General features: G+C 72.6%; 62 protein-coding genes (2 of these 62 cut by a window edge). 32 read left to right on the plus strand and 30 right to left on the minus strand.

Translation table 11 applies throughout. The annotated features are described in order from the left end of the window. Nucleotides 1-76, minus strand: the beginning of a protein-coding gene (locus tag NR112_RS05665; RefSeq protein WP_256793017.1) for a CHAD domain-containing protein. The gene continues 827 nt to the left of window position 1, outside the view; 76 of the gene's 903 nt are visible here — the first part of the coding sequence; it begins with the start codon at nt 74-76; its stop codon lies off the left edge, out of view. A 100-nt stretch (nt 77-176) separates the two neighbouring features. Here NR112_RS05665 and NR112_RS05670 point away from each other — a divergent pair, with 100 nt between their 5' ends. The 5 genes from NR112_RS05670 (at nt 177) to NR112_RS05690 (ending at nt 5478) form a co-directional block, all read left to right on the plus strand. Then, on the plus strand, nt 177-1106 hold the full coding sequence (locus NR112_RS05670; protein ID WP_256793018.1) for a S1C family serine protease: 930 nt from the start codon (nt 177-179) through the stop codon (nt 1104-1106). 124 nt (nt 1107-1230) lie between these two features. Next, on the plus strand, nt 1231-2352 hold the full coding sequence (locus NR112_RS05675) for a MoxR family ATPase (protein WP_256793019.1): 1122 nt from the start codon (nt 1231-1233) through the stop codon (nt 2350-2352). After that, complete coding sequence (locus tag NR112_RS05680) at nt 2331-3341, plus strand: DUF58 domain-containing protein (protein WP_256793020.1); 1011 nt, start codon at nt 2331-2333, stop codon at nt 3339-3341. The genes NR112_RS05675 and NR112_RS05680 overlap by 22 nt, the downstream gene beginning before the upstream one ends. A gap of 24 nt (nt 3342-3365) precedes the next feature. Further along, nucleotides 3366-4358 carry a VWA domain-containing protein gene (locus tag NR112_RS05685; protein ID WP_256793021.1) on the plus strand — a complete coding sequence of 331 codons (993 nt, stop codon included), beginning with the start codon at nt 3366-3368 and terminating at the stop codon, nt 4356-4358. A gap of 1 nt (nt 4359) precedes the next feature. Further along, on the plus strand, nt 4360-5478 hold the full coding sequence (locus tag NR112_RS05690) for a VWA domain-containing protein (RefSeq protein ID WP_256793022.1): 1119 nt from the start codon (nt 4360-4362) through the stop codon (nt 5476-5478). 92 nt (nt 5479-5570) lie between these two features. Here NR112_RS05690 and NR112_RS05695 read toward each other — a convergent pair whose 3' ends face one another. The 4 genes from NR112_RS05695 to NR112_RS05710 all read right to left on the minus strand — a co-directional run bounded on the left by NR112_RS05695 (nt 5571) and on the right by NR112_RS05710 (nt 9432). After that, nucleotides 5571-7406 carry a GMC family oxidoreductase gene (locus tag NR112_RS05695; RefSeq protein ID WP_256793023.1) on the minus strand — a complete coding sequence of 612 codons (1836 nt, stop codon included), beginning with the start codon at nt 7404-7406 and terminating at the stop codon, nt 5571-5573. 268 nt (nt 7407-7674) lie between these two features. Next, nucleotides 7675-8280 carry a YdeI family protein gene (locus NR112_RS05700; RefSeq protein WP_256793024.1) on the minus strand — a complete coding sequence of 202 codons (606 nt, stop codon included), beginning with the start codon at nt 8278-8280 and terminating at the stop codon, nt 7675-7677. A gap of 12 nt (nt 8281-8292) precedes the next feature. Beyond that, entirely contained in the window at nt 8293-8976 is a 684-nt protein-coding gene (locus tag NR112_RS05705) for an MBL fold metallo-hydrolase (RefSeq protein ID WP_256793025.1), read from the minus strand. An 81-nt stretch (nt 8977-9057) separates the two neighbouring features. Next, nucleotides 9058-9432, minus strand: a complete 375-nt coding sequence (locus tag NR112_RS05710) for a YciI family protein (protein WP_256793026.1) — start codon at nt 9430-9432, stop codon at nt 9058-9060. A 221-nt stretch (nt 9433-9653) separates the two neighbouring features. Between NR112_RS05710 and NR112_RS05715 the strand changes: the two genes are divergently transcribed. The 5 genes from NR112_RS05715 (at nt 9654) to NR112_RS05735 (ending at nt 13344) form a co-directional block, all read left to right on the plus strand. Continuing rightward, nucleotides 9654-10286 carry a dihydrofolate reductase family protein gene (locus NR112_RS05715; RefSeq protein WP_256793027.1) on the plus strand — a complete coding sequence of 211 codons (633 nt, stop codon included), beginning with the start codon at nt 9654-9656 and terminating at the stop codon, nt 10284-10286. A gap of 85 nt (nt 10287-10371) precedes the next feature. Continuing rightward, entirely contained in the window at nt 10372-10881 is a 510-nt protein-coding gene (locus NR112_RS05720) for a putative immunity protein (RefSeq protein WP_256793028.1), read from the plus strand. An 86-nt stretch (nt 10882-10967) separates the two neighbouring features. Next, nucleotides 10968-11429 (plus strand): DUF4440 domain-containing protein, encoded by a 462-nt coding sequence (locus NR112_RS05725; RefSeq protein WP_256793029.1) that lies wholly within the window; start codon nt 10968-10970, stop codon nt 11427-11429. Between the two features lie 46 nt (nt 11430-11475). Continuing rightward, nucleotides 11476-12495: an alpha/beta fold hydrolase gene (locus NR112_RS05730; protein ID WP_256793030.1), complete on the plus strand. Its 1020-nt coding sequence runs from the start codon at nt 11476-11478 to the stop codon at nt 12493-12495. Between the two features lie 69 nt (nt 12496-12564). Then, nucleotides 12565-13344, plus strand: coding sequence for an isoprenylcysteine carboxylmethyltransferase family protein (locus NR112_RS05735; protein ID WP_256793031.1), 780 nt, complete (start codon nt 12565-12567; stop codon nt 13342-13344). 23 nt (nt 13345-13367) lie between these two features. Here NR112_RS05735 and NR112_RS05740 read toward each other — a convergent pair whose 3' ends face one another. After that, the gene (locus tag NR112_RS05740; RefSeq protein WP_256793032.1) at nt 13368-13571 is read right to left on the minus strand and encodes a hypothetical protein; all 204 of its coding nucleotides are present in this window, start codon (nt 13569-13571) and stop codon (nt 13368-13370) included. Between the two features lie 195 nt (nt 13572-13766). Here NR112_RS05740 and NR112_RS05745 point away from each other — a divergent pair, with 195 nt between their 5' ends. Beyond that, entirely contained in the window at nt 13767-14867 is a 1101-nt protein-coding gene (locus NR112_RS05745) for a DNA glycosylase AlkZ-like family protein (RefSeq protein ID WP_256793033.1), read from the plus strand. Nucleotides 14868-14967: 100 nt separating this feature from the next. Further along, nucleotides 14968-15561: a dihydrofolate reductase family protein gene (locus tag NR112_RS05750; protein ID WP_256793034.1), complete on the plus strand. Its 594-nt coding sequence runs from the start codon at nt 14968-14970 to the stop codon at nt 15559-15561. Here the strand turns inward: NR112_RS05750 and NR112_RS05755 are convergent. Continuing rightward, a complete protein-coding gene (locus NR112_RS05755) occupies nt 15522-15860 on the minus strand; it encodes a hypothetical protein (protein WP_256793035.1) in 339 nt (112 codons plus the stop codon). The two genes, NR112_RS05750 and NR112_RS05755, sit on opposite strands and share 40 nt — an antisense overlap. 149 nt (nt 15861-16009) lie before the next feature. On the opposite strand from NR112_RS05755, the gene NR112_RS05760 reads away from it, so the two are divergent. From NR112_RS05760 to NR112_RS05780, 5 genes are all read left to right on the plus strand, one after another. Further along, nucleotides 16010-17107, plus strand: a complete 1098-nt coding sequence (locus tag NR112_RS05760; RefSeq protein ID WP_256793036.1) for a saccharopine dehydrogenase NADP-binding domain-containing protein — start codon at nt 16010-16012, stop codon at nt 17105-17107. Then, on the plus strand, nt 17104-18444 hold the full coding sequence (locus tag NR112_RS05765; RefSeq protein WP_256793037.1) for an FAD-dependent oxidoreductase: 1341 nt from the start codon (nt 17104-17106) through the stop codon (nt 18442-18444). The genes NR112_RS05760 and NR112_RS05765 overlap by 4 nt, the downstream gene beginning before the upstream one ends. Before the next feature lie 113 nt (nt 18445-18557). Continuing rightward, nucleotides 18558-18812 (plus strand): DUF4287 domain-containing protein, encoded by a 255-nt coding sequence (locus tag NR112_RS05770; RefSeq protein ID WP_256793038.1) that lies wholly within the window; start codon nt 18558-18560, stop codon nt 18810-18812. Continuing rightward, the gene (locus NR112_RS05775; protein WP_256793040.1) at nt 18809-19522 is read left to right on the plus strand and encodes a class I SAM-dependent methyltransferase; all 714 of its coding nucleotides are present in this window, start codon (nt 18809-18811) and stop codon (nt 19520-19522) included. The genes NR112_RS05770 and NR112_RS05775 overlap by 4 nt, the downstream gene beginning before the upstream one ends. A gap of 104 nt (nt 19523-19626) precedes the next feature. Continuing rightward, nucleotides 19627-19908 (plus strand): DUF427 domain-containing protein, encoded by a 282-nt coding sequence (locus NR112_RS05780; RefSeq protein WP_256793041.1) that lies wholly within the window; start codon nt 19627-19629, stop codon nt 19906-19908. Between the two features lie 15 nt (nt 19909-19923). On the opposite strand, the gene NR112_RS05785 is transcribed toward NR112_RS05780, so the two are convergent. Beyond that, nucleotides 19924-20310 carry an iron chaperone gene (locus tag NR112_RS05785; RefSeq protein ID WP_256793042.1) on the minus strand — a complete coding sequence of 129 codons (387 nt, stop codon included), beginning with the start codon at nt 20308-20310 and terminating at the stop codon, nt 19924-19926. A gap of 272 nt (nt 20311-20582) precedes the next feature. On the opposite strand from NR112_RS05785, the gene NR112_RS05790 reads away from it, so the two are divergent. Then, entirely contained in the window at nt 20583-21323 is a 741-nt protein-coding gene (locus NR112_RS05790) for a thermonuclease family protein (RefSeq protein ID WP_256793043.1), read from the plus strand. 302 nt (nt 21324-21625) lie between these two features. Here the strand turns inward: NR112_RS05790 and NR112_RS05795 are convergent, their stop codons facing one another. The 5 genes from NR112_RS05795 to NR112_RS05815 form a co-directional block, all read right to left on the minus strand. Continuing rightward, complete coding sequence (locus tag NR112_RS05795) at nt 21626-22390, minus strand: GNAT family N-acetyltransferase (protein WP_256793044.1); 765 nt, start codon at nt 22388-22390, stop codon at nt 21626-21628. A gap of 49 nt (nt 22391-22439) precedes the next feature. Continuing rightward, nucleotides 22440-23030 carry a dihydrofolate reductase family protein gene (locus tag NR112_RS05800; RefSeq protein WP_256793045.1) on the minus strand — a complete coding sequence of 197 codons (591 nt, stop codon included), beginning with the start codon at nt 23028-23030 and terminating at the stop codon, nt 22440-22442. 49 nt (nt 23031-23079) lie between these two features. Then, a complete protein-coding gene (locus NR112_RS05805; protein WP_256793046.1) occupies nt 23080-25071 on the minus strand; it encodes a VWA domain-containing protein in 1992 nt (663 codons plus the stop codon). 82 nt (nt 25072-25153) lie between these two features. Next, a complete protein-coding gene (locus NR112_RS05810) occupies nt 25154-26026 on the minus strand; it encodes a CopD family protein (RefSeq protein WP_256793047.1) in 873 nt (290 codons plus the stop codon). Next, nucleotides 26026-26856, minus strand: a complete 831-nt coding sequence (locus NR112_RS05815) for a hypothetical protein (protein ID WP_256793048.1) — start codon at nt 26854-26856, stop codon at nt 26026-26028. The genes NR112_RS05810 and NR112_RS05815 overlap by 1 nt, the downstream gene beginning before the upstream one ends. 142 nt (nt 26857-26998) lie before the next feature. On the opposite strand from NR112_RS05815, the gene NR112_RS05820 reads away from it, so the two are divergent. Next, on the plus strand, nt 26999-27763 hold the full coding sequence (locus NR112_RS05820; RefSeq protein WP_256793049.1) for a DUF4397 domain-containing protein: 765 nt from the start codon (nt 26999-27001) through the stop codon (nt 27761-27763). Nucleotides 27764-27861: 98 nt separating this feature from the next. Beyond that, nucleotides 27862-28419 (plus strand): class F sortase, encoded by a 558-nt coding sequence (locus NR112_RS05825; protein WP_256793050.1) that lies wholly within the window; start codon nt 27862-27864, stop codon nt 28417-28419. Between the two features lie 69 nt (nt 28420-28488). Here NR112_RS05825 and NR112_RS05830 read toward each other — a convergent pair whose 3' ends face one another. Then, nucleotides 28489-29886, minus strand: coding sequence for a sigma 54-interacting transcriptional regulator (locus tag NR112_RS05830; protein ID WP_256793052.1), 1398 nt, complete (start codon nt 29884-29886; stop codon nt 28489-28491). A gap of 68 nt (nt 29887-29954) precedes the next feature. Beyond that, nucleotides 29955-31409, minus strand: a complete 1455-nt coding sequence (gndA, locus tag NR112_RS05835) for an NADP-dependent phosphogluconate dehydrogenase (protein WP_256793053.1) — start codon at nt 31407-31409, stop codon at nt 29955-29957. A 90-nt stretch (nt 31410-31499) separates the two neighbouring features. Here gndA and NR112_RS05840 point away from each other — a divergent pair, with 90 nt between their 5' ends. After that, nucleotides 31500-32384 carry a DUF429 domain-containing protein gene (locus tag NR112_RS05840; RefSeq protein ID WP_256793054.1) on the plus strand — a complete coding sequence of 295 codons (885 nt, stop codon included), beginning with the start codon at nt 31500-31502 and terminating at the stop codon, nt 32382-32384. 146 nt (nt 32385-32530) lie between these two features. Here the strand turns inward: NR112_RS05840 and NR112_RS05845 are convergent, their stop codons facing one another. The 5 genes from NR112_RS05845 to NR112_RS05865 form a co-directional block, all read right to left on the minus strand. After that, nucleotides 32531-33796, minus strand: coding sequence for an SGNH/GDSL hydrolase family protein (locus tag NR112_RS05845; protein WP_256793055.1), 1266 nt, complete (start codon nt 33794-33796; stop codon nt 32531-32533). Nucleotides 33797-33819: 23 nt separating this feature from the next. After that, nucleotides 33820-34644, minus strand: coding sequence for an SDR family oxidoreductase (locus NR112_RS05850; protein WP_256793056.1), 825 nt, complete (start codon nt 34642-34644; stop codon nt 33820-33822). Between the two features lie 123 nt (nt 34645-34767). Then, complete coding sequence (locus NR112_RS05855; RefSeq protein ID WP_256793057.1) at nt 34768-35676, minus strand: alpha/beta fold hydrolase; 909 nt, start codon at nt 35674-35676, stop codon at nt 34768-34770. Then, entirely contained in the window at nt 35673-36911 is a 1239-nt protein-coding gene (locus tag NR112_RS05860; protein ID WP_256793058.1) for an RNA polymerase sigma factor, read from the minus strand. The genes NR112_RS05855 and NR112_RS05860 overlap by 4 nt, the downstream gene beginning before the upstream one ends. A 13-nt stretch (nt 36912-36924) precedes the next feature. After that, nucleotides 36925-37320 (minus strand): YciI family protein, encoded by a 396-nt coding sequence (locus tag NR112_RS05865; protein ID WP_256793059.1) that lies wholly within the window; start codon nt 37318-37320, stop codon nt 36925-36927. 138 nt (nt 37321-37458) lie between these two features. Here NR112_RS05865 and NR112_RS05870 point away from each other — a divergent pair, with 138 nt between their 5' ends. Further along, nucleotides 37459-38592, plus strand: coding sequence for a glycoside hydrolase family 76 protein (locus NR112_RS05870; protein ID WP_256793060.1), 1134 nt, complete (start codon nt 37459-37461; stop codon nt 38590-38592). 81 nt (nt 38593-38673) lie between these two features. Then, nucleotides 38674-39762: a S9 family peptidase gene (locus tag NR112_RS05875; RefSeq protein WP_256793061.1), complete on the plus strand. Its 1089-nt coding sequence runs from the start codon at nt 38674-38676 to the stop codon at nt 39760-39762. Nucleotides 39763-39782: 20 nt separating this feature from the next. On the opposite strand, the gene NR112_RS05880 is transcribed toward NR112_RS05875, so the two are convergent. The 3 genes from NR112_RS05880 to NR112_RS05890 form a co-directional block, all read right to left on the minus strand. Then, nucleotides 39783-40700: an amidohydrolase family protein gene (locus NR112_RS05880; protein WP_256793062.1), complete on the minus strand. Its 918-nt coding sequence runs from the start codon at nt 40698-40700 to the stop codon at nt 39783-39785. 232 nt (nt 40701-40932) lie between these two features. Further along, nucleotides 40933-42267 (minus strand): aminopeptidase C, encoded by a 1335-nt coding sequence (locus NR112_RS05885; RefSeq protein ID WP_256793063.1) that lies wholly within the window; start codon nt 42265-42267, stop codon nt 40933-40935. A 183-nt stretch (nt 42268-42450) separates the two neighbouring features. Then, nucleotides 42451-43371 (minus strand): NAD(P)/FAD-dependent oxidoreductase, encoded by a 921-nt coding sequence (locus NR112_RS05890; RefSeq protein ID WP_256793064.1) that lies wholly within the window; start codon nt 43369-43371, stop codon nt 42451-42453. Between the two features lie 81 nt (nt 43372-43452). Here NR112_RS05890 and NR112_RS05895 point away from each other — a divergent pair, with 81 nt between their 5' ends. Further along, nucleotides 43453-43890, plus strand: coding sequence for a MerR family transcriptional regulator (locus NR112_RS05895; RefSeq protein WP_256793065.1), 438 nt, complete (start codon nt 43453-43455; stop codon nt 43888-43890). 88 nt (nt 43891-43978) lie between these two features. Continuing rightward, the gene (locus NR112_RS05900) at nt 43979-44992 is read left to right on the plus strand and encodes an NAD-dependent epimerase/dehydratase family protein (protein WP_256793066.1); all 1014 of its coding nucleotides are present in this window, start codon (nt 43979-43981) and stop codon (nt 44990-44992) included. Nucleotides 44993-45114: 122 nt separating this feature from the next. On the opposite strand, the gene NR112_RS05905 is transcribed toward NR112_RS05900, so the two are convergent. Beyond that, the gene (locus NR112_RS05905) at nt 45115-45681 is read right to left on the minus strand and encodes a CGNR zinc finger domain-containing protein (protein ID WP_256793067.1); all 567 of its coding nucleotides are present in this window, start codon (nt 45679-45681) and stop codon (nt 45115-45117) included. 68 nt (nt 45682-45749) lie between these two features. On the opposite strand from NR112_RS05905, the gene NR112_RS05910 reads away from it, so the two are divergent. Further along, nucleotides 45750-46997 carry an MFS transporter gene (locus NR112_RS05910; protein WP_256793068.1) on the plus strand — a complete coding sequence of 416 codons (1248 nt, stop codon included), beginning with the start codon at nt 45750-45752 and terminating at the stop codon, nt 46995-46997. Here the strand turns inward: NR112_RS05910 and NR112_RS05915 are convergent. Continuing rightward, a complete protein-coding gene (locus tag NR112_RS05915; protein WP_256793333.1) occupies nt 46919-47341 on the minus strand; it encodes a RimK/LysX family protein in 423 nt (140 codons plus the stop codon). The two genes, NR112_RS05910 and NR112_RS05915, sit on opposite strands and share 79 nt — an antisense overlap. 78 nt (nt 47342-47419) lie before the next feature. Here NR112_RS05915 and NR112_RS05920 point away from each other — a divergent pair, with 78 nt between their 5' ends. After that, nucleotides 47420-48613, plus strand: a complete 1194-nt coding sequence (locus NR112_RS05920; RefSeq protein WP_256793069.1) for a RimK family alpha-L-glutamate ligase — start codon at nt 47420-47422, stop codon at nt 48611-48613. 40 nt (nt 48614-48653) lie between these two features. Here NR112_RS05920 and NR112_RS05925 read toward each other — a convergent pair whose 3' ends face one another. The 5 genes from NR112_RS05925 to NR112_RS05945 form a co-directional block, all read right to left on the minus strand. Then, nucleotides 48654-49082, minus strand: a complete 429-nt coding sequence (locus NR112_RS05925; protein ID WP_256793070.1) for a cupin domain-containing protein — start codon at nt 49080-49082, stop codon at nt 48654-48656. 9 nt (nt 49083-49091) lie between these two features. Continuing rightward, complete coding sequence (locus NR112_RS05930) at nt 49092-49394, minus strand: Sec-independent protein translocase subunit TatA (protein ID WP_256793071.1); 303 nt, start codon at nt 49392-49394, stop codon at nt 49092-49094. Nucleotides 49395-49529: 135 nt separating this feature from the next. Then, a complete protein-coding gene (locus tag NR112_RS05935) occupies nt 49530-50366 on the minus strand; it encodes a DinB family protein (RefSeq protein ID WP_256793072.1) in 837 nt (278 codons plus the stop codon). Nucleotides 50367-50448: 82 nt separating this feature from the next. Continuing rightward, complete coding sequence (locus NR112_RS05940) at nt 50449-50580, minus strand: TMEM165/GDT1 family protein (RefSeq protein WP_256793073.1); 132 nt, start codon at nt 50578-50580, stop codon at nt 50449-50451. 22 nt (nt 50581-50602) lie between these two features. Next, nucleotides 50603-51232 (minus strand): DUF4396 domain-containing protein, encoded by a 630-nt coding sequence (locus NR112_RS05945; RefSeq protein WP_256793074.1) that lies wholly within the window; start codon nt 51230-51232, stop codon nt 50603-50605. Nucleotides 51233-51421: 189 nt separating this feature from the next. On the opposite strand from NR112_RS05945, the gene NR112_RS05950 reads away from it, so the two are divergent. From NR112_RS05950 to NR112_RS05970, 5 genes are all read left to right on the plus strand, one after another. Further along, nucleotides 51422-52318 carry a hypothetical protein gene (locus NR112_RS05950; protein WP_256793075.1) on the plus strand — a complete coding sequence of 299 codons (897 nt, stop codon included), beginning with the start codon at nt 51422-51424 and terminating at the stop codon, nt 52316-52318. Nucleotides 52319-52398: 80 nt separating this feature from the next. Continuing rightward, entirely contained in the window at nt 52399-53181 is a 783-nt protein-coding gene (locus tag NR112_RS05955; protein ID WP_256793076.1) for an ABC transporter ATP-binding protein, read from the plus strand. Further along, complete coding sequence (locus NR112_RS05960) at nt 53178-53939, plus strand: ABC transporter permease (RefSeq protein WP_256793077.1); 762 nt, start codon at nt 53178-53180, stop codon at nt 53937-53939. Before NR112_RS05955 ends, NR112_RS05960 begins: the two co-directional genes overlap by 4 nt. A 41-nt stretch (nt 53940-53980) precedes the next feature. Further along, nucleotides 53981-54262, plus strand: a complete 282-nt coding sequence (locus NR112_RS05965) for a DUF1048 domain-containing protein (RefSeq protein ID WP_256793078.1) — start codon at nt 53981-53983, stop codon at nt 54260-54262. Nucleotides 54263-54335: 73 nt separating this feature from the next. Next, nucleotides 54336-54546 carry the beginning of a MerR family transcriptional regulator gene (locus NR112_RS05970; RefSeq protein ID WP_256793079.1) on the plus strand. The gene runs 563 nt beyond the window's last position, so the window shows 211 of its 774 coding nt (coding positions 1-211); the start codon lies at nt 54336-54338; its stop codon lies beyond the right edge, outside the window.

Below are 54546 nucleotides of genomic sequence, written 5' to 3' on the forward strand. Positions count from 1 at the left end.
CCTCGGCGGTCGCGAAGGCCTCCCGCTGCTCGCGGAGGTGCTCGCTCAGCAGCGACGCGGCGGACGGCATACGCATTGTCTACCCCTCAGCACCGTGGACGTCCCCGCTTCGCGAGATCCTGTGAAGACTCGACAGCCCCTGCCGCTCGGGTCTCGGGAAACGTACAGTCGAGAAGGTGGCACGGGTCACCGCTCCTCCCGCGATCGACACCGCCGTCGCCCCAGGCGCCAGGCTCCTCCTCGGTGTGCCCAGTCGTGCGCCCGACCCGGAGCCCGAGCCTCCCCCACCGCGCCGGTGGCGGCGCGTCCGCGACCGGCTGGCGCGGGTGCCGCGCCGCGCGTGGTGGGGGCTCGTCGCGCTGGCGGTCATCGTCGCGCTCGTCAGTGCGTATGCCGTGACGCGACCTCCGGGCCCGCCCGTCCTCACGCAGCGCGACGTCGACACGAGCGTCCGGCGCGGCATCGAGAGACAGGCGGAGGCGGAGGCCGCCGCGCCGGCCGACGGGTCGGTCGCGCACGCGGCGATCGCGCCGTCGCTCGTCCTCATCGAGACCCGCGACACCGTGGCCGGGGGGGAGCAGGCGGGCAGCGGCGCGGGAGTCGTCGTCAACGAGGACGGCACCGTGCTGACCGCGCTGCACGTCGTCGACGGGTCGACGAACATCACCGTCACGTTCGCCGACGGCACGACCTCGCCGGCGAAGGTCGCGACCGAGAAGCCGGAGAGCGACATCGCGACGCTCACGCCCTCGAAGCTCCCTGAGACCGTCGTGCCCGCCGTGCTCGGCGGCGGCGTGGCGGTCGGGGCGCCGGTCTTCGCCGTCGGCCACCCGCTCGGCCTCACCGACTCGCTCTCGGCGGGCGTCGTGTCGGCGCTCGACCGGACGGTGCGCGTCGAGGGCGACCGCAAGCTCGAGCACCTGATCCAGATCGACGCGGCGGTCAACCCGGGCAACTCTGGCGGGCCGCTGCTCAACAAGGCCGGGCAGGTCGTCGGCATCGTCACGGGGCTCGCGAACCCGACCGACCAGAGCCTCTTCGTCGGCATCGGCTTCGCGGTGCCGATCGCGACGGCGGGAGGGGCCGCGGGCAGCCCGCCCCGCTGAGACCGAGCCTCCGCCGGGAGGTGAGCACACGGCATACGCCGTCGACGGGCGTGATCCAGAAGAAGTACAAGGGCAGGCGTGAACGAGCAGGCGTGGACGAGCAGGCGTGAACCAGGAGGACGGCATGGACGGACAGGCAACCGCTGGTCAGCAGGTCCAGCACGGTCGGCACGCGCTCGAGCAGGCGCTCTACGAGGTGAAGCGGACCATCGTCGGACAGGACGTGCTCGTCGAGCGGATGCTCGTCGCGCTGCTCGCTCGGGGGCACCTGCTCGTCGAGGGCGTGCCGGGGCTGGCCAAGACGATGGCGATCAAGACGCTCGCGCAGGCCATCGGCGGCGACTTCCAGCGCATCCAGTTCACGCCTGACCTCGTGCCGGCCGACCTCGTCGGAACCCGGATCTACAACCAGAGGGACGGCGAGTTCCAGGTCTCGCTCGGGCCGGTCTTCGCCAACCTCGTGCTCGCCGACGAGATCAACCGGGCCCCGGCCAAGGTGCAGAGTGCGCTGCTCGAGGTCATGCAGGAGCGGCAGGTGACGATCGGGCGCGAGACCTTCCCGGCGCCCGACCCGTTCCTCGTCATGGCGACGCAGAACCCCATCGAGTCCGAGGGCACGTATGCGTTGCCCGAGGCCCAGGTCGACCGCTTCATGCTCAAGGTGCTCATCGGATATCCCTCTGCTGCCGAGGAGTTCGTCGTCGTCGAGCGCCAGATCTCGGCGGCGGTGGCGACGGTCACGGTGCTCGACCCGGAGATGCTGCGCGGCTTCCAGCGCGAGGCGGACGCCGTCTACGTCGACCCTGCGGTCATCGAGTACGCCGTCCGGCTGGCCACCGCGACCCGCGAGCCGGCGAGCGTCGGCCGGGACGACCTGGCCCGGCTGCTGACGTACGGCGCGAGCCCGCGCGCGTCGATCAACCTCGTGCTGGCGGCGCGGGCGCTGGCGTTCCTCCGCGGCCGGGACTACGCGCTGCCCGGCGACGTGCGCGACCTCGCGCGGGACGTGCTGCGACACCGGATCGTGCTGTCCTACGAGGCGCTGGCCGAGGACCTCTCGCCCGACGACCTGCTGACGCCACTCCTCGCGGCGGTCCCGGTTCCGACGGCTCCGTTGCGCGAGCGGGCGGCCGGGTCGGCCCCTGTGGCAGGCGCTTTCGGGGCTGGTCCCGATGGCGCGCCGGACGGTGCGGGTGGATCGGGTGGCTCCGGTGGGGACGCGACATGGGCGCGACCCCCACGCTGAGCGCCGAGAGCCTGCTGCGACGCCTCGAGTGGAGGGTGGTGCGGCGGCTCGACGGGCGACTCCAGGGCGACTACCGCACGCTCTTCCGCGGTGCCGGTCTCGACTTCACCGACCTGCGGGAGTACGTGCCGGGCGACGACCTGCGGCACATCGAGTGGAACGTCACGGCGCGGCTCGACGAGCCCTACGTGCGCGAGTTCGTCGAGGACCGCGAGCTGACGGCGTGGCTGCTGCTCGACCACTCGGCGTCGATGGGCTTCGGGCCGGTCGACCGGCAGAAGGACCTCGTGCTGGCCGAGGTGGCGACGACGCTCGCGCACGTGCTGACCCGAGGCGGGAGCCGGGTCGGCGCCATCGTCATGGACACCGGGGTCGACCTCGTCATCCCGCCCGCGCCGGGCCGCAACCAGGTCCTGCGGATCGCGAAGACGCTGCTCGACCGGCGCGAGGCCCGAGCCCCCCTCCTGGACCGTCGCACCGCCACGAGCCGGGACCGTGGGGCGTCGACCCTCCGTCGTGGCGTACGCCGGGTGCTGGGTCGCTCGGGGCAGGCCGGCGTCCCAGCCCCCTCCGGGACCGTCACGGATCTCGGAGTCCTGCTCGCGGCGGCATACGGCATCGCCCGGCGGCGGTCACTCGTGCTCGTGGTGTCCGACTTCATCTCGGCGGACGGGTGGGAGGCGCCGCTGTCCCGGCTGGCGCGGCGACACGAGGTCGTCGCCATCCAGGTCGTCGACCCGCGCGAGAGCGAGCTGCCCGACGTGGGCGGCGTCTACGTCGAGGACGCGGAGACGGGTGAGCAGATCTTCGTCGACACGAGCGACGTCGCGTTCCGGGCCCGGCTCGCCGCGGCTGCGGAGTCGCGGCAGTCCGACCTCGAGGCGCGGACGCGCAAGGCCGGCGTCGACCTCTACCCGGTGCGGACCGACGACGACCTCGTGCGGTCGCTGCTGCGGATCTCCGAGCTGAGGCGGAGGCGACGGCGATGAGGTGGCTGCGATGAGGTGGCTGCGATGAGCGAGCTGTCGCTGGCGTGGCCGTGGGCGCTGGCGGGGCTGCTCGTGGTGCCCGTGCTCCTCGTCGGCTACCAGCGGGTGCTGCGCGCGCAGGAAGCGCGGCGGGCGGCGCTGGCAGCGGACGGGCTCGTCATCCCCGCGCCGACGCGGTCGCGGTGGCACCACTTGGGCCCGGCGCTGCTCATCGCGGCGCTGGCGGTCATGGTGCTGTCCCTGACGCGGCCGGTGGCATCGGTCGCGGAGCCGCACCGGGAGGGCACGGTCGTGCTCGCGTTCGACGTCTCGAACAGCATGGCGGCGACCGACGTGAAGCCGTCGCGGCTCGAGGCGGCGAAGGCTGCGGCGCGGTCCTTCGTCGAGAAGCAGCCGGCGTCCGTGCGGATCGCCGTGGTCGCCTTCGGCGGGACGGGGCTCGTGACGCAGCGGCCGACCCTGGACCGGGCGGCCGTGCTGGCGGCGGTGGCGCGGCTCAAGCCGGCCGGCGACACGTCGCTGAGCGACGGGATCCTCGGCGGACTGAGCGCGATCGTCGGCAAGCCGGTCAAGGCGCCTGGGGACGCCGAGAAGGGGACGGACGAGGAGACGCCGATCGGCTACCACGGGGGGACGGCGATCGTGCTGCTCACCGACGGCGAGGACACGACGGACGACGGGCCTTCCGGCGCGGCGGAGCTCGCGTCGGCGGCAGGGGTGCGGATCGAGCCGATCGGGCTGGGGACGCCGGCGGGGACGACGATCACGGTCGACGGCTTCAGCATCGCGACGGCGCTCGACGAATCGCCCCTGCGGGCGATCGCGGAGACGACCGGCGGGACGTACCGCCGGGCGTCGGACGCTGCGTCCCTGGCTGCCGTGTACGACGCGGTCGAGCTGCAGTGGACGACGCGGACGGTCCCCCACGAGGTGACGTCGTGGGTGGCTGCGTTCGCTGCGTTGCTGCTGCTCGGCGGGGCGACGGTGTCGGTGCTCCGGCGGGGGCGGGTGGTCTGACGTGTCGTTCGGAGTGCCGCTCCTGCTCGTGACGCTGGTCTTCGTGCCCGTGCTGCTCGGGGTCTACGTGTGGCAGCTGCGGCGTCGGCGGAGGCAGGCGGTGCGCTACTCGAACGTCGCGCTGCTGCGAGCAGCGGGCGCGGGGTCGGCGTCGTGGAAGCGGCACGTGCCCATAGCGCTGGTGCTCGGGGCTCTCGGGCTGCTCGGGCTGGCGAGCGCGCGGCCGACGGTGCGGGCTGAGGTGCCGACGTCGAGCGCGACGATCATCCTGGCCCTCGACGTGTCGGGGTCGATGTGCGCGACGGACGTGTCCCCGAACCGGCTGAGTGCGGCGCAGGCGGCGGTGCGGTCGTTCGTCGAGGGGCAGGACGACGAGACGAAGGTCGGGCTCGTCGTCTTCTCGGGGTTCGCGCAGCTCGCGGTGGCGCCGACCGCTGACCGGGACGAGCTGTTGTCGGCCATCGACGCGGTGACGACGGGGCGCGGGACGACGATCGGTGCGGCGATCCTGCGGTCCATCGACGCGATCGCCGAGCTGGACCCGAACGTGGCCCCGGCCGATGCGGTGGACGAGCCATCGACGGACGGGCCGGGTCTGGCTGGCCCGACTCCTGCGCCGACGCCCCCGGGTGGGGGAGGTGGGGCCGGGAGCGGTGGGCCCGTGGACGTGGCCCCGGAGATCATCGTGCTGCTGACGGACGGAGCGAACACGCGAGGCGTGACGCCGGGGGAGGCGGCGGCTCAGGCCGCAGCGCGGGGAGTGCGCGTCTATCCGATCGGCTTCGGCACGACGAACCCGACGCAGATGGCGTGCACGATCGACCAGTACGGCGGCTTCCAGCCCCGGGCGCGCGACTTCGGTGGTCCGGGCGGCGGGACGTTGGGCGGTCGCAACTTCCTCGTGGTCGACGAAGGGGCGCTCAAGGGGGTGGCCCAGACGACGGGTGGCGAGTACTTCGCCGCGACCGATGCCGACGGCCTGACCAAGGTCCTCGCCGACCTCCCCAAGCACGTGACGGTCACCGAGCAGGACGTCGACCTCAGCGCCGCGGCCGGCGTCCTGGCCGCAGCGCTCCTCCTCGCAGGCCTGGTCCTCTCACTTCGCCGCTCGACACCCTGAGGCGCTACGAAACCTGAGGCGCTTCGAAGACTCAGGCACCGTGAGACGTGGACGCGAAGCCCGTGGCCCGTTCGGTCGGGCTGGGTGGCCCGTCAGCCGACCAGCTCCTGGAGGTGGACGCCATGGTCCGTGGCGATCAGCTCGGCGGCCTTCTCGCCGATCATGATGGCGGCAGCGTTGGTGTTGCCGCTGACGACGTTCGGCATCACGCTCGCATCGGCCACGCGCAGGGCCTCGATGCCGTGCACCCGCAGCCGCGGGTCCACGACCTCACCGATCCGGCACGTCGAGGTCGCGTGGTAGACGGTCAGCGCGTAGTGGCGGGCAAGGTCCTCCAGCAACGCGTCGCTCGGCTCGGAGCCCGACGTGTGACCGTGGGCCCGCGCCAGGTGGGGCGGGATGACCGGCTCACCGAGGCCCCCTCCGGGCCAGGCCTTCGCGATCTCGAGGGCACGGCGCATGACGGCGACCATGACCGTCACGTCGTGCGGGTCGCCGAAGTAGTTGAACCCGATCCGCGGTGGGACCGCGGGGTCCGCACTGGCCAGTGTCACCGAACCCTCCGAGTGGGGTTGTACGGGATTGGGCAGCAGGACGACCTGGCCGCGCGTCGGGTCGAGGAAGGACTCCGGGTCCTCGAAGAACGCCGACGGCGGGAGTCGGAAGACGCCCTCCCAGATCGCCGGCGTGTAGCCGGTCGCGAGGAAGCCGATCTGTGCGTCGTGGGTGTGCTCGTCGCCGAGACCGGTCGAGTAGAACGCGACGGCGTCGTAGAGGGAGGACGATGCGATGCCGCGGCCGGTGGTGAACCACTCGCCGATGCGGCGCTCGGCCTCGGCCTTGGCAGCAGCCAGGGGCTCGGGGAGGTCGACATCGTCGGCGGGATCGGCCGGGAGCGGTCCGGCCGGGGCCCGCAGCGCGTCCGGCCCCAGGGACAGGGCGACCTCGGTCATCGACTCGCCGATGCCGTCGGCGGCAAACATCAAGGGCGTGTGGAGGTGGTCCTTGAGGTGACGCCCGACGTCCGGGAGGTCGACGACGCAGTCCATCCCGACGGCGGCGAGCTCGTCGCGGGGCCCGACACCCGAGAGCAGCAGGATGTGCGGCGACCCGATGGCGCCCGCGCACAGCACCACTTCCGTGCCCGCGGACACCTCCTCGTCGGCGCCGTCCTCGGTGCGGTAGGCGACCCCGGTGGCGCGGGGCGCCTCCCCGTCCGCCCCGATCAGGATCCGCTCGACGAGCGCGCCGGTGACGACGGTGAGGTTCGGCCGCTCCATCGCAGGTTCGAGGTAGGCGTGGAAGGTCGAGCTGCGCCGGCCGTCCTTCGTCGTCGTCGTCTGGAAGAGCGAGGCCACCCCCTGGGGTTCGAGGCGGTCGCGACCGTTGTAGTCACCCTGTTTCAGGCCCGCGGCGCCCGCAGCCTCGACGAACTGGGTCGAGGCGCGGAGGATCGGTTGGCGCACCGACACACCCACCGGCCCGTCGTGGCCGTGCACGTCGAGGTCGGAGTGCAGTTCGGGGCTGTCCACGAAGCCCTCCGCCTTGCGGAAGTAGGGCAGCACCTCGTCGTAGGACCAGCCCTCCGCGCCACCGGCGGCCCACGCGTCGAAGTCGCCGGGGTGCCCTCGCACGTATGCCATGTAGTTGAGGCCGGATGTGCCGCCGAGCATCCTCCCCCGCGGCACCATCATCTGGCCGCCGACGAGGCCCTTTCCGACTCCCCCGGGGTCGCCGTTGTACATCCAGTCGGTCGCGGGGTCGTTCTGCAGGCTCGCGACAGCTGCCGGCACGAGCTCCGCGGGCGGCGGCGGGCCGCCGGCCTCGAGCAGGCACACCGTGACATCCGAGTCCTCGCTCAGCCGGGCAGCCACGACGGCGCCCGCCGATCCCGCCCCCACGATCACGTAGTCGTACGTCGATCCCATCGTTACCACCTCGTCGTGGTGCCTCGCCGTGTGGCGGGGACGGTCTCGCCACGCAACCACACTCCCGGAGGCGAGACAAGGGAGCCCGCGCCCCGGCCCAGCGGACGGCGGCCACGGGCCAGCGAGTCACTCAGTCAGTGAGTCAGTGAGTCAGTGAGTCAGTGAGTCAGTGAGTCAGTGAGTCAGTGAGTCAGTGAGTCAGTGAGTCGGTGAGTCGGTGAGTCGGTGAGTCGGTGAGTCGTGAGTCAGTGAGTCGTGAGTCAGTGAGTCAGTGGAGGGTCTCGTGGTGGTGGCACATCTCGACGAACGTCGCGATGCGCGCGGCCCGGGTCCCTGGCCTCTTGGCGTCGCCGATGCGGTAGAGGATCGCGTAGCGGTTGGCGCCCGTGAGTGTCTCGAAGAACGCCTTGGCTTCCGGATCGGCAGCGAGCGCGACGGCCAGGTCGTCGGGGACGGTCGCGCTCTTCTGGCCGGCATAGGCTGCCGCCCAGCGGCCGTCGGTCTTCGCCGCGTCGACCTGGGCCTGCCCGGCCGGGCGCATGCGACCGGCCGTGATCAACGCCTCGGCCTTGTCCCGGTTGATCTGCGACCACGTGCTCCGCGCCCTTCGCGGGGTGAACCTCTGCAACCAGTGGGACTCGTCGTAGCCCCTCTTCTGCCCGTTGATCCAGCCGTGACAGAGGGCGACGTCGAGCGCCTCGGGGTAGGTGACCGTCTCGGCTGCCCCTGCCTTGCCGATCTTGAGCCAGAAGCCGCGGCGGTCGGCGTCGTGCTCGTCGAACCAGGCCTCGCAGTCAGGGACGGTGGCGAACGAGATCACCGGCTCTCCGGCCACCGCCTCAGCCGTCTGCACCTCGCTCTCCTCATCAGACATGCAGCCCTCCTGTCATCGCCCACCGACGGGGTGGTCGGCTGCCGCGGGGCGCCACGGCTCGTGCTGGTGCGAGAGCCAGACCTCGTCGGGGGCGAGCGTCCGGATCAGCCGCTGGCCCTCGGTGCGCGGATGGTCCAGCTCGTCGAAGAAGACCGCCGTGTCACCGGCGATGACGACGGAGCGGTCGCCCGTCTGGACGACCACGACCTGCGAGCCGCGCGTGTGGCCGGGCGTGGACACGAGCCGGACACCGGGCAGCAGCTCGAGCGTGGCGTCGACGGTCTCGTAGTGCACTCCGGGTGCCTCGACCCACTCGCGGATCGTGTAGTCGTCCTGGGTCCGCGCGTCATCCAGCTCCGCACTCTGGACGTACACGGGCTTGCCGGCGAAGAGGTGGTTGCCACCGCAGTGGTCGAAGTGCAGATGGGTGTTGACCACGATGTCGATTCCGGCCAGGTCGAAGCCGGCCTGCTCGCTCAGTGGAGTCAGCCGAGGATCCATGTCGTCGACGGCAGGGTGCAGCTGCGTCATGCCGGTGTCGACCAGCACGCGCGCGTCGGGATGGTCGACGACGTGCACGTAGACCGGCATCCGTTCGCCGCCGGCGAGCAGCTCGGCGACGAGCACCGGCGTGACCGTCACCGTCGAGAGCCCGCCTACCGACGCCTCGCTCTTCTCGTCCAGTGGATCACCCATGGCGCAAGTCTGGGGCAGAGCGGCGGACGACGGTGGCCAAGTGCCGAAGTCGGCCACCGTCGCTCGCCGATGCGTGCAGCGTCAGTCGCCGGGCGCGTCCGGGCCGTCGGAGATCTGGCGCAGGGTCGAGATCACGGTGACCTCGGGCCAGTGCTCGGCGTGCAGCTCGGCGAACTTCCGCTGGTCGGCCACGGCCTCCTCGACGGTGTCGTACTGCATGATCGACCACCCGCCGATGACCTCCTTGGACTCGGCGTACGGTCCGTCGTGCTGGGTGATCTCGCCCTGGCTGACGACGAAGTTCACGGCGTCCTCCGTCCCGTACAACCCGCCGCCGTCGAGGAACACGCCCGCGGCGGCCCGCTCGCCGATGTGGACGTCCATCGCGTCGAACAGCGCCTGCGGCGGCGTCCCGATCCCCTCTTCCATCCTCACGAACCCCATGAAACGCGGCATGTCGATCACTCCTCCTGGTTGCTGTGGTGTCCTTCGTACTCGTACGTCGACCGGCCGGGCAGGTCCTCGACACGCACCTCGAGAATTCTTGGGATGCCCAGAATGATCCGCTCCGCCACGCCCCGACGGTGTCGTCACCCAGCACTAGAGTCGGCACGGTCGCCGAGCACCTGCCTCGCGGCGACGACCGGCGAGCGCCTGGACCATCACGGAGGACACCGATGTCACGCACCCGGATCCACAACTTCTCGATCTCCCTCGACGGCTTCGCCACCGGCGAGCCGCAGTCCCTCGAGACCCCCTTCGGCCACGCGGGCCAGAGGCTCCACCAGTGGATGATGCGCACCGAGTACTGGGACCCCGAGGGCACCGACGGGGTCGACCACGCGTACGCCCAGCGCCACGGCCCCGGCATCGGAGCGGAGATCATGGGCGCCAACAAGTTCGGCCCGCCCGGCTGGCCGGACGACCCGGACTGGAAGGGATGGTGGGGCCCCAACCCGCCCTTCCACACGCCGGTCTTCGTCCTCACCCACCACGCCCGCCCCTCCCTCGAGATGGAGGGCGGCACCGTCTTCCACTTCATCGAGGCCACCCCGGCCGAGGCGCTCGAGACGGCCCGCGCGGCCGCCGACGGCCAGGACATCCGGATCGGTGGTGGTGCCACCGTCGTTCGCGACTTCCTGACCGCAGGGCTCGTCGACCACATGCACCTCGTCCAGGTCCCGATCGTCCTCGGCCGCGGCGTCCGACTCTGGGACGGCCTCGAGGGCGTCGAGGAGGGCTTCGACATCGAGACCGTCGCCTCCCCGACCGGTGTCACGCACTTCACCTTCACCCGCAAGGCGTCGTGAGGTCACGTCCCACGCGGACCCGGGCACCCGGCATACGCCATCGGTGGGGGTGACGCGTCCAAACGGGCACTGGCAGGCTGGCTGCATGATCCTGCCGAAGGTGCGCGACCCGCGCCTCGTGACGATCCGCCGTGGCGGACTGCTCACCGACGCGGATCATCGGCTGCTGTCGCTGTGGGCCGCCACGTGCGCTGAGCACGTGCTGCATCTCTTCGAGGCGGAGGCGTCGTCGGACACTCGCCCTCGGGACGCGATCGATGCGGCTCGGGCGTGGGCCCGCGGCGAGATGAGGATGATGGATGCGCGAGCCCGCGGTGGGCTTGCGATGGGGGCCGCCCGGCCGCTGCAGGGAGCGGCCCGGTTTGCGGCCTACGCTGCCGGCCAGGCAGCCTGCGTGGGCCACGTGGCCGAGCACGACCTGGGCGCCTCCGCGTACGCGATCAAGGCCGCTCGCGCTGCACACCCCCACGCGGTCGACGCCGGAAGGCTCGAGCGTGACTGGCAGCGGGACCAGCTCGACGCCCGGGTCCGCGCACTCGTCCTCGACGACCAGGTCCGCCGGAACGCCATCTGCTGGGGCGTCTTCGCGGACTGACGATGCCAGGCCCCCGGCACCGGCGAGGCGGCAACGGGCCCACGCCACACGGCATCGGTCGCGGTGACGCGGCTAGCGTGTGGGCCGTGACGACAGACCTGACGGCAGACGAGACCACCGGCCACGCCGCGATCCAGGGGATGGTCGACGCGTTCTTCGGGGCGTTCGTCTCGGGGCCCGGCTGCGCCGAGCGGATGAGCCTGCTGCGCGGGCTGCTGCTCCCGCAGGCCGTCATCGTGCGGACGTGCGGGAGGGAGCCTGCGGTCATGGGGATCGAGGACTTCATCGCGCCTCGCGAGGCGCTGCTGACCGAGGGCGCGCTCACCGACTTCCGCGAGTGGCCCGTCACGGGGCGCATCGAGGTCTTCGGCGACATCGCGCACTGGTTCGGCAGCTACGCGAAGGCCGGCACGCAGGAGGGCGAGCCGTTCACCGGTCGAGGGATGAAGACGATCCAGTTCGTCCGCGTCGCCGACGGCTGGCGGATCAGCGCGGCCGCCTGGGACGACGAGCGCGAGGGCCTGACCCTGCCGACCGCTGCCGGGTGAGCCCACCCGGATCCAGCCGGCGCCCCGGTGCGGTTCACTGGAGAGCGTGGCTGCGCAGCGCCTCGGGACGGCGTCCCTGACCGACGGGACGCGGGTCGCGTATGCCGCCACCGGCAGCGGTCCGTTCCTCGTCGCCGCCCCCGGATGGCTGAGCCACCTCGAGATGGGGTGGGCCATCCCGGCCGAGCGTATGTTCCACGAGGCGCTGTCGTCGGGGCGCACGCTCGTGCGCTACGACCGCCCGGGCTGCGGGCTCTCCGACGCCTACGACGGCCCCCGCACCATGGACCTCGAGGTCGCGACGATCGCTGCCGTGACCGAGGCGGTCGGCGCCGAGCGCTTCGACCTGCTCGGCTGGTCGCTCGGGGCGGCGGCGGCGGTGCAGTGGGCCGCCGAGCAGCCGGACACCGTCTCGCGCCTCGTGCTCTACGGCGGCTGGCCCGCCGGGAGCTCCATCGGCGACGACGACAGCCGCCAGCACGTGCTCGGCCTGCTGGCCACGCACTGGGGACTCGGGTCCGACCTGCTCACCGAGGTGTTCGCCCCCGATGCGGACGCGGGCACGCGGCGCATCCTCGCTCGCTACCAACGCGCTGCCTCCTCGGCCGAGACGGCCGTCGCGCTGCTGCGGCTCGCCTACGAGCTCGACGTCAGCCCGCTCCTCGCGCAGGTGTGTGCGCCGACACTCGTGCTGCACCGGCAGGGCGACCGGGCGGCCCCCGTGGCCGGGGGACACGCTCTCGCACAGGCGATCCCGGGCGCCGAGCTCGTCGAGCTCGAGGGCCGCTCGCACCTGCCCGCCATCGGCGATGCCCAGTCGGTCGTCGTCGAGGTGCGGCGCTTCCTCGGCCTGCCGACGCTGCGCCGGGCGGTCCCGACCGGGCTGACGACGCGCCAGACCGAGGTCGCAGCCCTGGTCGCCGAGGGCCTGACGAACCGCCAGATCGCCGACCGACTCGGCATCACCGAGCGGTCCGCCGAGTCGCACCTCGAGCGAATCCGGCTGCGCCTCGGATTCAGCTCCCGCGCGCAGGTGGCCGCCTGGTACGTCGCGCGCACCCCGTAGAAGGAGACCCCCGAGAAGTGGGGTAGTTCCACGGCTGTGCTGCGGACTGGCCGTGGAGAGCATGAAGAGATGACCCGACGCATCGTGCACCTCGCCGTCTCTGCCGCCGCCTGGTGCGGCTTCGTCGCCATCACCGTGTGGACGATGGCCTTTCTCGCCGGTGTGCTGCTCCCCCGCACCGTCGACGGCCCGGCCCGCACGAGCACCGGCTGGGCCGTCACCATCGACCTCGCCCTCCTGCTGCTCTTCGCGCTCCAGCACTCGGTGATGGCGCGCCGCCCGGCGAAGGCCTGGCTCCGGCGCCGGGTCCCGGCCGAGCTCGAGCGCACCACCTACGTGCTCGCCACCGACGTGTGCCTCGCCCTCCTGCTGGCGCTGTGGCAACCGTGGGACCAGGTCGTCTGGCACGTCGAGGGGCTGGCGGCATACGCCCTCTGGTCGCTGTGCGCGGCGGGCTGGGCCCTCGCGATCGCGGCGACCTTCGCCGTCGACCACCTCGAGCTGATCGGGCTCCGGCATGCAGGCTGGGGTGCCCGGACGACCCTGTCCGACGACGCACCCACGGCGCTGCAGGTCAGCGGGCTCCACGCGATCGTGCGGCATCCGTTGATGACCGGGATGGTGCTGGCGTTCTGGGCGACCCCGCGGATGAGCGCGCCCCACCTGCTCTTCGCCGTCGCCGCGACCGGCTACATCGCCGTCGGGATCACCTTCGAGGAGCGCGACCTCCGCCGCACGTTCGGGGCGGACTACGACGCGTATGCCGCCCGGGTCCCCGCGCTCGTGCCGGGGCTCCGGCTGGGGCGGGCGGTGCACGTGGTGGCACCCTCAGGGCGCGACCGGGCCTGACCACCGCGCGGTCGACGCAGCAGTCACTCGCCGCGGATGCGATCCGGCTTGAGGAGCACGAGGGCCAGCGCGACGAGCAGACCGGCGACGATGCCGACGACGAGCCCGCGGCCGACGTCCTGGGTCAGCGCGCCGCCCATGAGCCCGGCGAGCGCCCCGATCGACGCGCACCCGGTGAACGTCGCGACCACCTTGGCCCAGAAGGGCGCCTGCACCTCACCTGCCATGCCGCCACAGTAGTCGCGTCCGTGCCCGGGTCCCGGCGATGGCGTATGCGTGGGCGACCGTCGCGGCGCACGCTGGGCACGATGCCTACGACGGCACACTGCGGTCGGGTGCCGAGGACGGGTGGCGCGGATGCGTGGCGAGGATGCGTGGCCGCATCCGTCGCCCTGTCCCCGCGCTCGGCTAGCGTCTCGGCCATGGTGGCCCACCAGCTCACGGTCGAGCATGCACGTCGCATCGCCGTGCACGCGCAGCTGCTCGACGTGCCGCGCCCGACCGACCTCGTGCAGACGGTCGAGCGCCTGACCTTCCTGCAGATCGACCCCACGGCGGCCGTCGCGCCGAGCGCCGACCTCGTCCTGTGGAGCCGGCTCGGCCGCACCTACGACCCCGCCGACCTGACCAAGGCCGTCGAGCACGACCGCACCCTCGTCGAGACCGTCGCCTACGTGCGCAGCCCGACCGACATCCCTGCCGTCATCGCCGAGGTGCGCGAGGCCGAGCCCTACCCCTTCATGGCCACCTGGCTCGAGGCCAACGACTCCTTCCGCCGCGACATCCTCGCCACGCTCGAGGCCGACGGGCCCCTCCTCTCCCGCGACATCCCCGACACGAGCGTCGTCCCATGGCCCTCGACCGGCTGGACCAACAACCGCAACATCACGAAGATGCTCGAGGCCCTCGCGCCGCGCGGCGAGGTCGCCATCGCCGGCCGCAAGGGTCGCCAGCGCTACTTCGACCTCCCCGAGCGCGTCTACCCGCCCGACCTGCCGAGGCTCACCCTCGAGCAGGCCATCGACCACCGCAACGAGCGACGCCTCGCCGCCCTCGGCATCGCGCGCGCCACCGGCACCGTCATGCCCGGCGAGGGCAACTACGTCGGCGACGCGGGTGAGCCCGCCGAGATCGCAGGCGTGCCGGGCACGTGGCGCGTCCACCCGGCATACCTCGACGTCGCCGACACCTTCAGGGGACGCACCGCGCTGCTCAGCCCCTTCGACCGGCTCGTCCACGACCGTGTCCGCGCCGAGCAGCTCTGGGGCTTCGAGTACATCCTCGAGATGTACAAACCCAAGGACCAACGGCGCTGGGGCTACTTCGCGCTGCCGATCCTCCACCACGACCGCCTCGTCGGGAAGCTCGACGCCCAGGCCGACCGCAAGGCAGGCACCCTCGTCGTCAACGCCGTCCACCAGGACGTCCGCTTCACCAAGGCCATCCGGACCGCCGTCGACCGCGAGATCGCCGACCTCGCCGCCTGGCTCGGCCTCACGCCCACCGGCCCTGCCGCCCCGTAGCCCAGCCACACCGACCACGACACAGACACCGACCACGACACTGACACCGACACGACACTGACACCGACACAGACACCGACACCACCACCAGGAGACCGCCGTGCGCAGGATCGTCGCCTACGTCATCACGTCGCTCGACGGCTCCGTCGACGACCCCACCCGCTGCTTCCCACCCGACGTCGACCCCGACAGGCCGCAGCCGCCGACCTTCGACGACGTCCTCATCGAGCGCGAGACCGCGCTCATCGAGCAGCAGGACGCCGTGCTCCTCGGCCGCCACCTGTACGACGAGTGGTCCGGCTACTGGCCGACCTCCGACGAGCAGCCCTTCGCCGACTTCATCAACGGCGCCACGAAGTACGTCGTGACCTCCACCCCGCTCACCAGGCAGTGGGGAGACGCCGAAGCCGTCCAGGGACCGCTCGCCGACATCGTCCGTGACCTGAAAGCCTTGCCCGGCAACGACATCGGCGTCCACGGCAGCATTCAGCTCGTGCAGTCACTGCTCGCCGCGGGTCTCGTCGACGAGCTGCACCTCGCCGTCGCGCCGGTCCTCGACCCCGAGGGGCGGCGCCTCTTCGACGGCCTGCCCGAGCTTCAGCGCCTCTCCCTCGTCAGCGCGACCCCGACGCCCGGCGGAGCCCTCTGGCTCGTCTATCGCCCCGCGGCCCGGGACTCAGGCCCGGTCTCGTAGGCGCGCCGCCGACCCAGGGTCCCGCTGACGCGGTAGCCGCGCACCGCGCGCTGCGACTGCGCCGAGAGGATCGACCCGTCGCTCTGGTGCGACAGCACCGACAGGCGCGACATGTTCGACAGCAGCGAGGCCATGCTCATCGACGACCCGATCGACAGGAACGACGCGAACGACCCGACGCTGCCGATCGACAGCACCGACCCCACGCTCCCGATCGAGAGCACCGACCCCGTCGACCCGATCGACAGGAACGAGTCCCGCGACGCGATCGACCACTTCCCCGTGCGCGATGTCGCCATGACCGCAGCCTAGGCACGCGTACCCAATTCACGGGTCGTATGCCGTCCCACCCACTCGCAGAGGTATCACCTCCCCCGCCCGCTCCTCCTCTCCTGCAACGGCGGCGCCCCGCGCCACACGGCATACGCAGACCCCTCAGGAGCACCTCGTGAGCAGCACGTTCGCCTTCACCGTCCACCCGCGGGCCCGCCTCGGCGAGGACCTCGCCCGCGTCTGGTCGCCGCTCGGCCGCGTCCCGGACCCCGTCTACGACACCGCCCTGCGCCGGCTCCCGCTGCGCCCGATCTCGATGGCCGGCATCCACATCGGCGGCGCGCACATCGGCCACGTCGTGCTCGTGCCCTTCGGGGCCCGCCACCTGCTCTCCTCCCCCAGCGAAGGCCGGGCCCGCGTTCACCGTGCGGTCGACAAGGCCCGCGCCCTCGGCTGCGACGTCGTGGGGCTCGGCGCCCTGACCGCCACGGTGACCGCGGGCGGGGTCTCGCTCCGCGGGCGCACCGACATCGGCGTGACGAACGGCAACGCCTTCACGGCAGCGATCGTCGACGACCAGGCCCGGCGCCTGCTGCGCGACGCCGTCGACCACGCGGCCGACCCGCACGTCGCGATCGTCGGAGCCACCGGCAGCGTCGGTGCCGCCGTGACCCGGCTGCTCGCCCGCGACCGTGCCGCCGCCCGGCTCACCCTCGTCGCCCGGTCGACGGGCCGGCTCGAGGCGCTCGCCGCCGACGTCGGCCGCCAGGTCCCGACGACGACGGCCACGACGATGGACGCCGTCGCGACGGCTGACCTCGTCATCCTGCTCACCGCCTCCGCCGACGCGCTCCTCGAGGCGCGGCACCTCGCGCCCGGCGCGGTCGTGCTCGACGCGACCCAGCCGCGCAACACCTCGCCGACCCTCGTCGACGAGCGGCCCGACGTGCTCGTCGTCGACGGCGGCGTCGTCGACATCCCGAGCCTGCGCCTCGTCGGCGGCAACATCGGCCTGCCCGACGGGCGCTCCTACGCGTGCTTCGCCGAGACCGCCCTCCTCGCCCTGACTGGTCACCGCGGCCACTTCTCCATCGGCGTACCGACGCTCGAGCTCGTCGACCGCACCCGCGGCATGGCCGCCGACCTCGCGCACCTCGGCTTCCGGGCCGCAGAACCGACGAGCTTCGGCCGGCCCGTCACCCCCGACCGCATGGCGACCATCGTCCGCACCGCGAACACCGCGAGCACCTTGGCGCTGGGGATGGCGTCGTGACGACGCTCGTCCGCGCCGGACACCGCGCGCAGCACCGCGTCGTCCTCCTCGGCGGCGGCTACGTCACCCTCCACGCGTATGCCGGCCTCATGCGTCACGCCGGCGGTGCCGTCCGCGCGGGCGACGTCCAGGTCGTCGTCATCAGCACGGACGACGCGCACAGCTTCCACGGCTTCACCGGAGAGGTGCTCGCCGGCCTGCTGCCCTACGACCGCACCCGCACTCCGCTCGTCGACGCGATGCCGCACGCGCACGTCGTCCTCGGTCGAGCAACCGCCATCGACGCCGAGCGACGAGTCGTGCGCTACGTGCTCGCCGCCGACGAGTCGGACCGGGGCGTCGACCCGCACCACCACTCGGACTCCGACTCGGACTCCGACTCACACCACGAGCGCGTCCTCGACTACGACTCCCTCGTCGTCGGCACCGGCGGCCGCGAACCCGCGACCGCGGTGCCCGGCCTCGCGGAGCACGGTTTCACCCTGCGAGCGCCCGGCGACATCGCCGTTCTCACCGACCGGGTCCGAGATGCGGCGGCGCACCGTGGCCACCGTCGTCACACGGTCGTCGTCGCCGGAGGCGGGATGGCCGGGGTCGAGATGGCGGCGGCGGTCGCCGACCTCGGCGGAGCGCGCCTCCGCGTCGAGCTCGTCCACTCCGGCGACGGGATCCTGCCTGAGCTGCGCGACGAGCAGCCCCGGCTGGCCCGCCGCGCCGAGCTCGAGCTGCGGCGTCTCGGCGTCCGGGTCCGGCTGGGAGTGCGCCTCGCGTCGGTGACCGAGGACCTCGCCTACCTCTCCGACGGGACGAGCCTCCCGGCGAGCACCGTCATCGCCACCATCGGACAGCGGCCCGTGCACGTCCCGGGACTCGACGCCCACCGCGACCCGCGCGGCCGGCTCGTGACGCGCCCCGACCTCTCCGTCGTCGACGGCGTCTGGGCTGCCGGCGACGCGGCGTGCGTCGTCCACCCGACGTCCGGCGAACCCGTCCCGGCCAACGCGTTGTGGGCGATCAAGGGCGGCGAGCACCTCGGGCGCAACCTCGCGCGGACGCTGCGTGGTCGCCCGACCCGACCCTTCGCGTACCGCGGCCTCGGCCAGGCGGCCTCCTTCGGGGTCGGCCGCTCGATCTCCGAGCTCTACGGCATCCCCTTCACCGGCTGGGTGGCGTGGGTGCTGCGGCTGACCTTCTTCCTGCGCTTCATGCCGTCGCGGCGCAAGGCGGCACAGGTCGTGACCGACTTCGCCCGCCATGCCGCACACGGCCGCACCGCACCAGCCTCGGCACCCACCGAGCCCGCGGTCGCCGACCTCGCCGCCCCCCGCACCGCGTAGGCCCGAGGCGCACCCCGCCGGTCGTCCCTGGTGCGCGGACGGGCGTCGCCGGAGTGTCGAGATGCGAGGGCGCCGTTCGACGTGGTGGCATGACGACCACCTCAGGAGGAGCCTTGACCACGCAGCCCACGACCGGCAGTCCCGCCAGCCCCGCACCCAAGGGTCCGGCGTCCTACTTCCCGTCGATCGAGAAGACCTACGGTCGGCCGATCGAGCAATGGATCGGCCTCGTCCGGGAGCAGCACGCGGCCGGCACGGTCAGGCACGGCGAGCTCGTCGCCTGGCTCAAGACCGAGCACGGCCTGGGGCACGGCCACGCCAACGCCGTCGTCGCCCACACCCTCGGGCTCATCAAGGCTGGGGCGTGAACGAAGGCCACCCCACCGAGCCCAGCCGCGTCACCGAGCCGCGCGACGTCGCCGAGCCGAGTCGACCCACCGAGCCGTGCCACGTCACGGAGACGCGAGCCGCCTACGACACGGTCGCCATCGACTACGCGAGCCTCCTCGAGGGCGAGCTCGCGCGCAGCCCGCTCGACCGGGCGCTGCTCGGGCACTTCGCGGAGCTCGTCGGCCTCGAGGGCGGCGGCCCCGTCGTCGACGTCGGCTGCGGACCGGGTCGCGTCACCGGCCACCTCGGGACCCTCGGGCTCGACGTCAGCGGCATCGACCTCTCGCCGGGCATGGTCGCCGAAGCACAGCGGCGGCACCCCGAGCTCGACTTCCGCACCGGGAGCCTCGCCGCGCTCGACCTGCCCGACGCCTCGGTCACGGGCCTCGTCGCGTGGTACTCGATCATCCACACGCCCCCTGAGCTGCTCCCCGAGGTCTTCGTCGAGCTCCACCGGGTCATCCGGGCGAACGGCCTGCTGCTGCTCGCCTTCCAGGCCGGCGGCTTCTCGGTGCGGCACGAACAGGCCTACGGCCACGCGGTCACCTTCGAGGCCCACCGCCACGATCCGGACGGCGTCGCCGCACAGCTGGCCGACGCCGGCTTCCGCGTCACCGTTCGCACCGAGCGGGTCCCGCAGGACTACGAGAAGACGCCCCAGGCCTTCCTCCTCGGCCGCCGCGGCTGAGCCTCGCCGCCGCCGAGGCTGTCCAACGTTCGGAAGGAATCCGCCGCTCCGTGGGTTGTCGCTGAGGACGGCCCAACCGGGGCCCGACCGATGAGGAGCTCAGCGTGCGTGCGATCTGGAACGGCAAGGTCATCGCCGAGAGCGACGACACCATCGTCGTCGAGGGCAACCACTACTTCCCCCGCGAGTCCGTCGACGACAGCGTGCTCGTCGACAGCACCACGCAGACGACGTGCCCGTGGAAGGGCGAGGCGTCGTACTTCTCCCTCGCCGTCGACGGAGACACCAACCGCGACGCTGCCTGGTACTACCCGACGCCCAAGAGCGCCGCAGCCGAGATCAAGGACCGCGTCGCCTTCTGGCGCGGCGTCACCGTCACCGACTGAGCGCCCCCGCGACACTCACGCCCGGTGGCGCGCCGCGAGCGCCCGGGCGACCCGCTCGATGAGGTCGTAGGGCACCGGGTCCTGGTAGAAGAACTGCACCGTGTCCTTCTTGGCGCGGTGCGACGCCACCTCCGCCTCGAGGTCGGGCTCCAGCTCCCCGACCGGGTAGAGACCGACGTGCTTCTTCCACCCCGCGAAGTGGATGCCGTATCGGTCGGAGAACATGATGGCCGGCATGCCGTAGCGGATCTTCTCCTCGCCGCCGGGCACCGCCCGACGCAGCGCCGCGGCCACCTGCTCGAGCACCTGCCGGGGCCCGTCGGGGAACCCCTGGACGTATGCGTCCACGGTCATCGGCGCGCTCGTGGCCGTCGCGTCGGGCGTGGTCTCCGGCTCGCTCATCGGTCCCCCTCGTAGCGTTTCGTGGCCCGTGCCACGTCCCTTGTCAGTGTGACCCAATGCGACCCTCGCGACCATGGTCGGTTCGCCGGACAGGGCGATGGCGATCACCTACGGTGAGCCGATCACCAGGGGATCAGGGAGCACGATGCGCAGCCGCAGGACCAAGGGACTCGTCACGCTCGCCGCGCTCGCCGCGCTGGCCGCGATCGGGGGCACCGCCGCGCGCGGCTCGGACGAGATGACACTCGCCGGCGCGGGGGACTGTGCCCGTCGTGACCGGGACGCGTACCCCGGAGCCCGTCGTGACGACCGACTCCGACGCGACCCGCCGGGCCGCAGAGGCGAAGGCCGAGGCCGAGAAGGCGGCGCGGGCGAAGGCTGCCGGCGATGCGAATGCCGCGGCTGCCCTGTGGACCGTCACGAAGGTCGTCGACGGGGACACGATCTGGGTCTCGCGCGCCGGCGACTCCCGCAAGATCCGCTTCATCGGCATCGACACTCCCGAGACCGGCCAGTGCGGTTTCACCGAGGCCCGCAACGCCCTGCGCGGCATCCTCGGGGGCCAGCGCGTCACCCTCACCGCGGGGGCCAGGGACGACGTCGACCGCTACGGCCGACTGCTGCGCTACGTCGACGTGAACGGCGTCGACGCGGGCCTGCGCCTCGTCAAGCAGGGGTATGCCGTCGCCCGCTACGACTCCCGCGACGGCTACGGCTCGCACACCCGCGAGGGGGCCTATGTCCGCGCCGACGCGGCGAGCCCCAAGGCCGCCTGCGCCGACCCCGGCGCCGGCACGTCCAGCGGCAGCACGGGCGGCAGCGGGCTCACCGGGTCCTGGCCCTTGGCCGGCGACCGGTACCCCTGCCCGCAGTCGCGCCCGGTCAAGGGCAACGAGAGCTCGATGATCGCCCACGAGCCCGGCGACCGGTACTACGCGGTGACGAAGCCGGAGCAGTGCTTCGCGACGATGGACGACGCGGAGGCCGCGGGCTTCCGCCCCGCCAAGGTCTGATCGTGCGTCGGCCGCTGTCCAAAGAACCATGGTCACCCAGACCCGACTGCGCCAGTGCTCCACCCAGCGGAGCACCGACGTAGCAGGACCGCCCAAGCCCACCCCGCGCCCCGCGTCACTGCTCCACCCAGCGGAGCACCGACGTAGCAGGACCGCCCAAGCCCACCCCGCGCCCCGCGTCACTGCTCCACCCAGCGGAGCACTGACGTAGCAGGACCGCCCAAGCCCACCCCGCGCCCCGCGTCACTGCCCCACCCAGCGAAGCAGTGACGTAGGGCGCGCCAGATGATGCTGCTGGTGTCTCAGTCATCGAGGTCGAGGATGCAGGCGGTGCCGACGTCGACGAAGCCGACCCGGCGGTAGATGTCGGCGGCCGCATCCGATCCCGCCGACAGGAAGACGACCTCGACGCCCTGCTCTCGGCAGGCGGCGACGAGGGTGCTCGTGATCGCCGTGCCGTGACCGCGACCGCGGTGCCCCGGGGGCACGGCGATGCCCATGAGCTCGGCGACGTCACCCCGAGGAGCGGCCGATCCGGCCCCACAGAGGCGGTTGCCCTCGAACGAGGCGACGACGAGGAGGTCGCCCCGCGCCATGAGCTCGGGTCGCTTGCCCGGGTCCTTCGGCTCCACCTCGTCTCGCCCGGCGAAGCCCGCCGACACCGCTCCCATGGCCAGCGACAGGTGCGGCTCGGCCGGTTTCAGAGGCCGGGCCCGTGGGTCCGCCGCCACCGGGACGTCCGATGGCATGACGAGCAGCGGGTACCCGTGCGGCTCGTGGCCGGATGCACGCACGGCGGGTAGCAAGGACGGCGTGACCTCGTCGACCCACTCGATGGCCCGCGGCACGTCGAGCTCGCGCTGGGTCTCGAGGACACGGCATACATCATCGGCGCTGAAGGCGCCCCGGCGACCCCACCGGGGACGAGCGTAGAACTGCCACCCCGTGCCCTCCTCGGCGACGAAGAGCGTGAAGGGCCCGACCTCCATGGCGCTCGCGACGGCCCGTGGGACGCAGTCGTAGTACGCCTCGATGCGGTCCAGCCGCGCGTCGTGAGCTCGCCCCATGGCGCCACCATGACAGTCTGCGGCACGGGCGAGCGACCGGTTTACGGCGTCAGCGCTGCACCGGGTAGACGAGGTGCGTGACCCGCTCACCTTCGACGACGGTCGTCGGGTCGCCGAGCACGACCTGGCCAGCGGCCTCGGTGAAGTACGGACGCCCGACGCCGAGGAAGCACGGCACGAGGTCGATCGCCACCTCGTCGAGCAGCCCCTCAGCGAAGCACTGGCTCGCGATCTCACCGGCCGCGACACCCACGGCGGAGTCACCAGCGACCTCGCGCGCCCGGGCCACCGCGTCGTGGACGCCGCCCGTCAGGAACTCGACGGTCCCGCCGGGATAGCCCCAGCCGTCGGGGGGCTCGTGGGTGAGCACGACGACCGGGACCCCGAGCGGATGCGTCCCCTTCCACCCGTCGGTGATGTCGAAGAGGTGCCGGCCGACGACGAGCGCACCGAGGCTGCCAGCCCACGACCGCCAGTAGTCCGCGTCGGTCGGGGCCAGGTGGAAGGTCATGTCACCTCCCGCCGACTCCCACGGCACATCGCCCGCCTCGTACCAGTCGAAGAGCGGACCGACCTCGTCGCCCGGACCGGCGACGAACCCGTCCAGCGACATCGATGCCGATGACACGACCTTGCCCATGGTGCTCTCCCTGTCTGCGATGTGCTCGTCCACCAGTGCGGCCCAGCACTCAGCGGCGACCCCGACGGGTGCGGAGGTAGTCGGCGACGACGTACTCCCCGAGCCTCGCGATGTCGGGCGTGAAGACGCGTCCACCCGCCCGCCGGGCCACGGCGTCGACGAAGCGAGCCAGCCCCGGGTCGTCGCCGAGCATGAAGATGTTGAGCTGGGCGCCCGACCGGCGCAGCTCGTCGACGTGCGCCACCGTCGCGCGCACCGTCTCCTGCGTCGCCGGCCAGTGGAAGACGGGCCGCCCGTCGACCTCGATGTGCGCCGTCGGCTCACCGTCGGTGACGACGAGGACGACCGGCTCGGCGTCAGGGTGCCGCCGCAGGTGCCGCGACGCGAGCATGAGCGCGTGCTGGAGGTTGGTGCCCTGCACCCACTCCGGCTCGGCCTCGGTCAGCTCGGTCGGGGTCAGCGTGCGCGCCGCGAGATTGAAACCGATGATCTGCAGCGCGTCGTGCCGAAAACGCGTCTGCACGAGATGCGAGAGGGCGAGGGCGGTTTGCTTCATCGGCCCCCACCGACCCTCCTGCATCATCGAGAACGACATGTCGACGCACAGCGCGACCGCCGCGACCGAGCGCCGCTCCGTCTCGGCCACCTCGAAGTCCTCGACGAGCAGCTCCACGCCACCGCCCGATGCCGTGCTCCGTTGGGCGGCGTTGCGCTGCAAGGCGTTCGACACCGTGCGTACCGTGTCGATGGGCAGCTCGTCGCCGAACTCCCACTGGCGGGTGAGCCCGGTCGGCTCGTCGGCGTGGCCGGCCCCGCGGTCGTCGTGGTCGCCGCGCCCGGTCGCCTCGACCCGGTCGAAGACCCGCTTCAGCGCCGTCTCGCCCAGACGCCGGACCGCACGAGGCGTGAGGCGCAGGCCGTCGTCGCCGCGGGAGACGTAGCCCTGGCGTTCGAGGTCACGCTCGAGCTGGCGGAGGGCCTCCATGTCACGGGCGGCGTCGGCGCCGAGGTACTGCTCGAGCCGCTCGACGTCGACGTCGTCGAGGGTCGCGCCGAAGTACCCCTGCCCGAGCTGTTCGCCGAGCTGCTCGAGGTCGGCGAGCTCGGCCACGGCGCCGACCGCGTCGCCGTAGCCCATCGGCTCGCCGCCCTGCCCCTGCTGCACGGGACTGCGACGGTCGAGCCCAGGCCGCAGCGCGCGCAGGTTGTCGGAGAGCTGCGCCATCTGCGACGCGAGGTCGGGGTCGCCGAGGGCGTCGGACATGAGCTGGCCGAGCTGCTCGCGCTGCTCGGGGGTCAGCGAGGCCATGAGCCGCTCGGCCGCGGCCTGTCGCCGGGCCAGGGCGTCGATGAGCTCGTCGACGTTCTCGGGCCGCTCCGGGAAGAGGTCGCCGTGCTTGTCCATGAAGTCGCGGAACTGGTCCTCGGTGTCCTCGCCGCGGGCGTGGGCGGCGAGGAGCTGGTTGAGGTCCGCGAGCATGTCCTTGACGGCCTGCATCGCCTGCGGGTCGTTGCCCGACAACGCCTGCTTGAGCCCCTCGAACTGCGCCCCGACGACCTCACGCTGGAGCATCTGCTGGATCTGCTCGTACGTCTGCTGAGCCTCGGGCGAGTGCCACGCATAGTCACCGAGCGCGCGGACCGCGCCGGCCACGTCGTCGGGGATCGTCGCGAGGTCCATCTCGGCGAGGCGGGCGTCGTCACCGGCCTCACCGGCGAGGGTGTCGCGCTCCTCGGCGAGGGCCTGGTCGAGCATGGCGCGTACCTGGTCGAGGGTGCCGCCGAGGTCGCCGCGCCGACGCGCGGCCTCCCGCAGACGGCGTACGCGGTCGGCGAGGTCGTCGAGGCCGCGATGTCCGTCCATACCTCGTCGCATGAGCTCGCGCAGGGCCTCCCGCAGCGACCCCCCAGAGAGGACGTCGTGCCCGACCTCGTCGAGGGCGGAGCGGACGTCGAAGGGCGGCGCCAACGGGTCGGGCCCACCCGACCACGGCGCGTAGCGGTAGCGACCGTGCTGCTCGCCGCTGTCACGGGGACTCATCGCCCCACGCTACGTCCAGCCCCGGGCGGTGTCGACGGCGCGGCTGGCGGCCCTGACCACCGCGCACCCGGCTGACGCGGGCTCAGCCGGGTGCGCCGATCATGGTCAGCACGACGGATGCGCCCACGAGGATCCCGGCTCCGACGACCTGGGCCGCCATGAGCAGCGACCACGCCTGGATGCCCGGGAGCGTGTCGGCGCCGGTGCGCAGGCGGGTGACGAGCACGTCGTCGAGGTGGCGGCGTCCATGGTCCGCGATGACGACCATGGCGACGAAGACGACGGCCTTGAGCAGCATGACGAGCCCGTACGTGGACGACACGAGGCCGTAGAGGTCCGACGACCCGGACAGCACGAGCACCCCGCTCGACACGAGGACCGTGACGACGCAGCCGATCGTCATGCGGGAGAACGCCCTCACGTGCGACGAGAGCAGGTTGAGGTCACGCATCGGCAGCCCCGCGACCGCGATGACGACGGCACCACCGAGCCAGACGGCCGCCGCGACGACGTGAGCGAGGAGCGCTGCGAGGACGACCGGACCACGGGGCGCGTCGGAGCCGACCGGCGCCGCGAGGAAGGTCGCCGACAGGGCGACGACGACCGCACCCGCCCAGACCCGCCGGGCCCCTAGGATCGGCTCGGCGACGAGGTCGGTGAGCCAGGCGCCGAGCGCCGCCAGCACCGCGAACCGGACGAGCACCGAGGCCCAGACCTCGCGCGGCACCTCGCCCGGTTCGAGACCTCCCGCGACGACGAGCAGGACCGGGCCGAGCACCGTGGCGACAGCCAGCACCCAGAGGCCGACGTCGACGAGGAGCAGCTGCTTGCGGTCGTAGCGGCCGTTCGGCGCGACGGTCACCCAGAAGGCGAGCGGTCCGGCGACGAGGACGAAGCCGACGAGGGTCGTTGCCTCGTCGAGGAACAGCAGGGCGTCCCGCAGCGCGGAAGCCATCACGGCCTCGGCAGGTCGAGCTGGAGGACGACGACGTCGCGCGTCGCCGGCAAGGGGTCGCGCACCGACATCGCACCCTTGACACCGTCCGCGCACACCTGCGCGTCACCCGACAGCTGCGGGCAGGTCAGGTTGAGCACTGCGTCACCCGAGGTGGTCACGACGACCGGCGTCGTCCCGGTCGACGTGAGCGGCATGATGGCGGCCAGGGCGCGCCCCGTCGTCGAGGGGATGCTGCGCACGGTCACCCCGGTGAGGACGTAGCGCAGCTCGACCTGGGAAGCCGGCTGCGCGAGGTCGACAGACCGCCGCCTCGAGATGGGGCTGGCTCCGACGGAGACCGGCTGCCCGCCGATCGAGACCTGCACGTCGGTCGCCGCGGGGCGCGACGTCGCGAAGTCGGGGCCCGCCGCGCGCGCGTCCGGCGGGCGCAGCTCGAGGCGGGTGATGACGCCACCGAGGACGACCTGCTCATAGACCTCGAGCGTCCCGTCGGCGGACGGGGTCACCGACAGGTGCACACCCGTCTCGGTGATGCCGGGCCCCGTCGAGGCCGCGGACGGGCTGACGCGTGGCGACGTGGTCGGCCCGGACGAGGTGAGGGGCTGCCGTGAATTGGGCGCGACGCCAGAAGTCGTCGTCCCACCCCCACCCGCGGCGCCGGAGCCCGGTGTCTGCCCCACGTCCACGCCGAACGAGCCCGCAACAGCAGACGCCTCGGGCGCTCGACCCCAGAGCCACACCGCTCCGCCGACGAGGGCGAGCGGAACCGCCACTCCAGCGACGTAACGGCGCAGGACGACCCTGCTCCTGTCGCGCTCGACCCCCATGCCTCAATCCCCTCTCCGGCCCAAGACTCGTCCCCACGAGAGCCGCCCCGATCCATCGAGTGTGGCCTATATTCGGTTCCCTGAGGTCGATCAGAAGGGGGTCTTCTGCGGCCGAGAGCTTTCACCTGGGGGGTGGAGTCACATGAACGCACGTCGTGCTGTCTCGTTCACCGCGGCCGTCGTGACGGCAGCCGGTCTCGCCACGTGGGCGAGTTCCGCGAGCGCCGCCGAGCCGGGGGCGACCGTCTTCGTCGTCCAGGGTCTGCCGGGACGCACCGTCGACGTCGCCGTCGACGGCACCTCGGCAGCCCGTGGACTCGCGGGCGCGACCCTGTCCGAGGCCATCGGTCTCACGCCCGGCAGACATTCGATCTCGTTCTCCAGCAACGGATCCCACATCCTGTCGCGTTCGGTCGACGTCTCGTCCGGGTCGAGCACCGACGTCGTGCTGCACCTGCCGGTCGACCCGAAGGGGCCGCCGACCGTCACGGTCTACGACAACTCGACGGCGGCGATCCCGGCCGGCAAGGCGTCGCTGACGGTGGCCCACACGGCTGCGGTGCCACCGGCGGACGTACGGGTCGAGGGCAAGGTCCTCTTCGCCAACATCGCGAACGGCGAGGCCCTCAACCTCGTCGTGCCGGGTGGCACCTACTCCGTCGACATCGTGCCCGCGGGCAAGTCCTCGCCGGTCGTGCTGGGGCCGCTCGACCTCCCGGTCAAGGCGGGCTCGCTCAACCGCGTCTTCGCCGTGGGCGACCCGTCGAGCTCGACGATGCGAGCCGTCGTGCAGGTGCTACCGGCCGGGCAGACCGGCTCCGGCGCACCGGACCTCGTCGACACCGGCAGCGGTGGGCAGGCGGCCGACCTGGGCTCCCCGCCGTTCGGCGTCCTCCTCGCTCGGTGACCGGTCGCCGTTCGTCGGCGGCGCGACTCCTGGTGGGGGGCGTCGCGGCACTCGCTCTCGCAGGCTGCGCGGCGTCGGCCGGTGCCGGCGAGTCGGCAGTGAGCGCCGTCGCGACGGACCGACCCTCGCCCCGCGCCCGGTCGACGACGGCTGGGCCCGTCACGCCGGCCCGGGTGGCCCGGACGGCCGCGAGCGAGCGGGTGCGGTTCCGACCCGAGCGCGTGTCGCTCCCGGACGGGGCGAGCGCCCCCGTCGACCCGGCCGCCACCGTCGGCGGGGTCCTCGCCGTGCCGGCCGATATCAGGCGCGTCGGCTGGTGGGACGGGAGCGCCTGGGTCGGCGACCCGTTCGGCTCCACCGTCGTGGCCGGCCACCTCGACGCGCCGGGCCAGGGCCTCGGCTTCTTCGAGCAGCTGACCGGGCTCCGGCGCGGTGACGTCGTCACCCTGACCGGTTCCGGGCACCGCGCGGCCTACCGGGTGACCGAGGTCGCGGCCATGCGCAAGTCATCCATCGACGCGACGAGCCCGGTCTTCGACCAGAGGGGCGAGCACCGACTCGTTCTCATGACCTGCGCGGGCCATTTCGACCGCGCGACCCACAGCTACGACGAGAACCTCGTCGTCACCGCTGTCCCCGACGGGGCGGCCCACTGAGCAGCGCCGCCCCGCTGAGCAGCTGCCGGCTGACCAGCAGCCCACCGATCTGCGGCACGGCGACCCGGGTCAGGCCCCGTAGACCGTGCGGCCCGCGACGGAGTCCTTGTCGATGCGTCGCGTCAGGTGCAAGCCCTCGAGCACGAACTCGACGGCGGCAGCGACCTGTCCCGGTGTCGCGTCGTCACCGTGCCCGAGCCGGTCGAGCACCTTGGACAGGCCCGGCACCGGACCCACCTGCGCGAGAAGGTCGGCCCCCGGCACGAGCTCGCCGGTCTCCACGACGGCGCCCTCGGCGAAGAGGTTCGTGAAGCCGGTGAGGTCGAGGCCCGACAGGCGGGAGCGGTAGGTCTCGGCGACGGCGAGGCGCAGCAGGTGCGTCAGCACGTCGCGCTCCCGCCCCTCCTCCCCCATCTCGAACTCGACCTTGCCCAGCAGGGTGGGCACGACGGTGGGGACGTCGCAGACGCGCGCGACGGCATACGCCTCCCCGGAACGGGCGGCGCGGCGCAGTGCGGAGCCGGCCACGCCCTCGGCCCCCGCGATGGCGAACCGCGCCGAGACGCCGGAACGCTGGTCGACGGCCGAGGACTCGCGCAGCCCGCGGGTGAAGCGAGCGACGACCTCGAGGAGGTGCTCGGGCACGTCGGCGACGAGCGCTGACTCCTGCGCGATGAGGGCGACCTCGTCGCTGACCTCGGTCGGGTAGTGGGTGCGGATCTCGGCGCCGAAGCGGTCCTTGAGCGGCGTGATGATGCGGCCGCGGTTCGTGTAGTCCTCGGGGTTGGCCGTCGCGACGAGGAGGATGTCGAGGGGCAGCCGGAGCGAGTAGCCGCGGATCTGGATGTCGCGCTCCTCGAGCACGTTGAAGAGGGCGACCTGGATGCGCTCGGCGAGGTCGGGCAGCTCGTTGAGGCCGAAGATGCCACGGTTGCTGCGCGGCACGAGGCCGTAGTGCACCGTCTCGGGGTCGCCGAGCGTGCGGCCCTGCGCGACCTTGACGGGGTCGACGTCGCCGACGAGGTCACCGACGCTCGTGTCGGGCGTCGCGAGCTTTTCGGTGTAGCGCTCGCTGCGGTGGCGCCATGTGACGGGCAGGTCGTCGCCGAGCTCGGCAGCGAGCCGGCGGCAGCGGGTGCACGACGGCGCGTGCGGGTCGTCGCCGATCTCGCACCCCTCGACGACGGGGCTCCACTCGTCGAGCAGGCCCGAGAGCGTGCGCATGAGGCGCGTCTTGCCCTGTCCGCGCTCGCCGAGCAGGACGAGGTCGTGGCCCGCGAGCAGCGCCGTCTCGAGCTCGGGCAGGACGGTCTCCTCGAAGCCGACCATGCCCGGGAACGCGTCCTCGCCCGCACGCAACCGGGCGAGGAGGTTCTCCCGGATCTCGCTCTTGACGCTGCGGTGGACGTGACCGGTGGCGCGCAGCTCGCCGAGGGTGGTGGCACGGCCGGTGTCGGGGTGGGTCATTGCTTCACGCTACGTCCGACTCCCGACCCTGTCGAAGGGTGTCGAAGCCCCGTGGACCTGACGGGGCGTCAGCCGGCGGTCAGGGACTCTGCGCGGTCTCCGCCCCAGTCGGTGTGGAAGGTGCCCTCGCGGTCGACGCGTGTGTACGTGTGCGCGCCGAAGTTGTCGCGCAGGGCCTGGATGAGCGCAGCCGGCAGCCGGTCGCGGCGGAGGGCGTCGAAGTAGGCGAGCGACGACGCGAAGGCGGGTGCCGGGACGCCCCGCTCCGCCGACACGGCGACGACGCGGCGCCAGGCCTGCACCCCGTCGTCGATGGCGGCGGCGAACCACGGCGCGGTCAGCAGCGACTCGAGGTCGGGCTCGGCGGCATACGCCTCCTTGATGCGGTCGAGGAAGCGGGCGCGGATGATGCAGCCACCGCGCCAGATCGTCGCGACCTCACCGAGGTCGAGGTCCCAGCCGTGCTCCCGCGAACCGGCCGCGAGCTGGTCGAAGCCCTGGGCGTAGGCGACGATCTTCGAGGCGTAGAGGGCGGCGCGGACGTCGTCGACGAAGGCGTCGCGCTCGACGTCGCGCTGCGTGGCGGGGTCGAGGTCGGCGAGGTCCGAGAACGTCTCGCGCACCGCGGCGCGCTGGCTCGTGTGGCCCGACAGGCTGCGCGCGAAGGTGGCCTCCGCGATGCCCGTGACGGGGATGCCGAGGTCGAGAGCGCTCTGGACCGTCCAGCGGCCGGTGCCCTTCTGCTCGGCCGCGTCACCGACGACGTCGACGAACGGCTTGCCCGTCGAGGCGTCGGTGTGGGCGAGCACGTCGGCGGTCATCTCGATGAGGAAGGACTCGAGGTCACCCTCGTTCCACTCGCGGAAGACGTCGGCGATCTCGGCGGGCTCGAGCCCGAGGACGCTGCGCAGCAGGTCGAAGGACTCGGCGATGAGCTGCATGTCGGCGTACTCGATGCCGTTGTGGACCATCTTGACGAAGTGGCCGGCGGCGTCGGGGCCGAGGTGCGCGGCGCACGGCGTCCCGTCGACCTGCGCGGCGATCGACTCGACGACCGGGGCCAGGCGCTCGTAGGCGTGGTCGGACCCGCCGACCATGATCGAGGGACCGTTGAGCGCGCCCTCCTCGCCGCCGGAGACGCCCATGCCGACGAAGTGGATCCCCTGGTCGGAGAGAGCCTTCTCCCGGCGGAGCGTGTCGGCGAAGTGGGCGTTGCCGGCATCGACGACGATGTCGCCCTCGTCGAGCAGCGGCACGAGCTCGTCGATGACGGCGTCGGTGGGGGCCCCCGCCTTGACCATGACGATGATGGCCCGCGGCTTCTGGATCGCGGCCACGAAGTCCGAGGCCGTCTCGGCGCCGACGAAGTCGCCCTCGTCGCCGAACTGCTCGAGCAGGCTCGTCATCCGCGAGGTCGTGCGGTTGTGGACCGCCACCGTGTGGCCGTGCCGGGCGATGTTGCGGGCGAGGTTGCGACCCATCGTCGCGAGGCCGGTGACGCCGATCGTTGCGCGTGTCTCCATGCGAGCGGCAACCTCCGACGCGGCCGGTCCATTCCGAGGTGTCCACCCACCGGTCCCGACGCACCGCCGCCGATGGGGTTGAGTGGGGCGATGGAGACGGATGCGCAGCGGATCCGCGGTCTCGCCGACGGACTGACGACCGCCCTGGCCGGGCCGGTCGCCAGCAGCGGCGAGATCAGGACCGCCCTCGAGGAGAGTGTCGCGGCGCTGCGCCGGCTCGCCGACGTCGTCGAGCAGCACTCGGCGGCCGCCGCGACGTCCGGGCGCCCCGCTCCGGTCGAGGTCGTCGCGCCCGTGCTCGGTGTCGACGGGTGCACCGCCGGCTGGGTGGGCGCGCTGCTCGAGCCCGGCGCCCCCCGTCCGCGCATCCTCGTCGCTCCGACGATCGCCGAGCTCGTCGCCATGGTGCGCGAGTCGACCGGCATCCGTGTCGTCGGCGTCGACATCCCGATCGGCTTGCCGGACAGCACGATCCGCCAGGCCGACGTTCTCGCACGCAAGGCTCTGCCCCGCAAGGCGTCGTCGATCTTCTCGACGCTGACCCGGGCCGCCTACGGGGCGGCCACGCGCCCCGAGGCCGACGCCGTGAACCGCGACCTCGTCGGCCAGGGCGTCGGCGCCCAGGCGTTCGCCCTGCGCGACAAGATCGTCGAGGTCGACGCGTGGCTGCGCACGCGCCCCACCGTGACGGTGCTCGAGATCCATCCGGAGGTGTCCTTCGCGACGATGTCAGGCGCGCCGATCCTCGCGAGCAAGAAGACCGACGACGGACGCGACCAGCGGCTCGCAGCGCTCGCGGCCGCGGGCATCGCGCGCCCGTCCGTGCTCCGGGGTCAGGGGTATGCCGCGGACGACGTCCTCGACGCCTGTGCGGTCGCGTGGTCGGCCGCCCGCCATGCCGCGGGTCTGGCCCGCTCGATGCCCGACCCACCCGAGGTCTTCTCCGACGGCATCCCGGCCGCCATCTGGGCCTGAGCACGGCCCGCGCACAGCGATGCCCGACCATGGGCCATGCGGATCACCCTCGATGACCTCACCGGCCCGGCCGCTGTGTGCAGTAAGCGGCGTCAGGGCCCCGGCCGCTGCACACGGCACCACGACGCGACCGAGGCCCGCGGGGCTCAGCCGGTGACGGCGACCCGGAGGGCTCCGGCGGTCGCGTCCCAGCCGGGCTGGGTCGGGTGGACGAACTCGGCGACGTCACGGCCCGGCGTGCCGACGGGCACGAGCCACGCCTTCGAGTTGTCGGCGACGACGTGCGGGTCGAGACCGTGGACGCGGCCGCCCCAGGCCGCCTTGACGGTGTCGACGAAGTGGTACTGCGTCGTCGCGTCCTCCGCGTCGAGCTCGGCGATGCCGCGCGACTGCAGGCCGTCGCCGAGGCGCTGGAGGTCGTTGAGCGCCGTGCCGGCGTCGTACACCGGGGCGACCTCGGGGATGCCGTAGCTCTCGGTGTCGATGAGGAACGGGTAGCTGAGCAGGTAGACCTGCGCGTGCCCACCGGACCGGGCGACGACGGCACGCAGGGCCGCCTTGGTGCGGTCGACCATCTCGGGCGCCTTGGCCGTCGCCGCGTCCAGTGCCTGCTTGCAGCTCGACGGGTCGCGGAGGGTCAGGCAGTCGACGACGATCGTCGAGAAGCCGATGTCGTTGCCGCCGACGGTGACGAAGACGTAGTCGGTGTCGGGCGTGATCGCGTCGATCTGCGGCCGGGCGACGAGCTGGCACGAGACGGTACCGGTGTAGAGCCCGCCCACGCCGACTCCGGCGACGAAGGTGTAGCGGTAGGAGAAGTCGGGCTGGGACGGGACGCCGCAGAGTCGCTCGTTCTGCGCCCGGCGCAGCCACTCGGCCTTCTGCTCGGGGTAGCGGGCCGGGTCGATCGAGTACGTCGCGCTCTTCGTGGACGGGTCGCCGAGCTCGCGCGGCTCGAGGATGTCGGCGACGACCCCACCGCTGCACGCGACGTCGGTGTAGCTCGCGCCGATCGAGGCCGCGACCTGCGAGCCGTAGTTGTCGGGCGAGCGGTAGCAGCTGCGCTCCTCGTAGCTGCCCGTGCCGTTGCCGGCCGAGTAGGAGTCGCCCAGCTGGACGACGTGCGGCGCAGCGGTCGAGGCGGACGGGGCAGCGGCGGACGGGGCGGCCGCGGCTGACGGAGCGGTGGCCGCGCCGGCGGTGAGTGCTGCGGCCGTGGCGAGCGCCGCGACGAGGGCTGCGGCGGGGCGGGCAGGGCGGCCGGTGGGTGCGGAACGGGGCACGGCGGGACTCCTTCGTCCGGTGTCGGTCTCCGAGGAGAACGACACCGACACGACGGAGGTCACGCGGGCGCCGCGTGGCCGCCACCGCACGCGGCGGAGGTATGCCGTCACGGACGTGCGTGACGGCATACCTCCTCTGGTCGTGGCGGGGGTCAGCCCTGCGCGAGCTGGGACACGTCGTCCCACTTCTCCCACGTCTCGATCCGCGAGGCGTAGTCCGCCTTGGCGATCGAGAGCGGGGCCGCGCCGAAGAAGACGCGCAGCGGCGGCTCGTCGGCGTCGACGATCCTGAGCACCGCGGCGGCCGACGCCTTGGGGTCGCCGGGGCCCGACGTGTTGCGCGCCGCGCGCTCGCGGTGGGTGCGTTCGTGGATCTCGTCGTAGGTCGACGACGGCTCGGAGTGCTTGGCCGACGGGCCGGCCCAGTCGGTCGAGAAGCCTCCGGGCTCGATGAGCGTGACCGTGATGCCGAAGGGCGCGACCTCTTGGGCGAGCGACTGGCTCAGACCCTCGAGCGCCCACTTGGACGCGTGGTAGGCGCCGACGATCGGGAACGCCGAGATGCCGCCGATGGAGCTGACCTGGATGATGTGCCCCGATCCCTGCTCGCGCATGATCGGCAGGGCGGCCTGCGTCACCCAGAGCGCCCCGAAGAAGTTCGTCTCGAGCTGGTCGCGGACGTCGGCCTCGCTCAGCTCCTCGACGAAGCCGAAGTGGCCGTAGCCGGCGTTGTTGACGACGACGTCGAGCCGGCCGAAGCGATCGTGCGCCTGCTGCACGGCGGCGAAGTCCGCGTCCCGTTCGGTGACGTCGAGGGCGATCGGCAGCAGCCGCTCGCCGTAGGTCTGGACGAGGTCGTCGAGGGTGGAGGTGTCGCGGGCGGTCGCGGCGACGTTGTCGCCTCGCTCGAGTGCGGCGATCGCCCACTCGCGACCGAACCCGCGCGACGTTCCGGTGATGAACCACGTTTTCGTCATGCGCTCGACGCTATGACTTCGAGTGCACTCCAACGCAAGCCGGGCCGGTGCCAGGGACCCGCGTCGAGGTGATCGCGACACCGACCTGGCGCCCGCGATCACCTCGAACCGGCACGGCCAGGCTCAGGAGCGCCGCGCGGTCCGCGCCAGCCAGGCGAGCGCGTCCTCGGCGGTGCGGAGCACGGAGATGTGGCCGTCGAGCGGCTGGAGCCACAGGTCGGCGTCGGGGATGGCGCTCGCGAGCCACTGCCCGTGCGAGGCCGGCACGATCCGGTCCGCTCCACCGTGCACGACGAGGGTCGGCGCCGACACCGCGCCCGGCTCGAAGCCCCAGTCGGAGACGTACGCCAGGTCGTCGTCGATGAGGGCCGCGGGACCTGCAGCGAGGGCGGGTCCGACGACGGAGCCGAACCAGCCCCACGGCCCGGAGAAGGCCTCCCCATCGGCTTCCACGAAGCCGCTGTCGATCTCACCCTCCGGCACCTGTGCGGCGGCGGCCTCGTGCGCCTCCTTGGCCTCGCGACCAGCTGCCGCAGCGCGGAGGGAGGCCTCGCCGCCTGGCGCCATGCCGGCGAAGAACGCCAGCCCGGAGGCACGGAAAGGCGCGACCGCAGAGACGCTCACGACGGAACGTACCCGGTCACCGAGCAGTGCTCCCGACGCGAGGGCATGCGTGCCGCCGCCCGAGTGCCCCATCACTGCGAAGGTCGCCACACCGAGGTGGTCGGCGACGGTTGCGACGTCCCGCGCTGCCGAGGCGATGTCGCGGCCGGGTCGCGGCGTCGACCCGCCGTAGCCCGGCCGGTCGTAGGACACCCAGCGGATGCCGAGCCGGGCCGCGGCGTCGAAGAGCGGCCGGGGCGGTGCACCGATGTTGGGCGTGCCGTGGTGCCACACGACGACGAGCGGCTCGACGCCGAGCCCCTCGGCGTCACCCAGGGCGCCGGTGTCGTAGACATGGAGCACGTGCCCGTCGCCGAGGTCGACGTCGCTCTCGGTGACGGCGCTCGGGGCGGCTGGGGTGTCGCTCACAGGGCTTCGGCCTTTCGTCGGAGGTGGTCCTGCTCGGGGATGCTCGTCGTGAGGCGGGAGGCGAGCAGGTAGCTGTCGCGAGCCCCGGCGGCGTCACCCGACCTCTCGAGCAGGTGGGCGCGCACCGCGTGCAGCCGGTGGTGTCGGGCGAGCCGCTTGTCCTGCTCGAGGCCGTCCAGCACGGCGAGCCCGGCGGCAGGCCCCTCGACCATGGCGAGCGCGACGGCGCGGTTGAGCGTCACGACCGGCCCGGGCGCGAGCTGCTCGAGCAGCCCGTAGAGGGCCAGCACCTGCTCCCAGTCCGTCTGTGCCGCCGTCGGCGCCTCATCGTGCACGGCGGCGATCGCCGCCTGCACCTGGTAGGGCCCGAGCCGGGTCTGCGTCAGGGCGTCGGTCACGAGGGCGACGCCCTCCCGGATGTATGCCGTGTCCCACCGCGCGCGGTCCTGCTCGGCGAGCGGCACGAGCTCACCCGCGTCGTTCGTCCGGGCCGGGCGCCGAGCCTCGGTGAGCAGCATGAGAGCGAGCAGGCCGGCGACCTCGCCGTCGTCGGGCAGGAGGGCGTGCGCCTGGCGCGTGAGGCGGATCGCCTCAGTCGTCAGGTCGATCCGGTGCAGAGTGTCTCCGCCGCTCGTCGTGTGTCCCTCGGTGAAGACGAGGTAGAGGACGTGCAGCACCTCGCGCAGCCGCTCGGGCACGTCCTCGGGAGGCGGCATCCGGAACTCGGCACCCGACTCACGGATCCGCTGCTTGGCCCGGCTGATCCGCTGCGCCATGGTCGCCTCCGGCACGAGGAAGGCACGGGCGATCTGAGCCGTCGTCAGGCCGCCGACCGCCCTGAGGGTCAAGGCGATCCGTGACGCCGGGGGCAACACCGGGTGGCAGCAGAGGAGGAGGAGCGTCAGGGTGTCGTCGCGGTCACCCGGCCCGACGGCATACGGCGCGGGGGCGACGAGGTCGTCGGCCGGAACGCGACTCGCGTCCGCCAGCTCACGACGCTCCCGTGCCTCGTCGCTGCGCAGGCCGTCGATGAGGCGACGCGAGCCGACCCGGATGAGCCACGCCTTGGGGTCGTCCGGCACGCCCTCCTCGGGCCACTGCGCTGCCGCGGCCAGGAGCGCCTCCTGGGCGGCCTCCTCGGCACGGTCGAAGTCCCGGTAGCGACGCACGAGCGCCCCGATGACCTGCGGCGTCACGCTGCGCCACAGGTCGTCGGTCACCACGGATCCGCCCACGTCACCAGCCTTCTCAGAGGTCCTCGGCCGATCCGCCCATGAGCGGGCGCACCTCGACGGCAGCGAACCGGGCGTCGGGGAAGCGTCCCGCGATCTCTTCGGCCCGCTCGGGAGTCGCACAGTCGACGATGACGTAGCCGGCCATCTGCTCCTTCGACTCTACGAAGGGACCGTCGGTGACAAGGCTCTCGCCATCGCGCACCCGCACGCTCCGGGCCGTCAGCGGGTCCGCGAGCGCCTGCGCTGTCACTAGCTCACCCGACTCGCTGATCTCGCCCATGAGCTCCTCGAAGTCGCGCAGCATCCCGGCGCGCTCGTCGTCGGTCATGGCCGCGGCCTCGGGCGTGCGCAGGAAGATCGGGTGCCCCCACGACTGCGGGTGGCTCCAGATCATGAGCAGGTACTTCACGTCGACTCCTTCGTCCTGGCGCCGTCGTGGCGGCCGGTTCACGTCTCGTCAGGGACGTCGGAGCCGTGGCCGCGATCTCGACACCGCCACCGACCCTTCCACAGTCAGGTGCGGCGGGGGCCGCGGTAGCGTCGCAGCGTGTCCGCCGCCAGCCGCCCGACCGGTCCCCCGACGGCCCTCGACGAGCGCGCCGCCGAGGCCGAGCGGTCCGTCTCGTCGCTCTTCGCCGGGCGCCTCGGGCGTATGCCGCTGACGCACCTCGCGCGCATCGTGCACCCCGCGCCCCCCGGGTCACGGACGTTCGGCGGCCTGCGCGGAGCGTGGCACTACTGGTGGCAAGCGCACTACCTCGACGCCGTCGTCGACGCCGGCCTCCGTGCCCTGCGCACCGGCGACCCGGCCGGCGCGGACCTCCGGGCCCGCCAGGGTGACCGGCTGCTCGCGACGATCCGGCTGCGCAACCGGGTGCGATGGGTCAACGACTTCTACGACGACATGGCCTGGCTCGCGCTGGCCTCCGGGCGGCTGCAGGACCTGCACGACGAGATCGGGCGCACCGCGCGCGGCCGACGCCTCCGCTCGGCCGGCCGCCACCTCACGGCGCAGCTGCGGTCGGCGCACACGGACGACCTCGGGGGCGGCCTCTTCTGGAGCCGGGACCGCGACTTCAAGAACAGTCCCGCGACGGGCCCGGCCGCGCTGCACCTGGCCCGTCTCGGCGACACGGACGAGGCTCGCCGGCTCGTCGACTGGCTCTACGCGCGCCTGTGGTCGCTGGAGACCGGACTCGTGCTCGACGGCATCCGGCTCCTGGGTGGGGAGGAGGTGCTCGTCCCCGACGTGTGGTCGTACAACCAGGGCACGGTGCTCGGCGCGCTCGTGACGCTCGGGGACGACCAGAGCCTCGCGCGGGCGGCCGCGCTCGTCGCCGCGGTGGACGCGCGGCTGACGACCGAGGTCGGTGGCGCCCGGGTGCTTCGGACGCACGGCGGCGGCGACGGCGGCCTCTTCACCGGGATCCTCGTGCGCTACCTCGCGCTCGCCGCGAACGTCCCGGCCCTCGCCCCGGAGGCGCGGGAGACCGCACGGCGGCTCGTCACCGGCACGGCCGACGCGCTGTGGACCGGTCGCGGCAGCCTGCGGGTCGCGGGTCGGCGTGACCCGTCGGTCTTCCCCGTCGAACCCGCCGGACACGCGCCCGCGCCACCGCTCGAGCTGTCGCCGCAGCTGCAGGCCTGGACCGTCCTCGAGGCGGCCGCCGCGCTCCACTGACCGCGTCGGGAAGGTCTCGGATCGGGCACGAAGGCTGGGAGCGGGCTGGGAATCCCGCCTCCCACGGGTGAGACTCGAGACGTGCGCACCCCACGAGCCCTCGCCGTCGGCCTCAACGCCGCGCTGCTGCTCGGCGCCTGCTCGACCGGGGGGCCCACCGACGACCGAGGGGGCGGCACGACGGGAGCCGGCCCGACGGCATACGCCAGCGCGTCGAGCGCTCCGTCCCCGGCGCCCTCCACGACGGCAGCGGAGCAGACCCCGACACCCGGTCCGACCAGCACGCCGAAGCCCGCGCCCGATCCGGCGTCGATCGCGGCGCTCATCGCGATGCAGTACGACGGCGGCAACCTCCGGCTCGGGCGCGAGCGCGGCAGCACCGACGCGTACCGGCAGTACTTCGCGACCTACGAGAGCAACGGGCTGACGATCTCGGGGCGCATCAACATCCCGCGCGGCACGGGCCCGTTCCCGGCTGTCGTCCTCGCGCACGGCTACGTCGACCCCGCGGTCTACACGAACGGCGAGACCATGCTCCGCGAGCGCGACCACCTCGCGCGGCAGGGCTACGTCACGCTGCACATCGACTACCGCAACCACGCGCAGTCCGACACGGACCCGCGCAACGACGCCAACCTCCGAGCGGGCTACGCGGTCGATGCCATCAACGCCGGGCTGGCGCTCAAGAAGGCGCAGGTGGTCGACCCCGACCGCGTCGCGCTCATCGGCCGGTCGATGGGCGGCGGGGTCGTCTACACCGCCCTGGTCGTACGCCCGGGGCTCTTCCGCGCGGCCGTGGCCTACGCGCCGGTCAGCTCCGACACCGTCGACAACTTCGACAAGTGGGTGCGGCGCGACGCCTCCCGCTCGGGCGCGGCCCGCGCCGTCATCGGCCGCCTGGGCACTCCCGAGGCGAAGCCGGCGGCCTGGGCGGCGACGAGCCCGCGCACCTATTTCGGCCGCATCACCGAGCCGCTCCTCATCCACCACGGCACCGCCGACGAGGACTGCCCGCTGTCGTGGTCGCGCGAGTCCGTCGCGGCGCTGAAGGCCGAGGGCAAGGACGTCGAGCTGCGCATCTATCCCGGCGGGCGGCACACGCTGACGTCCCCGCAGTGGGACACCTCGATCCGCCGCACCGAGGCCTTCCTCGCCGAGCACCTGGGCTGACGCCGAGCGGGCTCGCCGGGCTACGTGGTAGGTAGGCCCAGCAGGCGGGCGCCGTTGTGCCAGAGCACGGCTCGCATCCAGTCGTCGCCGAGGTCGAGACGGGCGAGCGCGTCGACCTGGTGGGCGTAGGGGTAGGGGATGCTCGGGAAGTCCGAGCCGAGCACGACCCGGTCGCGCAGCCCGCCGAGACGGTCGACGTAGCCGTCCGGGAAGGGCGCGAATCGGTTCGTGAAGTCCGTGCCGCTCATCGTCGTGTCGAGGTGGACGCCGGCGAACTCGTCGGCGAGGTCGGCGAACTCGTGGTACTCCGGCATGCCGAGGTGGGCGACGACGAGGACGAGGTCGGGGTGCCTGCGCAGCACCTCACGCACCGCTCCCGGGCCGGTGTGGGTGCCGCGGATGGGCGCCGATCCGGCGTGGACGACGACGGGCACGCGGGCGGCCTCGAGCCGCACCCACGCCGGGTCGAGCCGGTCGTCGTCCGGGGTGAAGTCCCCGACCTGGACGTGGATCTTGAAGAGGCTCGCCCCCGCGTCCAGGGCAGCCGCCACCTGGTGACCCACGTCCGGCTCCGGGTAGAACGTCGCGCAGTGCACGGCGTCGGGCACCCTCCGGGCGAAGTCGGCACACCACTCGTTGAGCCACGTCGCCATGCCGGGCTTGTGCGGGTAGACGAGAGCCGGGATCGCCCGGAGCCCGAGAGCGCGCAGCGTCGCCAGACGCGTCGGCTCGTCGTCGCGGTACGTGATCGGCCACGGCGCGCCGTAGTGCGTCTCGGCGTCGTCGAAGTAGGCCCACACCTTCCGCTGCATGGCGTCGGGCAGGAAGTGCACGTGGACGTCGGCGAGCCCCGGCAGTCCGAGGGAGCGCACGTAGGCCGGCACGTCCGCGTCCGTCGCCGGGCCCGGCGTCGTGCGGGGCGGGTCAGAGGTCGTCATCGTCTGGCAGCGTAGGTCAGGCCGGTCGCCCTCGCCGGGGGGCGCTCAGTCCCGAGGCACGGTCAGGACGTCTCCGACCCACGAGCGGTCGTCGAGGCCGTCGAGCGCGGCGCCGGCGTGGGTCGCGGGAGCTCGGGGGCATGGCCCACCCAGTCCACCTCGCGCGCCCGCCGACGCAGAGCGCGCCGCCGCCTGACCGGCAGCGGCGCGCTCGACACGGAGCGGAAAGGAGTCAGCCGGCGAGAGCCCCCATCGGGTCCCAGGCGGGGAGGACGATCGGGTCGCGGGTCAGCGCCTCCTGCAGCTCTGCGGGCAGCGCGTCGCGGCGCACGGCGACCTCGAAGACGAACTCGGCGAACCACGAGTCGTTCATCGTCATGAAGCCCTTGTCGCCCTTCTCGGTGCCCCAGCTGTTCTCGACGCGCCAGCGACGCGGGACGTCGTCGAGCAGGTCGACGCCGGTGAAGAGCATGGCGTGCGTCATGAGGGACTCGTGGTGCAGCAGGCGGTCGGCCTTGCCGAGGCTCGGCTCCGTGCCGTAGATCGCGGCGCGGTCGAAGAGGCCGGCGTCCCAGAGGCCGAGGGTCGGGTTGGACATCTGGCCGGTGTCGCACCCGAACCAGACCGGCTCGCCGCCGACGATCGCCTGTGCCGCAAGGGACTTCATGAGATCCGGCTCGACGTTGAGGTAGGTGACTGGCGGCGCCCCGACGACGTTCCCGAGGTGCTCGACGGTGAACGTGCGCCCGTAGGGGCTGCTCGCGCGAGGGTCGTTGACGAGGCACACGTAGTCCTCGAGCGGCACCGTGACGTAGCGCTCGGCGAACTCGAGGGGCGTCATCGTGCCGTCGCGGTGGAAGCCGCCGTCGGTGTCCTTCCACTGCCACACGAACGACTCCGGCGGCGTGCCGAGGTGGATGCAGAGGAGCCGGTGGACCGTCGCGAGCACCTGCTCCTTGGCGTCCTGGAGGTCGTCGGCGTCTGCGCCGTCGGCTGCCCTGGCCCGCAGGTCACGGGCGGACTGGCGCAGGATCGTGCTGAGGTCGCGGTTCATCTGTCCGGTGTTGCTCGAGCTCTTCGTCTCGGGCATCGCGACCTTCGGCACCAGGCCGTGCTTGACGACGAGCGCGACGAACATGTTCCACTGCCCGCCGTCCTCGGCCGGCGTGGCGAGCAGGTGCGCCACGGTGCGGTCGTCGACGTCACGGTCGGACGTCGCGATGACGGACTCGAGCCAGTGGTTGGCCTTCTCGAACTTGTCCCAGAAGAGGAGGTGGTTCTGCGAGAACTCGAAGTCCTTGACCTTGAGCTTCTCGCGGGCGCTCGCGCGCAGCAGGTTGGTCCCGGCGAAGAGCCAGCACCGGCCGCTCTTCTCCTGGGAGGTCGCGGTCCAGTCGTCGAGGAGGTTCGAGACCGAGTGGTCGATGCCCGTCACCACCCGGCGGTCGAGCGCGATCTCGTCGACCGACGTCGTCGTGACGGCGTTCTGGAGCATTCGTGCGGTGGGGTCGGCCTCGAACGCCTTCGTGAGGCGCTCGACGAGGTCGGGGGCGAGGTCGCGCGGCATGGGCCACTCCTTCGAGCTTCTCGGGATCCCAACATCGTATGCCGCCCCGCCGGTCCCCACCCCGGCCCGGCTCCAGCACGCCCTTGGCAGCGCACGCACCGTCGTCGCGGATCTCGTCGGCGTGGTCGCTGTCGGCCGCCCTGCTCAAGTCATGAGCGGCCCCACCACTCACCGGGCCAGAGGTCAGGGCGCCATGAGGGCCATGATGGCCGCCGAGGCCGCGAGCTGGCCGGACGCCGCCGCAGCGACGACCGAGGCCATCGGCATCGGGTACGCGGGCAGGTGCGCCATGTCACCCGCACAGAGGACCCGCTCCCGGCTCGACCGGGCGAACTCGTCGACCCGCACGGCGCCGGACGGGTTGAGCTCGAGTCCCAGCTGCTCGGCGAAGGGCGCCGACTGGCTCAGCTCCGGCTTCACGAAGAGCCCGGCCACCTGCTCGGTCGTCCCGACGGGCACCTGCTCGCCGTCAGCACCCGCGAGCACCACGCGTACGCCCCCGCCGTGCCGCTCGGCCGAGACGACGCGCTCGGTGCGGACGGTGGTCCCCACGGGGAGACCGTCGGGCACGGCGTCTCCGTCGGTGAGCACGACGATCTCGGACGCGATGCGTCCGAGCAGGCCCGACAGGTGCGGGGCGATGGTCGCCCCGAGGATGCCGACACGCTGACCGCTGAGCTCGTGGCCGTGACAGAAGGGACAGTGCGCGACGAGGTCGCCCCACAACGCGTCCAGCCCGGGCACGGGCGGGAGGGTGTCACGGACGCCGGTGGCGAGGACGAGGGCCCGCGCCGTCACGGCCGTGCCGTCGGCCACGTGCAGCCGGAACAGCCCGTCGACCTCCTCGACCGCCTCGACGCGCTGCTCCCGCACGCTCACGGCGTCGTATGCCGTGAGCTGCTTTCGCGCGTCGGCGCGGAAGTCCGCCGGCGGAGTGCCGTCGTGGGCCACGACGTTGTGCATGTGGCTGACCCTGGCGTTGCGGTAGGTGCCGTCGTCGAAGAGGACGGCGTCGCGGTGGACGCGACCGAGGGTGAGTGCGGCCTGGAGGCCGGCGGGGCCTCCGCCGATGACGGCGACGTCGGTGTGCGTGCTGGCGCTCATGGTGGCTCCTTGGGGATCGATCCGGCGACGGCTCGGAAGGCTCTGTGCCTGTTGCGATCCAGCGTGTACCTTCATGTCGACATGAAGGCAAGAGGGCGCGACGAGACCTGGACCGTCGGAGAGCTGGCGGCACGCTTCGACCTGCCGACGAACGTGCTCCGCCACTGGGAGGCGGTCGGGCTGCTCACGCCGGAGCGCGACGTGTCCGGCTACCGGCGCTACGGCCGGGGCGACCTCGTCCGTGTCGCGGTCATCCTCCGCAACAAGGCGGCCGGCATGACGCTCGAGCAGGTCGGCGTGCTGCTCGACGGCGAGGCGGCCGGACGGCACGAGGTGCTCGAGGCCCACCTGCGCGACCTCGACGAGCGGGCCCGGTCGATCGAGCGGTCACGCGAGATGACCGAGCACGCACTGCGATGCAGGGCGCACGACATCGTCGCGTGCCCGCGCTTTTCGAAGCACGTCGCCGACCTGACCGACGGTCGCGCGGCGGGGTCACGCATCGACGACTGGGCGTAGGCACACGTCGCATCCTGACCCGCGCTGGTCTTACGTCGACAGCGAAGGGGCCTTGGCGCGGCGGCCTGCGCGGGCGAGGATCGTGCCCATGAGACTGCTCGTGCTCGGAGGCACCCACCACGTCGGCCGCGCGTTCGTCGAGGCTGCCCTCGCCCGCGGCGACGACGTCACGACGGTGAGCCGGGGCCTCACCGGCACCGCCGTCGAGGGCGCCGAGGCCCGCCACGCCGACCGCCTCGACCCCGACGCACTGCGCACGGCGCTCGGGGACGACGAGTGGGATGCCGTCGTCGACACGTGGTCGGCCGAGCCCGTCGCGGTGCAGACGTCGGCGCGGCTGCTCCGCGGTCGCGCCGGGCACTACACCTACATCTCGTCGTGCTCGGTCTACACGTGGCCCATCGCCCTGGGATCCGACGAGGGCGCGCCCGTCGTGGAGGGCGACCCGGCCTCGACGGACGCCTCCGACTACGCCGCGGCCAAGCGGGGCGGCGAGCTCGCCGCCCTGGCGGAGTTCGGCGGTGACGTGGCCATCGCACGGGCGGGCCTCATCCTCGGGCCCTACGAGATGGTCGGCCGGATGCCGTTCTGGCTCAAGCGGATCGCGGCGGGTGGGCGCGTGCCCGCGCCGGGACCCCGCGAGCGCCCGCTGCAGTACGTCGACTGCCGGGACATCGCGGGCTGGGTGCTCGGATCACGGCCGGTCGGCACCTTCAACATGGTGAGCGAGCCGGGTCACACGACGATCGGGGCGCTGCTCGACGAGGCGCGCACCGTGACGGGGAGTGACGCCGAGCTCGTCTGGCTCGACCCCGCTGCCGTCGAGGCGGCCGGGGTGCAGCCGTGGACCGAGCTGCCGATCTGGGTCCCGCCGACGGGCGAGCTCGCGGGCCTGCACGCCCTCGACACGTCGGCCGCCCGGGCGGCGGGGCTGCACTGCCGGCCGATGCCCGAGACGGTCGCCGACACGTGGGCCTGGCTGCAGCGCGAGGGTCTGCCGGAGCGGCCGACGAACCGCGGTGGCGGCCCGATGGACGCCGACGCCGAGGCCCGCCTCTGGGCCGCCCATGCCGCCCACGTCGCCGCCACCCGCACCCCCTGAGAGAGCCCGCCACCGCGTCGGTGGTCGGAGGTCGGTGTGTGTCGGTGGGTGTCGGTGGGTGTCGGTGTGTGTCGGTGGGGTGTCAGTGGGCGTCGGCGGGTGTCAGTGGGCGTCAGTGGGCGTCAGTGGGCGCGGGCGCGGTGCGCGGCGGCCTTGACGCGACTCTGGCACCGGGCCGAGCAGTAGCGGCGCGTGCCGTTCTTCGACCCGTCTACGTAGACGCGGTCGCAGACGGGAGCGTCGCACACACCGAGCCGGCCACCGAGGTCGCTGCCGATGGCGACGGCCAGGCCCGAGGCGATCCCGGCCTGCCATCCCCGGACGTAGCCGTCGTCGGGGCCGTGGAAGTGCAGCTGGTGTCGGCCCTCGTCGTCCGGGTCGAGGCGTGGCCGGGCGGCCGTCGATGCGAGCAGGTCGTTGACGACGGCAGCCGCCGCTGCGAGGTCGTCACGATCCGCGGCCTCGAAGACGACACGCGCCTGCGGCACGATGTCGAGCAGCTCCTCCGCCTCCTCGGCCGTCGGCCACGATCGCCGTTCGGGCGAGGACGTCGCGTCGGCCACCGCTCGCACGAGGTCCGCCCCCACCGGGCGGTGATACGCCGTCCCGTGCGCCTCCCCGGGGCTCGCGAGGTTGACGAGGGCCACCGTCGCGTCGAGCAGCCGCTCGACATGACTGTCGAAACGCATTTGACCAGTCACCAATCCCTTCGTAGCCTCGTGACCACCAAAGTCTAGTTCGACAGTCAGGAGGGCCGGTGGCCCGACCTCCCCACTCGACCCTCCCACCCCGGGTGCGGGTGCTCATCGCGGCCCGCTGCGTCAACCGGCTCGGCGGTTTCTCGATGGCCTTCCTCGGCGTGCTCCTCGTCCGCGAGCTCGGAGCTGGACCTGCCGAGACCGCCCTCGCCCTCACGTGCTTCGGAGTCGCGACGATCCCCTCACGCGTCCTCGGCGGTCACCTCACGGACGCCTGGGGCCACCGGCCGACGATGCTCCTCGGTCTCGTCGGCTGCGCCGCGGCGCAGCTCGTCATCGCCGCCGCGCCGGCTCTCGCCTGGGCCCTCCTCGGCGCCGTCCTGCTCGGACTCGCCTACGAGGTCGTCGAGCCGCCGACGCAGGCCCTCGTCTCCGACCTCGTGCCCGAGCACTCCCGAGCCTTCGCCTACTCGGCGCTCAACGCCTCGCTCGCCGTCGCGGGCGTCCTCGCCGGTCTCGTCGCGGCAGCCGTGTCGGGTCTCGGCCTGCGCTGGCTCTTCGTCGTCGACGCCGCCACGTGCCTGGCGTGCGCGGCCCTCGTGGCCCACCGCATTCCCAGCCGCGCGGTCACCTCCCGGTCCCGGGGGGAGGCGTCCGACGTCGGCGCGGCCCCGGCCCGCGCACGCTGGGTCGCTGCTCTCACGGACCGGCGCCTGCGTCCCGTCCTCGCCTTCGGGACCGTCGCGGCGATGGTGACGATGGTCGTCGTCTTCGGCGTGCCGCTCCTCGTCGAGCAGCGGGGCCTGTCGCCGGCCGTGACCGGATGGGTCCTCGCCGCCGGCGCCGCGGCCAGCGTCCCGGGCGCCTGGCTCGCCGCTGTGCTGCGCCGCCGCACGGACGACGCCGGGGTGCTCCTCGCCGGCGAGGTGGTCGCCTCGGCGGGGCTGGCGACGATCGCCGTCGCCGGCCACCCGGTCACCCTCGCCGCCGGTCTCGTCGCCTTCGACGTCGGCAGCCTGCTCGTCATCGCGACGACGATGGCCCGGGCCGGGACCCTCGCTCCCGACGGGGCCCGGGGCACCTACCTCGCCGTGCTGGGACTGACGTGGGGACTCGCCACGTCGGTCGCGCCGGCTGTCCTCACGACACTGGGGACGGCATACGGCCCCGGGGCGCCGTTCGGCGCAGCAGCGGTGATGCTGATCGGGACGGCGCTCGTGCGCGCAGGTCAGCGACCGCGGTTGCGGCGGCGGACGTCCTTGGGGGGCCTGCCGCCGGCGTACGAGAGCGACGGGTCGACGACGTAGCCCTGGCGCAGGGCCTCACGCCCGACGAGCATCCGGAAGCCCATCCGGTCGCGCTTGCTCAGCGTCACCTCGGCCGGCACCGTGCGCCCGGCGAGCGAGAGGTCGAGGCGCACGACGTAGCGCTTGGTCACGTGGCCCGACGAGCTGCGCACGCTGCGGCGGTCGTGGACCGGGCACTCGATGGTCCGGCCGTCGTCGTCCGCGTCCTGCCAGGGGTGCACCGTGAACCGCACCCAGGGCTGCCCGTCGCGGTCGAACTCCTCGACGTCCGCGGCGTGCAGCGACGACGTGCGAGCGCCCGTGTCGATCTTGGCCTTGAGCCACGGCAGGCCGATCCCGGGCATACCGACCCACTCCCGCCACCCGACAGGGGTGCTTGAATAGGCCGGCCCAGACACCCGCCCATCTTGGCAGGACCCTGCATGAAACTCGCGATCCTCTCTCGCGCGCCGCGTGCCTACTCGACGCAGCGCCTGCGCACCGCGGCGCTCGACCGCGGGCACCAGGTGCGGGTGCTCAACACGCTCCGCTTCGCCATCGACCTGTCGGGCCCGGAGCCGGACCTGCAGTTCCGCGGACGCCCGATCTCCGACTACGACGCGGTGCTGCCGCGCATCGGCAACTCGATCACCTACTTCGGCACGGCCGTCGTGCGGCAGTTCGAGCAGATGGACGTGTACACGCCCAACACCGCGAACGGCATCTCCAACGCCCGCGACAAGCTCCGCGCCGCGCAGATCCTCTCGCGCCACGAGATCGGTATGCCCGCCACGACGTTCGTGCGCAACCGTGCCGACGTCATGCCGGCCATCGAGCGGGTCGGTGGCGCCCCCGTCGTCATCAAGCTGCTCGAGGGCACCCAGGGCATCGGCGTCATCCTCGCGCCCGACATCAAGATCGCCGAGGCGATCATCGAGACGTTGCACAGCACGAAGCAGAACGTCCTCATCCAGAGTTTCATCACCGAGAGCCGGGGCCGCGACATCCGCGCGCTCGTCGTCGGCGACCGCGTCGTGGCGGCGATGCGACGGCGGGCCAGTGGCGACGAGTTCCGCTCCAACGTCCACCGCGGTGGCACGGTCGAGGCGGTCGAGCTGACGCCGGAGTACGAGCAGGCCGCCGTGCGTTCGGCCCAGATCATGGGCCTGCGCGTCGCCGGCGTCGACATGCTCGAGGGCAACGACGGGCCGCTCGTCATGGAGGTCAACTCCTCCCCCGGCCTCGAGGGCATCGAGAGCGCGACGAAGCTCGACGTCGCCGGCGCGATCATCGACCACATCGCCGGCCAGGTCGCCTTCCCCGAGATCGACGTGCGCCAGCGGCTCACCGTCTCGACGGGCTACGGCGTCGCCGAGCTCGTCGTCCACGCCGGTGCCGACATCATCGGCAAGACGATCGGCGACTCCGGCCTCGAGGAGCGCGACCTCCAGGTCCTCACCCTGCACCGCGGCACCAGCGTCATCCCCAACCCGCGCCGCCGAGTCGTGCTCGAGGCCGAGGACCGGCTGCTCTGCTTCGGGCGCCTCGAGGAGATGCGTTCGATGATCCCGGAGCGCCGGCGCCGACGCGCCAAGGTGCGCAAGCTGCCGAGCGACCCGATCCACACCGTCGCCTGACCGCGAGTGGCCGTGCCGTCAGGCCCGATGGCGTATGCCGTCAGCCCCGGGGCGTGACGTAGACCTTGCGGAGCGTCTCGGTGACCGTCCACGTCGTGCGAGCACCCTCGGGCAACTGCACGACGGAACCGGGTCCCAGCTCGAGCGTCGCACCGCCCTCGACCACGAGGGTGGCGCGGCCGGAGAGCACGACGAAGAGCTCGTCGGCCTCGACGTCGCTGACCGTGCCGGGGGTCATCTCCCAGACACCGACCTCGACACCCGCGACCTCGGCGAGAGACGTGACGGCCGCGGTCGGCGCACCGGCGAGCACCTCCACCCCGGCGGCGACCTGCTCGTCCAGGGCCCCGGCACGCACGTCGGCAGCGAGGAGTGCCACCACTGCCGGCCCTGTCGACAGCTCGGCAACACCAGGGTGCCCGGGCCCGGGCTCGGCGTCGGGTGCCGGGGTGGAGGGGTCGCTCGTCACCGTCGCAGACTAGTGCGACCCGCTGGCGTGCTTCCGGGTCTCGAGCTCGGCACGCAGTCGGGCGACCTCGGCGTCGGCAGCCGCCGCGCGGTCGTCGGCCGCAGAGACGGTCGCCTCGTCAGGGCCGGCGATGGCACTCTCGGCGGATCCGTCGGGGGCGTCAGGCCCGGACCGCATCTGGTCGACCTCCGACTTGAAGATGCGGGCTGACCGTCCGAGGCTGCGGGCCATGTCGGGCATCCGCTTCCAGCCGAAGAGGAGCACGACGGCGAGGGCGATGATGCTGAGCTCCGGCCACCCGAGATCGGCCACGGGAACCTCCTGATGTCGGCGGCTCCGGTGAGATCCGGCGCCCGCGCACGCATGGTGATGGGACACCGTAGGAGCCGCGGGTGGAAAACGTCCGGGAGTCGGCTGTGAGCCCGCCGAGCGCGGGGTCAGCAGCGGTCAGCGGGCAGCGGCTGTCGTGCCCGCTTCCGCGGCCTGGCGGGTGGCCAGGGTGTCGAGGTCGCGCTCGGCGTAGAGGCGGTGCTGCCACTCCTCGTTGAGGATGGTGCGCAGGATCCGGGTCACAGCATACGGCTCCGGCTCGGGGTAGCCGGCGGCCGTGACGGGCTCGGTCGTGCGGGCGAGGTCGTCGTCGGTGAGGCCGTCGACGACGCGACGCACCGTCGCCATCCGGTCGGCACGCAGGGCGAGCACCTCATCGAGCGTCGGGTGCGCCTTACGGTCGCGTGGCACGGGGGGACTGTCGGGCATGTCGTCGTGCGGCAGGTCGAGGGCATCCCACGGCTCGGGGTCGCCGAGGAGGGCCCGGCACACCCACGCGTCGGTGGCGAAGACGAGGTGGCGGAGGGTCTCGATGAACGACCATTCGCCGTCGACCCGCTCGTGCAGGCGCTCGGGCGGGAAGGTGCGGGCCCGCGCGACCGTGCCGGCCCAGAGGCGCTCGACGACGTCCCAGCCCTGGCGGTAGCCGGCAGCGTCCGTCGGTCGCATCTTGGGCCGGTCGGGGTCACGGCGGTCGAGCTCGGCCTCGATGAGCGGCGCGACGTCGACGCCGTTGATGACGAGGTTCTCGACGTCGCCGGTGATGTCGACGTCCTCGAGCCAGACGTCACGGGCCCGCAGCCCCCGCAGGTCCACCATTCGCAGGGAGGCGCCCCGCAGGTCGACGTCGTGCAACCGTGCCCCGTCGAGGTAGACGTCCTCGAAGGTCGCACCGGTCAGCCGCACTCGCTCGAAGCGGGCGCCCTGCTGGTCGTCGTAGGTCACGTCGCTCATCCCGGTCTCCTCGGCTCGTGGTCGCTGGTGCCAGGGGAAGCCTAGGACCGCTCCCGGACGATCCGCGTCCTCACACCTCCGGTCAGCGGACTCCCTCGACGATGAGCAGGACGCCGAACACGACGAGGGCCGCGGCTGCGCCCCAGGTGATGACGCGCTCGGGCAGACGCTTGCCGAGGGCGGCGCCGACGACGATGGCGAGCGCGAGCGACAACCGGACCCCGGAGGGAGGCGTGTCACGCCAAGCCGTCGGCGACGGCGACGACGAGCCCGCCGAGCATGAACGCAGCGATGGCTGCGGCCAGCGCCGGAGCGGGCAGGTCTGGGATGAACCTGCGCCATCCGGTGATCGCCCCGCTCGCCCCGTGGTGCGCGTGGGTCAGGGCGTGGCCCTTCCCCCGCGAGAGGAGATAGCGGTTGACCGGATAGGCGGCGGCGAACGCGGCGACGAGCGAGATCGACATGCCGACCCAGAAGCCGGCGTTGACGAGGCCCGCGTCCATGGCGCCGGGGATGACGGCCATGACCAGGTTGTCGACGACCTCCATCGTGAGGATCGAGACGGTGTCGGCAGCCAGGACGAGGGTGAGCGCGGCGCGCAGCGACAGGCCGCTGCGCAGCAGGGGGAGGCTGGAGAGCGCGTAACCGAAGAGGAACGCGAGGGCCACGGACAGGACGATGGTCGCGCCGGCGGCGAGCCCGACGGCGGTGCCGACCATGAGGCCGAGGACCTCGCCGATGGCACAGCCGGTGAGGCAGTGCAGCGTGGCGCCGGCCGCCATGGAGGCCATCCCGCCACCCGGGCCCGCAGTCGCGTCCTGGGCACCAGAGTGCTCGTGGGCGTCGTGGTGCTCGTGCGCTGACATCGCCGCCTCGTTCATGGTCGTCCCTCAGGTCCCGGGGGCCACGAGACCCCGCTGGGCCCGCCGCCCGGCATACCCCCCATGGGTATGTCGTCCGCCGGCGTCAACGCGTGCCCGCCGTCGAGCATTCCCGTCCTCCGAAGTCGGGCGTTCGCCACTCGACCGGCGGAGCCATGCACAAGGATTGGATCCGTGACACAGCACGTCGACGGTGACCACGCGCACGGGATCCTCCTCGACCATGCCGACCGGAAGGTGACCGGCCCGCTCGAGGACCCGGCGGTCCTCGCAGCGGTCGTCGGGATCGAGCGCCTCGTCGTCGCAACGGGATCCACTGACATGCAGGTGCTGCACGCAGCGCTCGCGGGGCGGCCCGTGCCGGGCGCGGACCCCGAGCGCGTCGCCGCCCTCGTCGCCGAGGCCGTGAGCCACGTCGTGTCCGGACTCATCCGCCGCAGCACGGGGCAGGCGGTGGACGCCGGGGTCGTCAACCCGGCCTCCGGCGGCTACGAGATCACGACGGATGCGACGCTGCTGCGTGCCGCTGTCCGGGCCGCGCAGGGGTCGATCGACGCGATGCCCTACTACAGCCTCCGCTACGGCGAGCGCGGCTCCCGGTTCGCCACGACGGACTCCGCGTGGCTCATCTCGCTCGCCGCGCTGCCCGAGAGCCGTGCCGTGAACCAGGTCCAGTGGCTGTCACGCGTCCTAGCCGCACGCGGGATGCCGACCTGGCTGCTCGAGATCCACCTCGACGCCCTCGTGTCCGAGGTGCGCTCCGTGGCCGATGCGGCCGCCGCCGGGTCGCTCCCCGCAGCCGCGGACGCGTTGGCGGTGGCCCGACGCCGCCACGTCGACGACGAGCTGGTCCGCTCGGCAGACGCCTGGGCCGACGAGGCCCTCGGCCGGGACCTGCCGGTGCCGCGCAGCGGCGCCCTCATGGCTGCCGCGATCGCCGACGAACGCGCCGGGGTGACGCGGGACGACCGACCCCTCGTGGACTGGCTCACCGACCCGGAGCGGGTGGAGACGGAGGTCGCGACGCGGCTGCTGGACGTGCGGCGACGTCTTCTCACCAGCGCCCGCTGACGAGGTCGCGGACTGGCGCGAAGAGTCGCTCGCGATCAACGCTTGACCTTGACGCAGCGTCAGGGTTGCACGCTGTCAACATGACCACGACACCAGCCATCGAGATCGTCGGGCTCACCAAGTCCTACGGCGACCACGCAGTGCTCACGGGCGTCGACCTCAGCGTCCCCGCGGGCACGATCTTCGCCTTGCTCGGCTCCAACGGCGCCGGCAAGACCACCGCAGTCAAGATCCTCTCGACCCTGCTCCGGGCCGACGGCGGGACCGCCGCCGTCCACGGCCACGACGTCGCCACCGAACCCGAGAAGGTCCGCGCGTCGATCAGCCTCACCGGGCAGTTCGCCGCGGTCGACGAGATCCTCACCGGCCGCGAGAACCTCGTCCTCGTCGCCCAGCTGCGACGCCTCGACGGCCCGGGCGCCATCGCCGACTCCCTGCTCGAGAGGTTCGGCCTCACCGAGCCCGGCGGACAGCGCGTCGGGACCTACTCGGGCGGCATGCGCCGCCGACTCGACATCGCGATGAGCCTCATCGGCAACCCGCCCGTGCTCTTCCTCGACGAGCCGACGACAGGGCTCGACCCGCAGTCGCGCATCGAGGTCTGGAAGACGGTGCAGGAGCTGGCCGGCCGGGGCACCACCGTCCTGCTCACCACGCAGTACCTCGACGAGGCCGAGCACCTCGCCGACCGGATCGCGGTGCTCCACCAGGGCCGCATCATCGCCGACGGCACCCTCGCCGAGCTCAAGCAGCTGCTCCCGCCGGCCAAGGTCGAGTACGTCGAGAAGCAGCCGTCCCTCGAAGACATCTTCCTCGCGATCGTCGGCCACGACGACGCGGCCCACCAAGGAGCCCAGCAATGACCACCTACGTCTTCCACGACACCGACGTCCTGCTCAAGCGGTCCCTGCGCCACATCCTGCGCAGCCCGGACACCATCATCACCACGGCCATCACGCCGATCGCCATGCTCCTGCTCTTCGTCTACGTCTTCGGCGGTGCCATCGACGTCGGAGGCGCCTCCTACGTCAACTACCTGCTGCCCGGCATCCTGCTCATCACCGTGGCCTCTGGCATCGCCTACACCGCCTTCCGGCTCTTCACGGACGTCTCCGGCGGCATCTTCGAGCGCTTCCAGTCGATGCCGATCACCCGCTCGGCCTTCCTCTGGGGGCACGTGCTGACGTCGGTCGTGGCCAACCTGACCTCGCTCGTGCTCGTCGTCCTCGTCGCCCTGGCCATGGGCTTCCGCACGGGCGCCGGCGTCCTCGCCTGGCTCGCCGTCATCGGCATCATGCTGCTGTTCACCCTCGCCCTCACGTGGCTCGCGGTGATCCCGGGCCTCACGGCCAAGACCGTCGACGGCGTCAGCGGGTTCTCCTACCCGTTGATCTTCCTGCCCTTCGTCAGCTCGGCCTTCGTGCCGACCGAGAGCATGCCCGGACCCGTCCAGTGGTTCGCCGAGCACCAGCCGGTCACCTCGATCGTCAACACCATCCGCAGCCTCTTCGAGCAGCAGCCCGTCGGCAGCGACGGCTGGGTCGCCCTCGCCTGGTGCGTCGGGCTCCTCATCGTCGCCTACGCGCTCGCGATGCGCACCTACCGCAGCAAGCTCGCCTGACCCGGCATACGCCCCGCATCCACCTCGTGAGGGAGACCGTCATGAACCACCTGCTGAGCACGATCATCGGGGACACGAAGGAGTGGAAGGCCATGGAGGCGCGGGCGCACGCACTGCCCCACGACTACCGGGTCGTCTACGGCGAGATGAAGTCCTACCTGTGGCGCTTCACCTCGGGCGACGGCATGGACGTCGTCGCGCTCCTGCGAGACGTCCTCGAGCTCTTCGAGGCCGGTGCTCGCGAGGGCCGGCCCGTCCTCGACGTCACCGGCCGCGACGTCGCCGCCTTCTGCGACGACCGGCTGAGCGGCGTCACGACGTAGGCCGACACGTGGCGCTCCGAGCTGAACCGCGCGATCGCGTCGAAGGTCACCTCGAAGGACGCAGAATAGGGCCATGCTGACCATCAGCCAGCTCGCGGCGTACGCCGGCGTCACCGTGCGCACCGTCCGGCACTACCACGCCAAGGGATTGCTGCCCGAGCCCGAGCGCGACCACTCGGGCTACCGGCGCTACGACGCGGCGGCAGTGGTCCAGCTCGTGCGGATCCGCACCCTCGCCGACGCCGGGGTCCCGCTGTCCCGCGTGCACGAGCTCCTCGATGCGG

The sequence above is a fragment of the Terrabacter sp. Ter38 genome (assembly GCF_024519435.1).
Classification (GTDB): Bacteria; Actinomycetota; Actinomycetes; order Actinomycetales; family Dermatophilaceae; genus Terrabacter.

Bases quoted from the DNA above. Each gene is read 5' to 3' on its own strand.
- NR112_RS05755 (WP_256793035.1), bottom strand. From the start codon at position 15,860: ATGGCGACATCGCGCACGGGGAAGTGGTCGATCGCGTCGCGGGACTCG.
- NR112_RS05795 (WP_256793044.1), bottom strand. From the start codon at position 22,390: ATGGGGCGAGCTCACGACGCGCGGCTGGACCGCATCGAGGCGTACTAC.
- NR112_RS05785 (WP_256793042.1), bottom strand. From the start codon at position 20,310: ATGAGCGAGCCGGAGACCACGCCCGACGCGACGGCCACGAGCGCGCCG.
- NR112_RS05685 (WP_256793021.1), top strand. From the start codon at position 3,366: ATGAGCGAGCTGTCGCTGGCGTGGCCGTGGGCGCTGGCGGGGCTGCTC.
- NR112_RS05830 (WP_256793052.1), bottom strand. From the start codon at position 29,886: ATGACCCACCCCGACACCGGCCGTGCCACCACCCTCGGCGAGCTGCGC.
- NR112_RS05960 (WP_256793077.1), top strand. From the start codon at position 53,178: ATGACCACCTACGTCTTCCACGACACCGACGTCCTGCTCAAGCGGTCC.
- NR112_RS05675 (WP_256793019.1), top strand. From the start codon at position 1,231: ATGGACGGACAGGCAACCGCTGGTCAGCAGGTCCAGCACGGTCGGCAC.
- NR112_RS05720 (WP_256793028.1), top strand. From the start codon at position 10,372: ATGATCCTGCCGAAGGTGCGCGACCCGCGCCTCGTGACGATCCGCCGT.
- NR112_RS05850 (WP_256793056.1), bottom strand. From the start codon at position 34,644: ATGACGAAAACGTGGTTCATCACCGGAACGTCGCGCGGGTTCGGTCGC.
- NR112_RS05805 (WP_256793046.1), bottom strand. From the start codon at position 25,071: ATGAGTCCCCGTGACAGCGGCGAGCAGCACGGTCGCTACCGCTACGCG.
- NR112_RS05840 (WP_256793054.1), top strand. From the start codon at position 31,500: ATGGAGACGGATGCGCAGCGGATCCGCGGTCTCGCCGACGGACTGACG.
- NR112_RS05965 (WP_256793078.1), top strand. From the start codon at position 53,981: ATGAACCACCTGCTGAGCACGATCATCGGGGACACGAAGGAGTGGAAG.
- NR112_RS05710 (WP_256793026.1), bottom strand. From the start codon at position 9,432: ATGCCGCGTTTCATGGGGTTCGTGAGGATGGAAGAGGGGATCGGGACG.
- NR112_RS05815 (WP_256793048.1), bottom strand. From the start codon at position 26,856: ATGGGGGTCGAGCGCGACAGGAGCAGGGTCGTCCTGCGCCGTTACGTC.
- NR112_RS05695 (WP_256793023.1), bottom strand. From the start codon at position 7,406: ATGGGATCGACGTACGACTACGTGATCGTGGGGGCGGGATCGGCGGGC.
- NR112_RS05915 (WP_256793333.1), bottom strand. From the start codon at position 47,341: ATGCCCGGGATCGGCCTGCCGTGGCTCAAGGCCAAGATCGACACGGGC.
- NR112_RS05705 (WP_256793025.1), bottom strand. From the start codon at position 8,976: ATGGGTGATCCACTGGACGAGAAGAGCGAGGCGTCGGTAGGCGGGCTC.
- NR112_RS05715 (WP_256793027.1), top strand. From the start codon at position 9,654: ATGTCACGCACCCGGATCCACAACTTCTCGATCTCCCTCGACGGCTTC.
- NR112_RS05880 (WP_256793062.1), bottom strand. From the start codon at position 40,700: ATGACGACCTCTGACCCGCCCCGCACGACGCCGGGCCCGGCGACGGAC.
- NR112_RS05945 (WP_256793074.1), bottom strand. From the start codon at position 51,232: ATGTCAGCGCACGAGCACCACGACGCCCACGAGCACTCTGGTGCCCAG.
- NR112_RS05680 (WP_256793020.1), top strand. From the start codon at position 2,331: ATGGGCGCGACCCCCACGCTGAGCGCCGAGAGCCTGCTGCGACGCCTC.
- NR112_RS05820 (WP_256793049.1), top strand. From the start codon at position 26,999: ATGAACGCACGTCGTGCTGTCTCGTTCACCGCGGCCGTCGTGACGGCA.
- NR112_RS05955 (WP_256793076.1), top strand. From the start codon at position 52,399: ATGACCACGACACCAGCCATCGAGATCGTCGGGCTCACCAAGTCCTAC.
- NR112_RS05740 (WP_256793032.1), bottom strand. From the start codon at position 13,571: ATGGCAGGTGAGGTGCAGGCGCCCTTCTGGGCCAAGGTGGTCGCGACG.
- gndA (WP_256793053.1), bottom strand. From the start codon at position 31,409: ATGGAGACACGCGCAACGATCGGCGTCACCGGCCTCGCGACGATGGGT.
- NR112_RS05800 (WP_256793045.1), bottom strand. From the start codon at position 23,030: ATGGGCAAGGTCGTGTCATCGGCATCGATGTCGCTGGACGGGTTCGTC.
- NR112_RS05810 (WP_256793047.1), bottom strand. From the start codon at position 26,026: ATGGCTTCCGCGCTGCGGGACGCCCTGCTGTTCCTCGACGAGGCAACG.
- NR112_RS05935 (WP_256793072.1), bottom strand. From the start codon at position 50,366: ATGAGCGACGTGACCTACGACGACCAGCAGGGCGCCCGCTTCGAGCGA.
- NR112_RS05895 (WP_256793065.1), top strand. From the start codon at position 43,453: ATGAAGGCAAGAGGGCGCGACGAGACCTGGACCGTCGGAGAGCTGGCG.
- NR112_RS05735 (WP_256793031.1), top strand. From the start codon at position 12,565: ATGACCCGACGCATCGTGCACCTCGCCGTCTCTGCCGCCGCCTGGTGC.
- NR112_RS05920 (WP_256793069.1), top strand. From the start codon at position 47,420: ATGAAACTCGCGATCCTCTCTCGCGCGCCGCGTGCCTACTCGACGCAG.
- NR112_RS05845 (WP_256793055.1), bottom strand. From the start codon at position 33,796: ATGCCGTCACGCACGTCCGTGACGGCATACCTCCGCCGCGTGCGGTGG.
- NR112_RS05905 (WP_256793067.1), bottom strand. From the start codon at position 45,681: ATGCGTTTCGACAGTCATGTCGAGCGGCTGCTCGACGCGACGGTGGCC.
- NR112_RS05900 (WP_256793066.1), top strand. From the start codon at position 43,979: ATGAGACTGCTCGTGCTCGGAGGCACCCACCACGTCGGCCGCGCGTTC.
- NR112_RS05700 (WP_256793024.1), bottom strand. From the start codon at position 8,280: ATGTCTGATGAGGAGAGCGAGGTGCAGACGGCTGAGGCGGTGGCCGGA.
- NR112_RS05885 (WP_256793063.1), bottom strand. From the start codon at position 42,267: ATGCCGCGCGACCTCGCCCCCGACCTCGTCGAGCGCCTCACGAAGGCG.
- NR112_RS05745 (WP_256793033.1), top strand. From the start codon at position 13,767: ATGGTGGCCCACCAGCTCACGGTCGAGCATGCACGTCGCATCGCCGTG.
- NR112_RS05890 (WP_256793064.1), bottom strand. From the start codon at position 43,371: ATGAGCGCCAGCACGCACACCGACGTCGCCGTCATCGGCGGAGGCCCC.